49 protein-coding genes, 2 pseudogenes and 1 riboswitch (1 of these 52 only partly in view) are annotated in these 57671 nt (G+C 65.3%); of the genes and pseudogenes, 32 read left to right on the top strand and 19 right to left on the bottom strand.

The genetic code is table 11. The features are described 5' to 3' along the window. Positions 1–67: 67 nt before the first annotated feature. From bluB to BM397_RS19035, 4 genes are all read right to left on the bottom strand, one after another. Positions 68–784: a 5,6-dimethylbenzimidazole synthase gene (gene bluB, locus BM397_RS19050; protein WP_092430184.1), complete on the bottom strand. Its 717-nt coding sequence runs from the start codon at positions 782–784 to the stop codon at positions 68–70. Between the two features lie 41 nt (positions 785–825). Next, a riboswitch (cobalamin riboswitch) is annotated at positions 826–999 on the bottom strand. 414 nt (positions 1000–1413) lie between these two features. Next, complete coding sequence (locus BM397_RS19045; RefSeq protein ID WP_177239597.1) at positions 1414–2277, bottom strand: enoyl-CoA hydratase/isomerase family protein; 864 nt, start codon at positions 2275–2277, stop codon at positions 1414–1416. Between the two features lie 55 nt (positions 2278–2332). Beyond that, positions 2333–3097, bottom strand: coding sequence for an enoyl-CoA hydratase/isomerase family protein (locus BM397_RS19040; protein ID WP_092429516.1), 765 nt, complete (start codon positions 3095–3097; stop codon positions 2333–2335). Continuing rightward, a complete protein-coding gene (locus BM397_RS19035; protein ID WP_245696203.1) occupies positions 3094–4686 on the bottom strand; it encodes an AMP-binding protein in 1593 nt (530 codons plus the stop codon). Before BM397_RS19035 ends, BM397_RS19040 begins: the two co-directional genes overlap by 4 nt. A 162-nt stretch (positions 4687–4848) precedes the next feature. Here BM397_RS19035 and BM397_RS19030 point away from each other — a divergent pair, with 162 nt between their 5' ends. Together BM397_RS19030 and BM397_RS19025 are read left to right on the top strand one after the other, a co-directional pair. Further along, the gene (locus tag BM397_RS19030) at positions 4849–5664 is read left to right on the top strand and encodes an IclR family transcriptional regulator (protein WP_218124922.1); all 816 of its coding nucleotides are present in this window, start codon (positions 4849–4851) and stop codon (positions 5662–5664) included. A 1-nt stretch (position 5665) separates the two neighbouring features. Next, the gene (locus BM397_RS19025) at positions 5666–6748 is read left to right on the top strand and encodes a hypothetical protein (RefSeq protein ID WP_092429512.1); all 1083 of its coding nucleotides are present in this window, start codon (positions 5666–5668) and stop codon (positions 6746–6748) included. A 69-nt stretch (positions 6749–6817) separates the two neighbouring features. On the opposite strand, the gene BM397_RS19020 is transcribed toward BM397_RS19025, so the two are convergent. Genes BM397_RS19020 through BM397_RS19010 form a run of 3 tightly spaced genes read right to left on the bottom strand, consistent with a single transcriptional unit; the run spans position 6818 to position 9704 of the window. Next, on the bottom strand, positions 6818–7993 hold the full coding sequence (locus BM397_RS19020; protein ID WP_092429510.1) for an NAD(P)/FAD-dependent oxidoreductase: 1176 nt from the start codon (positions 7991–7993) through the stop codon (positions 6818–6820). Beyond that, positions 7990–9378, bottom strand: coding sequence for an FAD/NAD(P)-dependent oxidoreductase (locus BM397_RS19015; protein WP_092429508.1), 1389 nt, complete (start codon positions 9376–9378; stop codon positions 7990–7992). The genes BM397_RS19020 and BM397_RS19015 overlap by 4 nt, the downstream gene beginning before the upstream one ends. Next, the gene (locus BM397_RS19010) at positions 9375–9704 is read right to left on the bottom strand and encodes a (2Fe-2S)-binding protein (protein ID WP_092429506.1); all 330 of its coding nucleotides are present in this window, start codon (positions 9702–9704) and stop codon (positions 9375–9377) included. The genes BM397_RS19015 and BM397_RS19010 overlap by 4 nt, the downstream gene beginning before the upstream one ends. A gap of 102 nt (positions 9705–9806) precedes the next feature. Between BM397_RS19010 and BM397_RS19005 the strand changes: the two genes are divergently transcribed. Beyond that, positions 9807–10892: a hypothetical protein gene (locus BM397_RS19005; protein ID WP_092429504.1), complete on the top strand. Its 1086-nt coding sequence runs from the start codon at positions 9807–9809 to the stop codon at positions 10890–10892. A gap of 45 nt (positions 10893–10937) precedes the next feature. Here BM397_RS19005 and BM397_RS19000 read toward each other — a convergent pair whose 3' ends face one another. The 4 genes and pseudogenes from BM397_RS19000 to BM397_RS18985 all read right to left on the bottom strand — a co-directional run bounded on the left by BM397_RS19000 (position 10938) and on the right by BM397_RS18985 (position 15674). After that, on the bottom strand, positions 10938–12929 hold the full coding sequence (locus tag BM397_RS19000) for a TRAP transporter permease (protein ID WP_092429502.1): 1992 nt from the start codon (positions 12927–12929) through the stop codon (positions 10938–10940). Between the two features lie 74 nt (positions 12930–13003). Beyond that, the gene (locus BM397_RS18995; protein ID WP_176806842.1) at positions 13004–13978 is read right to left on the bottom strand and encodes a TAXI family TRAP transporter solute-binding subunit; all 975 of its coding nucleotides are present in this window, start codon (positions 13976–13978) and stop codon (positions 13004–13006) included. Between the two features lie 239 nt (positions 13979–14217). Then, a pseudogene (locus tag BM397_RS18990) lies at positions 14218–14659 on the bottom strand (transposase); the annotation flags it as partial. Between the two features lie 325 nt (positions 14660–14984). Next, entirely contained in the window at positions 14985–15674 is a 690-nt protein-coding gene (locus BM397_RS18985) for a hypothetical protein (protein WP_092429498.1), read from the bottom strand. A gap of 755 nt (positions 15675–16429) precedes the next feature. Between BM397_RS18985 and BM397_RS18980 the strand changes: the two genes are divergently transcribed. Together BM397_RS18980 and BM397_RS18975 are read left to right on the top strand one after the other, a co-directional pair. Continuing rightward, the gene (locus tag BM397_RS18980) at positions 16430–17734 is read left to right on the top strand and encodes an AAA family ATPase (RefSeq protein WP_092429496.1); all 1305 of its coding nucleotides are present in this window, start codon (positions 16430–16432) and stop codon (positions 17732–17734) included. Beyond that, positions 17731–18840 carry a ParB N-terminal domain-containing protein gene (locus BM397_RS18975; RefSeq protein ID WP_092429494.1) on the top strand — a complete coding sequence of 370 codons (1110 nt, stop codon included), beginning with the start codon at positions 17731–17733 and terminating at the stop codon, positions 18838–18840. Before BM397_RS18980 ends, BM397_RS18975 begins: the two co-directional genes overlap by 4 nt. 329 nt (positions 18841–19169) lie before the next feature. On the opposite strand, the gene BM397_RS18970 is transcribed toward BM397_RS18975, so the two are convergent. Further along, positions 19170–20240: a Fic family protein gene (locus tag BM397_RS18970; protein ID WP_092429491.1), complete on the bottom strand. Its 1071-nt coding sequence runs from the start codon at positions 20238–20240 to the stop codon at positions 19170–19172. Between the two features lie 278 nt (positions 20241–20518). Here BM397_RS18970 and BM397_RS29020 point away from each other — a divergent pair, with 278 nt between their 5' ends. From BM397_RS29020 to BM397_RS18890, 17 genes are all read left to right on the top strand, one after another. Next, entirely contained in the window at positions 20519–20701 is a 183-nt protein-coding gene (locus BM397_RS29020; RefSeq protein ID WP_143187069.1) for a hypothetical protein, read from the top strand. Positions 20702–21011: 310 nt separating this feature from the next. Next, complete coding sequence (locus BM397_RS18965; protein WP_092429489.1) at positions 21012–22142, top strand: TAXI family TRAP transporter solute-binding subunit; 1131 nt, start codon at positions 21012–21014, stop codon at positions 22140–22142. A gap of 74 nt (positions 22143–22216) precedes the next feature. Continuing rightward, on the top strand, positions 22217–24214 hold the full coding sequence (locus BM397_RS18960; protein ID WP_218124921.1) for a TRAP transporter permease: 1998 nt from the start codon (positions 22217–22219) through the stop codon (positions 24212–24214). 13 nt (positions 24215–24227) lie between these two features. Beyond that, a complete protein-coding gene (locus BM397_RS18955) occupies positions 24228–26285 on the top strand; it encodes a 3-hydroxyacyl-CoA dehydrogenase NAD-binding domain-containing protein (protein ID WP_092429486.1) in 2058 nt (685 codons plus the stop codon). 3 nt (positions 26286–26288) lie between these two features. Then, positions 26289–27485, top strand: a complete 1197-nt coding sequence (pcaF, locus tag BM397_RS18950; RefSeq protein WP_092429484.1) for a 3-oxoadipyl-CoA thiolase — start codon at positions 26289–26291, stop codon at positions 27483–27485. A gap of 19 nt (positions 27486–27504) precedes the next feature. Continuing rightward, positions 27505–28266, top strand: a complete 762-nt coding sequence (locus BM397_RS18945) for an enoyl-CoA hydratase-related protein (protein ID WP_092429482.1) — start codon at positions 27505–27507, stop codon at positions 28264–28266. After that, positions 28266–29045, top strand: coding sequence for an alpha/beta fold hydrolase (locus BM397_RS18940; protein ID WP_092429480.1), 780 nt, complete (start codon positions 28266–28268; stop codon positions 29043–29045). The genes BM397_RS18945 and BM397_RS18940 overlap by 1 nt, the downstream gene beginning before the upstream one ends. Continuing rightward, a complete protein-coding gene (locus BM397_RS18935) occupies positions 29042–29686 on the top strand; it encodes a glutathione S-transferase (RefSeq protein WP_092429478.1) in 645 nt (214 codons plus the stop codon). The genes BM397_RS18940 and BM397_RS18935 overlap by 4 nt, the downstream gene beginning before the upstream one ends. Next, on the top strand, positions 29683–30876 hold the full coding sequence (locus BM397_RS18930) for a CaiB/BaiF CoA transferase family protein (protein ID WP_092429476.1): 1194 nt from the start codon (positions 29683–29685) through the stop codon (positions 30874–30876). The genes BM397_RS18935 and BM397_RS18930 overlap by 4 nt, the downstream gene beginning before the upstream one ends. Positions 30877–30881: 5 nt before the next feature. Then, on the top strand, positions 30882–31472 hold the full coding sequence (locus BM397_RS18925; protein ID WP_245696201.1) for a carboxymuconolactone decarboxylase family protein: 591 nt from the start codon (positions 30882–30884) through the stop codon (positions 31470–31472). Between the two features lie 96 nt (positions 31473–31568). Further along, the gene (locus BM397_RS18920; RefSeq protein ID WP_092429472.1) at positions 31569–32312 is read left to right on the top strand and encodes a GntR family transcriptional regulator; all 744 of its coding nucleotides are present in this window, start codon (positions 31569–31571) and stop codon (positions 32310–32312) included. Between the two features lie 103 nt (positions 32313–32415). Beyond that, entirely contained in the window at positions 32416–33975 is a 1560-nt protein-coding gene (locus BM397_RS18915) for a tannase/feruloyl esterase family alpha/beta hydrolase (protein WP_092429470.1), read from the top strand. A 117-nt stretch (positions 33976–34092) separates the two neighbouring features. Next, positions 34093–35058, top strand: a complete 966-nt coding sequence (locus BM397_RS18910) for a tripartite tricarboxylate transporter substrate binding protein (protein WP_092429468.1) — start codon at positions 34093–34095, stop codon at positions 35056–35058. A gap of 141 nt (positions 35059–35199) precedes the next feature. After that, positions 35200–35667, top strand: a complete 468-nt coding sequence (locus BM397_RS18905; protein WP_092429466.1) for a tripartite tricarboxylate transporter TctB family protein — start codon at positions 35200–35202, stop codon at positions 35665–35667. A 5-nt stretch (positions 35668–35672) separates the two neighbouring features. Further along, entirely contained in the window at positions 35673–37214 is a 1542-nt protein-coding gene (locus BM397_RS18900; protein ID WP_218124920.1) for a tripartite tricarboxylate transporter permease, read from the top strand. After that, entirely contained in the window at positions 37211–37879 is a 669-nt protein-coding gene (locus tag BM397_RS18895; protein WP_092429462.1) for a flavin reductase family protein, read from the top strand. The genes BM397_RS18900 and BM397_RS18895 overlap by 4 nt, the downstream gene beginning before the upstream one ends. A gap of 111 nt (positions 37880–37990) precedes the next feature. Further along, on the top strand, positions 37991–38833 hold the full coding sequence (locus BM397_RS18890) for an alpha/beta fold hydrolase (protein ID WP_092429460.1): 843 nt from the start codon (positions 37991–37993) through the stop codon (positions 38831–38833). Between the two features lie 449 nt (positions 38834–39282). Here BM397_RS18890 and BM397_RS18885 read toward each other — a convergent pair whose 3' ends face one another. Next, the gene (locus BM397_RS18885; protein WP_092429458.1) at positions 39283–40788 is read right to left on the bottom strand and encodes an NAD-dependent succinate-semialdehyde dehydrogenase; all 1506 of its coding nucleotides are present in this window, start codon (positions 40786–40788) and stop codon (positions 39283–39285) included. 80 nt (positions 40789–40868) lie between these two features. On the opposite strand from BM397_RS18885, the gene BM397_RS18880 reads away from it, so the two are divergent. After that, a complete protein-coding gene (locus BM397_RS18880) occupies positions 40869–41621 on the top strand; it encodes an IclR family transcriptional regulator (RefSeq protein WP_176806840.1) in 753 nt (250 codons plus the stop codon). 6 nt (positions 41622–41627) lie between these two features. Here the strand turns inward: BM397_RS18880 and BM397_RS18875 are convergent, their stop codons facing one another. Further along, positions 41628–42329 carry a GntR family transcriptional regulator gene (locus BM397_RS18875; RefSeq protein WP_092429456.1) on the bottom strand — a complete coding sequence of 234 codons (702 nt, stop codon included), beginning with the start codon at positions 42327–42329 and terminating at the stop codon, positions 41628–41630. 243 nt (positions 42330–42572) lie between these two features. Between BM397_RS18875 and BM397_RS18870 the strand changes: the two genes are divergently transcribed. From BM397_RS18870 to BM397_RS29745, 6 genes and pseudogenes are all read left to right on the top strand, one after another. Beyond that, entirely contained in the window at positions 42573–43460 is an 888-nt protein-coding gene (locus BM397_RS18870; protein WP_092429454.1) for an NAD(P)-dependent oxidoreductase, read from the top strand. Between the two features lie 87 nt (positions 43461–43547). Continuing rightward, positions 43548–43964: a carboxymuconolactone decarboxylase family protein gene (locus tag BM397_RS18865; protein WP_092429452.1), complete on the top strand. Its 417-nt coding sequence runs from the start codon at positions 43548–43550 to the stop codon at positions 43962–43964. Positions 43965–44098: 134 nt separating this feature from the next. After that, entirely contained in the window at positions 44099–45094 is a 996-nt protein-coding gene (locus BM397_RS18860) for a DctP family TRAP transporter solute-binding subunit (protein WP_092429450.1), read from the top strand. A gap of 95 nt (positions 45095–45189) precedes the next feature. Further along, positions 45190–45876 (top strand): TRAP transporter small permease, encoded by a 687-nt coding sequence (locus BM397_RS18855; protein ID WP_092429448.1) that lies wholly within the window; start codon positions 45190–45192, stop codon positions 45874–45876. 3 nt (positions 45877–45879) lie between these two features. Beyond that, a complete protein-coding gene (locus BM397_RS18850; protein WP_092429446.1) occupies positions 45880–47463 on the top strand; it encodes a TRAP transporter large permease in 1584 nt (527 codons plus the stop codon). Positions 47464–47891: 428 nt separating this feature from the next. Then, a pseudogene (locus tag BM397_RS29745) lies at positions 47892–48247 on the top strand (IS30 family transposase); the annotation flags it as partial. Between the two features lie 102 nt (positions 48248–48349). Here BM397_RS29745 and BM397_RS18840 read toward each other — a convergent pair. The 5 genes from BM397_RS18840 to BM397_RS18820 form a co-directional block, all read right to left on the bottom strand. Beyond that, on the bottom strand, positions 48350–49987 hold the full coding sequence (locus tag BM397_RS18840; RefSeq protein WP_092429442.1) for a Zn-dependent hydrolase: 1638 nt from the start codon (positions 49985–49987) through the stop codon (positions 48350–48352). An 87-nt stretch (positions 49988–50074) separates the two neighbouring features. Next, positions 50075–51385: a TRAP transporter large permease gene (locus tag BM397_RS18835; protein WP_092429440.1), complete on the bottom strand. Its 1311-nt coding sequence runs from the start codon at positions 51383–51385 to the stop codon at positions 50075–50077. Between the two features lies 1 nt (position 51386). Then, a complete protein-coding gene (locus tag BM397_RS18830; protein WP_176806838.1) occupies positions 51387–51962 on the bottom strand; it encodes a TRAP transporter small permease subunit in 576 nt (191 codons plus the stop codon). Positions 51963–52105: 143 nt separating this feature from the next. Next, positions 52106–53164, bottom strand: a complete 1059-nt coding sequence (locus BM397_RS18825; RefSeq protein ID WP_176806836.1) for a TRAP transporter substrate-binding protein — start codon at positions 53162–53164, stop codon at positions 52106–52108. 26 nt (positions 53165–53190) lie between these two features. Beyond that, the gene (locus BM397_RS18820; RefSeq protein ID WP_092429434.1) at positions 53191–54003 is read right to left on the bottom strand and encodes an alpha/beta fold hydrolase; all 813 of its coding nucleotides are present in this window, start codon (positions 54001–54003) and stop codon (positions 53191–53193) included. Positions 54004–54114: 111 nt separating this feature from the next. Between BM397_RS18820 and BM397_RS18815 the strand changes: the two genes are divergently transcribed. The 3 genes from BM397_RS18815 to BM397_RS18800 form a co-directional block, all read left to right on the top strand. Further along, the gene (locus BM397_RS18815; RefSeq protein WP_092429432.1) at positions 54115–55035 is read left to right on the top strand and encodes a helix-turn-helix domain-containing protein; all 921 of its coding nucleotides are present in this window, start codon (positions 54115–54117) and stop codon (positions 55033–55035) included. Between the two features lie 1073 nt (positions 55036–56108). After that, on the top strand, positions 56109–56771 hold the full coding sequence (locus tag BM397_RS18805) for an aspartate/glutamate racemase family protein (protein WP_092429428.1): 663 nt from the start codon (positions 56109–56111) through the stop codon (positions 56769–56771). Next, positions 56771–57671: the 5' portion of a dihydroorotase gene (locus BM397_RS18800; RefSeq protein ID WP_092429426.1), read on the top strand. It continues 458 nt past the right edge of the window; the window shows 901 of its 1359 coding nt (coding positions 1–901); the start codon lies at positions 56771–56773; its stop codon lies off the right edge, out of view. The genes BM397_RS18805 and BM397_RS18800 overlap by 1 nt, the downstream gene beginning before the upstream one ends.

Raw genomic sequence — 57671 nt, 5'->3', positions numbered from 1 at the left:
CCGCATCCCTACTGCAAAACTCATGGATCCCGGCGGAGCCCCGCGCAAATTGGCTGGCCGAAAGCGGCTATTCGCAGCGAGCTGCGTCAGCTGCATCTCGCGGCTGTCTTGTCGGCCAGCCTTCCTCATGGACCACGCTCTCAAGCTTCAGTCTCGCACGCCAATCACGAGCTTCGAGTTCCGGCTTTGTGTAGAGTTCGTCGATGTACCCCGCACAGAGATAGGCGACAATTTCCACATGATCCGGGATGCCGAGCAGATCGCGAAGGTCCTGGGGCCGAAAGATCGAAACCCAGCCGATACCGACACCTTCAGCCCGGGCGGCGAGCCAGAGGTTTTGCACGGCGCATACCGTCGAATAGAGGTCCATGTTCTTGTCGTGGGTTCGCCCCAGGACAACCTTCCCGCCCCGGTTCCGATCGCACGTCACACAGATGTTCAACGGTGAGGTCAGGATACCTTCGAGCTTCAGCGATCGATAGAGCGCCTTGCGGTGTCCCTCGAACATCTCTTCGGCCTCCGCGTTGGCGCGGAGGAAGGCTGCATGGACGTCGGCGCGGCGGCGCGGATCTCGGATCAGGAGGAAGTCCCATGGTTGCGTGAGGCCGACAGAAGGCGCGGCATGCGCGGCCGCGAGGATCCGCCGCAGGGTTGCCGGGGCGACCGGATCGGGCCGGAACTCGTTCCGCACGTCGCGGCGGTTGTTGATGATGTCGTAAAGCGCCTGACGTTCCTGATCGTCGAAACGGCGGGCGGGCGCCTTGCCAGAAGTATCGGGGGGCATCTCGAGCCTCGCACAATTCAAAGTGTCGCGGGCTCCACCCCGAGACACAATGTCGACAGGCCGGTCTTCTGGCTCCGGTTCACTTCGTCCTGGCGCCTTCCCGGGACCTGCCCAGTGGCCTCTGCCAAACGATCCCCGATACAGCGGCGGGCCCGCGCCGGACTTGCACCGGCTTCCCGATTATCCCCAAGGGCACCTGACGAAGCCCTTATCTCGCGATACGAAGCGAAACACAAACGAGCTCGAACGAGGCAGAGCTTTCGCACCTGGAATTCCGGCGGGCACGACCGAACCGAAACTTCGGAAAGCCAGATGCGGCCCATGATTTGAGCCGAGCCGACGCATCTAGAGGGCCCACCCCAAAATGCGCAGCTGCGTTCGACGATGCGGCACCCAGGTCTTCATAGGAGGCGCGAATGCATTTGCGAGAAGTCCTATTCGCAGAGCTTCCCCATCAGCTCCTTGCTCCGCCTTTTCCGAGCCTCGGAAAAGGCGGAGGTTGGCGGCGGTCCGCCCCTGCCCCGGCTTCGGATAAGCGCCATCGAGTTGGCTTGAGCATCCGCCGGCAATTCGCAAGATGATCTATCGCGCGCCCTCCGCCGCATCGCGAAGCAATCACGTGGGAGATGTCAGCGATAGTTCGGATCGAAATCGTCGTATTGGAGGTCGATCCAATTGCCCGTGAAATTGGCCGCACGGCGCTCCGCGAAGGCGCGCGGGCCCTCACGGGCGTCGAGGTGGAACATGCATTCCGCCTCGGCCTGCACCAGCCATTCCAGACCCTTGACCGGATCGCATCCGAGGCCCTGGTTCCGGGCATTCTTGATCGCGCCGATGGCCTGCGTTGCACCTGCGGCCAGGCGCGCGGCCAGGGCGTAGGTTTCGGCCTCGAGATCAGCCGGCTCGACCACCTTGGTGACCAGCGACAGCGCCTTGGCCTCCTCCATCTCGACCATGTCGCCCAGCAGCAGCATCTCGGTCGCCTTGCCCATGCCGACATAGCGCGGCAGCAGGTACGAACAGCCCCCACCCAGACCGCGCTTGACGAAGATCGCCGCCATCTTCGTCTCGGGCGAGACGATGCGGAAATCGCAGGCCAGCGCCAGGTCGAAGCCAGCGCCAACGGCATAGCCCTGCACCATCGCGATCACCGGCTTGCGCATCTGCAGGATGTCGTTGACCAGCCGCGGGTAGCCCATCTTGAGCCGGGTGTGCATGTCGGGGGGGCCGTACTTGAACCGGTCCTCGGGGGCGAGATCGTCACCGGCGCAGAAGGCACGCCCCTCCCCGCGCAGCACGATCGCCCGAACCTCGGGGTCGCGGCGCGCCCGCTCGAGGATGTCGGAGAAGGCAAGGATCATGTCGGGCAGCAGAGCGTTCAGCTTGTTCGCGCGGTTGATCGAGATCGTCGCGATCCCCTCGGATACGCCATAAAGGAAGCGCTCGTCTTCTGCGGCAGGCGACAGGTTCTTGCTGAATTGTTCGGTGGTCATCTTCATACCTCTTAACGGGCCCTTGGGGCCATTTATCAGGCGCGCGAGGCGCCGTTCATTTCTTGGCGGAGCGGTCGAGAAAACGGTCCATGACCTTCTGCGGCTCGCCCGAGCTGTAGGCTTCGTGGTGCAGGACCTGCGCGGCCTGGATGGCGTCCTCGAAATCGGCCTGCGTGGCGTCGCGGATACGGCGCTTGGTCAGGCGCAGGGCCATGCTGGACTTGTTTGCCAGGTCGGTCGCGATGGCGATGGCGCGCGACAACACCTCGTCGCGGGGCACGACGTGGTGCAGGATGCCGACGCGATGCGCCTCCTCGGCCTCCATCAGACGGCCGGACAGCACCAGCTCGGTCGCCCGCGACAGGCCGAGGGCCTCGCGGATGATCCAGAAGCCGGTCACGCTGACGATGCCGGAATTGATCTCGGGCTGGCCCATCTTCGAGCCGGCGTGCCCGACCCGGATGTCGCACAGCAGCGCGACCTGGAAGGCCGAGCCCGCGGCGAGCCCGTTCAGCGCGGCGATGACCGGCTTGGGGCAGTCGCGGATCGCGCTGTAGAGGTTCCGCCATTCCTCGATCCACGCGTCCGAGCTGTCGCCGTCGAAACTGCGAGTCTCGGACAGGTCCTGGCCAGCGCAGAAGGCCCGTTCGCCCGTGCCGGTCAGCACGAGGGCCCGCAGGTCCTCGCTTTGCGACAGCTCTCGGAAGCACGACAGCAGGACGTCGCGCATGGGGCGATCCCAGGCGTTCAGCTTGGCCGGCTTGTCCAGCGTGATGACCATGATCCCGTCGTTACGGGTGACTTTGACATGTTCGCTCATGTTTGTGGTTCTCCGGTGTGTCTGGATCCCGCAGCCGGATCGCCCGCGCGGCGTACCGCGTCACGATCCCAGCAGTCGGTGGTACCCGCAGGCAGCAGGCCCTTCTTGATTCTTTGGCTTGGCGTGAATTCGAACCCGTCGATCCGGGCGACGTAACGTGGGACCTGGAACGAGGCGAGCCGACCGCGAAGCCAGTCCGTCAGCGCCACGGGATCCACAGCGCGGCCCGGGAACGGCTGCACGAACATCTTCAGTTCCTGTTCGCCGATCTCGGCATCAACGCCGATCACGGCCACCTCGCATACCTCGGGATGGGCACGCACCACGTGCTCGACCTCCCAGGCCGAGACGTTCTCGCCGCGCACGCGCACCCGGTCGCCCAGGCGGCCGAGGAAGTGATAGGCGCCGTCGTCGTCGCGCATGCCGAGGTCCGAGGTGAACAGCCTGCCGTCCCGGAAGGTCTGCGCTGTGGCTTCGGAATTGCCGAGGTAGCCGGCGCTCAGCGCGCCGGGGTCGGTTTCGGCGATCACGATCTCGCCGGCCTGGCCGGCGGGAAGCTCGGCGCCGGTCTGCGGATCGCGGATGGTGATTTCGAACCACGGCAGCGGCCAGCCGATCCCGTGTTCGACGCCGCGCGGGTTGACCGTGGCCACCGACGAGCATTCCGTCATGCCGTAGCATTCGCGGACCTCGACGCCGAAACGTTCGGCGAAGGCAGGCCAGCTTTCAGGGCGCGCGCCCCCGCCCCATGCGACACGCAGACCGTGATCGCGGTCCTCGGGACCCGCGGGCGCCTTCAGCAGGATGTCGAGGATCCCGCCGAGGAAATGCATGTGCGTCGCGCCGCAGGCCCGCACCTCGGACCAGAAGGCGCTGGCCGAGAAACGTGGGAACAGCTCGAGCCGGATGGGCACCAGAAGCGGCATCAGCGTCAGCTGCGCGCCGCCTACATGGTGCAGCGGCTCCCAGCAATGCAGCACGTCGCCCGCGCGGGCACCGCTGACGGCAAGTGCGCCGCGTGCCGCGTAGATCAGCATGGCCTGCGACACCTTCACGGCCTTGGACCGCCCCGTCGTGCCCGAGGTGAAGAACAGCGCGAATTCGGCGGTGTCGGCTTCCTCTGGAATGTCGAGGGGCGGGGCATCGTTCGTGTCCGTTTCCAGCGCGACGAGGCTTGCCGCGCCGGGCGTGGCGTCCGACAGCACCAGCACGCGGACACCGGTCAGCGCCGCGATGGCGCGGGCCAGCTCCTCCTGCGCGGGGTCGCAGACCAGATGCGTCGCAGCACAGCGGCTGACCTGCGGCGCCAGTGCCGAGGCCGGCAGCCGAGAGTTGGGCGCGATCCAGTTCGCACCGGCGCGGGCCAGGGCGAAAATCAGGGCGATCCCATGTTCGGTCGTCGGCACAAGGGTCGCGACACGCGTGCCGGCGCCGATCCCAAGCGGGGCGAACCGTGCGGAAAGCCCGTCACGCAGCGCGGCGATCTCGGCGACGGCGACCGTCCTGCCACCACGCCGAAGGTAGTCCCGGCCCGGCTCCGCGCCGGAAACGGCATCGAGGAGCGCATTCATCGGATCGGGGCCGGACATGGTGGCCAAGGCCATATCGCCCGGAATGTGGGGAAGGTATGTTGATAACGGTGTTGGCATGGCTTTTTTTGGTTACTAAGTATTGCATTCCAATACTTAAAACCATATTGCGATTGTTGATGCAGTGAGTCAAGCATTGGAAACGAAATGGGAGAGGCATAGATGACCGATTTGCACGAGACTGCGCACGGAACGGACAAAGCGACGAGCAATCCACTGATGGTGCACTCGGTGGAGAAGGCATTTCGTGTGCTTTTCGCCTTCCGGCCCGACCAGGAAGAGCTGAGCCTGTCGGAAATCGCCGAACAGACAGGGCTGAACAAAAGCGCGGCACAGCGCTTCATCCACTCGCTGTGCGAGCTTGGGTTCCTGATCCGCAGCCCCAGCACGCGCCGCTATTCGCTGTCGCACCGCTGCCTTTCGCTTGGCTACCTCTATGCCTCGTCGAACACGCTTATTTCGCGGGCAATGCCCTACATGATGCACCTCAGCCAAAGCACCGAGGAGACGGTCAACCTGACGCTTCTCGACGGGCCCGAGGTGATATTCGTCTCGCGCTATCTCAGCCGGCACATGCTGAACACCGACGTGGTCGTCGGCTCGCGGCTGCCTGCGTTCTGCACGGCTCCGGGGCTGGCCATGCTGGCGTCCCTGCCCGAAGAAGAGGCCGATGCCCTGCTGGAGGCGTCGGACCTTCACCCTTTCACCCAATCCACGATCTGGCAGCCCGACGAGATCCGGGCCGAACTGGCGCGCATCCGCCGCGATGGCTACGCGGTTGCCGTCGAACAGATCTACCCGGGTGACCTTTCGATCGCCGCGGCGGTGCGCAATTCGTCGGGCCGTCCGGTCGCCGCGATCTCGGTGGGCTCATCGCTTATGCGCACGTCCGCCGAAAATGGACGCAGCACGTATGCACCGCTGGTCATGGCCGCGGCGCACAAGATGTCTGAAACACCAAATCTGAAACGAGGATAATTTGACCGATATCGCGCTATTCGGAACCGGAGCCTTTGCCAGCCGGATCCTGTTCGACCTCGCCGCGACCGCGGCCGAGCCCCTTTCCATCGCCGTTGTGGGACGCAACGACACCGCCATGCGCTGGATGCGCAGCGCGGCACAGGCCCGGGCGCGGATGTTCGGGCGCGATATCACCGTGTCGCTCGAGACGGCGAACCTCACCTCGCCTGAGGAGATCGGGCGCCTCCTCGACACCCTGACCCCCAGCGTGGTTGTGCAATCCGCCTCGGTCCAGACCGCCAGCATCATCGGCACCAATGCCACCGCCTGGTCCGAGCTTGTCGGCCGGACCAGCCTGTCGCTGACCGCGCCGTTCCAGGCGCTGATCACCGGCCACGTCGCCCGCGCCATCGCCGAGCGTGGCGGCAAGACGAAACTGGTCAACTGCTGCTATCCCGACGTCGTGAACCCGCTGATCGCCGGCATGGGGCTGGACGTGCTGTCGGGTCTCGGCAACGTCGCGATCCTGTCGGAAATGTTCGGCGGAATGCTGGGCCGCGATTCCGGGCAGCTGCGGATCCTCGCACCCTACCAGGCGGTCGGGCCGTGGCGCCGGCTGCCCTCGGAACGCACGGGCGATCCTGCCGCGCGCATCTGGATCGGCGAAACCGAGGTGGACGATATCTTCGCCCGCTTCCGCGAGGCACAGCTGACGGCGGTACCCGTGATCGACATTTCGGGTGCAAGCGGCGTCACGCTGATCGAAGCGGTGGCGACGGGGCGTCCATGGACGGGGCACGTGCCCGGGCCGAACGGTCTGCCCGGCGGCTATCCCGTGCACTTTGACGGCAGCGCGATGGCGCTGGACCTGCCCACAGGCATCGACCAGGCCGCAGCCGTCGATTTCTGCCTTGGTTTCGAAAGGGAAAGCGGCATGATCGTCGATGCCGACGGCATCGCACATTATACCGGCAGCCTGCATGACGCGCTTGAGGCCGAGGGATGCGAGCTGCATCGCGGCTTCGCCCTGACCGATCTTGACGAGGCGGTCGGGGTGTTGGCCGCGCTGCGCGATCGCCTGAACCTGCAAAGCGCCGCCTGAGGCAAAAACATGCAGCCCCGCGCGGGGCTGCATGCAAACGTTCACCCGGACATGTGCCGGTCTCCGCGCTCAGGCGTGCTTGACGTCGTCCTCGAACTCGTGACGCAGATCCACATCGTCGCGCAGCTTGCCCGAGAAGCGGTCGACCGCGAAATCCGCGATCGGCATCTGGGTACCTCCCTCGCTCAGCAGGTCCGCGACGACCTCGCCGACGCCGGTGGCGATCTGCAGGCCGTGGCCCGAGAAGCCGAATGCGTGGATCACGCCGGAGTGGCGGCGGCTTTCGCCGAGCACCGGGAGCATGTCGGGCAGGTAGCCCTCGATCCCGGTCCAGCTGCGCAGGATGGTCGTCCCCTCGAGGTGAGGCGCCAGCCGCAACATGCGGCGGAAGTTCCGCAACGTCTTGCCCGCAGGCACCCGTGAGCGGCGCGCGACCGCGTCGACGGGAATGCGCGGATGCCCGGCCACCAGCATGTTGCCGCGGCGCGTCTGGCGGAAGATCACTTTGCTATCGCTGGTGTAGATCATCGCGTCGAGGAAGTGGGGAACGGGCTCGCTGACCACCTGCACCGGACCTGCGGCGAAGATCGGCACCGGCTCGCCCAGCATCTCGGCCACGCGGCCCGCCCAGAAGCCGGCCGCGTTGACCAGCCGGCGGCACCGGAACCGGCGCCCGTCACGGGCCGTCAGGATCACGCCTTCGTCCACCGGCTCCAGCGCCACGATTTCCGGTCCGATCACGAATTCCGCGCCAAGCGCCTCGGCCTTGCGGGCCAGGGCCGGCGTGACCAGCCGCGAATTCACCGTCGCCGACTGCGGCGACCAGCTTCCGCCATGTTCCCAATGCGCCATCCAGGGCCAGCGCGCGTGCATCGCGGCGCCGTCCATGATGTCGGTTTGCAGGCCAAGTTCGGCCTCGGTGCGGGCCATCTTCTCGAGCCTCTGCAGCTCGTCATCGCTGGTCGCGACGTAGAGAAGACCACCGCGGTGGTAGTCCAGCCGCGCGCCAAGCCGCTCTTCGGCCTGCTCCCACAGTTCCTGCGAGCGCAGAGCGAGGGGCAGCTGACCAAGGTAGCGGCCCTGCAGCCTGAGCGAGCCCATGTTCACGCCGCTGGATTGCTGACCGGGCCGACCCTGGTCCAGCACCGTCACCGCGATGCCGCGTTCACGCAGGCACAGCGCCGTGAAACAACCGACGCTGCCCGCGCCAAGGACGATGACGTCGGTATCCACGTCAAAGCTCATGACAGGTCCTCCTCGGGGTTCGAAAAGATCGGCACGGGGCGAACCGGCGGCTGCGCGCGCAGGCGACCCGGTTCGGACGTGGTGCCGGATGTGGGGACAGCGGCGGCCTCTATGATCTCGATGGCGGCGGCCCCGCAGAAGCGGCCCTGGCAACGGCCCATGCCGACGCGGCTCAGCGCCTTCACGCGGTTCGGGTCCCCCTCGGCGCGACCTTCGCGCAGCAGCGTCCGCAGGGTGCCGGCCGTCACGTGTTCGCAACGGCAGATGACGGTATCGTCGGGCAATGCCGCCACGGCCTCGGCACCGCGCGGCCACGCGAAGGCCTTGCGCAGACCGGACTGGAACCTGTCGTGGGCGTCCAGCGCGCTTTCGGCCGGAATGGCGCCGTGCCCGGGCGCGACACCGGCGTCCTTCAGTGCGGCGGCGGCCGCGCGCGCGCCCGAGATCAGCGCGGCCTCGGCACCGCGAATGCGCCGTGCGTCACCGGCGGTGTAGATGCCCGGGGCAACCGCGGTGGCCTCGGTGCCGGACGGAACCCATGTCCGCAGGCCATCGTCATAGACCATCTCCGCGCCGGCGATCTCGGCCAGCTGGCTTTCGGGCCGCAGCCCGTGACCCAGCCCGACCGCATCGCAGTCGGTGGTCTGCGCGCGACCGCGGGCATCGCGCCACGAGAGCCCGGCGACGCCCTCGGTCCCGGTGATCGCTTCGAGGCTGACACCGTCGTGCACGGGAATGCCTGCACGCATCAGCGCGATGCGGCTCCGCAGGCCCTCGGCGAGCAGGCCCGGGCGCGCGGCCAGCCCCGGCAGCGCCTGCAGCTTGCCCGCCTTCGGAGAGGTGTCCAGCACCGCGGCGACTGTGGCGCCGGCGCGGTGATACTGTGCGGCGACGAGATACAGCAGCGGCGAGCTGCCGCAGAACACCGTCCGCTTGCCGATCGCCGCGAAACTCCGCTTCAGCAGGGTCTGCGCCCCGCCCAGCCCGTAGACGCCGGGCTTTGTCCAGCCCGGCACCGGCAGGATCCGTTCGCTCGCGCCGGTGGCGAAAACGATGGCGCGGGCCTCGATCTCGTCGAGCACGGTGCCGCGCGAAAGTTGAAGCACGTTGTCCATCACATGCCAGACCGTGGTGCCGGGACGGTAGTCGACCTTGGCGGTCACAGCATCGGCGCGGGCATGGAAGGCCCGGTACGACCCTTCCGAGGAGGCTCCCAGCAGCTGGGTCGCGCGCTTGTCGCTTTCATTGCCCAGCCTGCGGTATCCCTGCCCGCCAGGGGCGGTGTTCTCGTCCAGCAGCACGACCTCGCAGCCCGCGTCCACGAAGACCTCGGCGGCGGCAATCCCGGCGGGCCCCGCCCCTACGACGACAAATGGCAGGCTCATGTCTCGCCTCCACCGTCCTGGGTCGGTACGTCCAGGACCAGTTCGATCCGGTCGCCCGGGTTCAGCGGCGTCAGGCAGGCGCGAACGGGCACGTCGTTGCAGCGGACCAGGCAGTCCTGGCAGGCACCGATCTGGCAGAACCCGGCGCGCAGTTCGCCATCGGCGAGGTTGCGACGCAGCGCGGGGCGCACGGTCAGCACGGCACAAAGCAACGTGTCACCCGCCTCGGCTTCCTGCGGAACACCGTCGAGGGTGAAGGCTATCGGATTGCGTATCTCGGCCAGGCGGTGGAACCGTGCCGGCGCAGCTTGGGAATCTGAGGTCATTGGGGTCTTCCGGGTGGCGTCTTTGCATCGAGCATTCCCGATTGACACAGATCATTCAATAAAAAACATTACTAGGTAATGAAGTGTATTGGGATACGATATATGACTGCTGATTTGTTGCTCACCGGAACCGGCAACTTCGCCGAACGGATCCTGGGCGATCTGGCCCTTCTGGTCACTCGGCCGCTGCGTGTCGTGGTTGCCGCACGCGCCGAAGAGGCCAACCGGCTCAACTGGCTGCGTGTGGCGGCGAACGCCCGCGCCGCAATCGCCGGGCGCCCGCTCGAGGTGGTGACCGAGATCATCGACTGGGACAGCAATACCGCGCTGGACCGGCTGATCGAAACCCACCGACCACGGCTGGTGGTACATGCCGCCTCGCTGCAATCGCCGACCGCCCTTTTCAGCGGCGACAGCGCATGGGAAAGCCTGCTCAGAACCTGCACGCTGAGCCTGAGCGTGCCGATGCAGGCGGTGCTGGCGGATCGCCTCTTTGCCGCGGTGCGACGCTCGGAGCAGACGCCGTTGCTGGTGAACTGCTGCTACCCTGACGGCACCAACGCCCTGCTGAAGGCGCTTGGTCACCCGGTCCTGTGCGGCGCAGGCAACGTGGCGATTCTCGCCGCGGCCTTCGCCGGAGAACTGGGCCTCCGCGAGCCGGGGCGCCTCAAGGTCCTTGCGCATCACCAGAACCTCTGGCCATGGCGGGGCGAGACGGCGCCGGAGCACTTCCCGCTGCCGCGTGTCTGGCTGGACGGTGCCGAGTTGGACGATATCCGCGACCGCTTCGCGCGGGTCCGGCTAACGCTGGGGCCCGCGATTCCGATTTCGGGGGCCACTGGCGTTCCGCTCTTCCTCGCCCTGCTCGAGGGGACGGACTGGCAGGGGCATGCGCCGGGCGTCGACGGGCTCCCCGGTGGGTACCCGGTGCGAACCAGCGACGGCAAGATGGCGCTGGATCTGCCCGAGGGTCTGGACCGTGACACGGCCATCGCATGGCAGCTGGATTACGAGTTCCGTTGCGGGCTGACCGTGGCCGATGGCGCGCTGCGTTTCCACGGGCGGCTGGCCGAGGCGCTGGCGGCATATGATGCGGATCTGGCGGACGGGTTCGCTCTGTCCGACTTCCCCGCTGCGGCCGACCGGATGTGCCGCCTTCGGGACCGCCTGCTGGCGCAGCCAGCCTGAACGATCTGCCCGCCCCCTGTCGCGCGGCAGGGGGCGGGCGCTTTCCTAGGTGGCGTGCGCGGGGAGTGCCTGCGCCGTGTCGAGCTGTCGTTTCTGGTTGAAAAGCACCAGCGCGGCGACGGCGATGCCGGCCAGGCTGCTCAGCGCCTCGAGCCACAGCGGATCTGCGACCGAGCCGAAGAACAGCAGCACCGTCGCGACAAGCATGGCAAGCCGTTCGAGCAGTCCCAGCCGTTTCAGCGCGTAGCCCTCGAACACGGTCGGCAGGATCGAGAACATCACCGCAAGCGGGAGCGCGTCGACGAAGACCTGCCACAGGTTGCCGCTCATCAGGTCGGAGTAGGCAAAGGCGAACGGCAGGATATAGAGGGCCTTCGCCAGTTTCACGGCCTCCATCCCCGTGGCCATCGGCGAGGCCCCGGCGACCCTTGCCGCAACGAAGGCTGTCATCCCGATGGGTGGTGTGATGGTCGAATCCTGACTGAACCAGAAGATGATCATGTGCGCCACCAGGATGCTGGTGCCCAGGTCGACCAGCGCCGAGGAGCTGAGCGCCGAGATCAGCACGTAGGCCGCCGTCACCGGCAGACCCATGCCAAGGATGTAGGACATCAGCCCGACCAGGATGATCGCGACGAACAGCGACCCGCCCGACACCGACAGGATGATCGACGAGACCTTCACGATCAGGCCGGTCTTCGTCATCACGCCATAGACCAGCGCGGCACTGGCCGACAGCGCGGTCAAGGTCAGGACCACGCGGGTCGAGGCCTCGAGGGCGACCCAGATCTCGCCCGGTTTCAGCCGCGTGCCGACACGCATCGCCCCGACGACCAGGGTCAGGACCACGCAGGCCGCACTGGCGTAGAAAGCGGTATAGCCCATCAAGAGCAGGGTGATCAGGATGGCCACGGGAATGAAGATGTGCCCGCCCATCCGCAACACCTGCCAGAAGTTCGGCAGCTCGTCCGCGGGCAGGCCCTCGAGCCCGCGCTTGCGGGCCTTGATCCCGACGTAGACGTAAAGGCCGATGTAATACAGGATGGCCGGCGCAACGGAATATGCCAGCAGCGTCGTCAGTGGCACGCCCGAGAAGGCCACCATCAGGAAGATGCCCGAGCCCATGAGCGGCGGCGTGATCGCCCCGCCGAGCGAGGCCACGCTTTCGATGGCACCGGCCTCCTTCGGGGAGAAGCCGCCGCGCTTCATCAGCGGAATGGTCATCGCGCCGGTGGTCGCCACGTTCGAGATGGTGCTGCCCGACAACATGCCCATCAGCGCCGAGGAGATGACTGCGACTTTCGCCGGGCCGCCACGCTTGCCACCGGCAATGGACATGGCGAGGTCGGTAAAAACGTTGTCGGCCTTGCTGGCACGCAGGAAGGTGCCGAACATCATGAAGGTGAACAGGAAGGTCGCCGTGATCCCCGTCACGAAATTGAAGATCCCGTCCGACAGGATGTAGAGGTGTTCGATCAGGCGATTGAACTCGGTCCCGCGGTGGCTGAGGATGCCGGGCCAGTACGGGCCGGTCAGCGCGTAGATGACGAAGAAGGCGGCCAGCACCACGATGCTCCAGCCGATGGTGCGGCGGGTCGCCTCGCAGATGCCCAGGATGGCGATGATGCCCATGACGAGGTCGATCGTCTCGACCGGGTCGTAATAGGCCATCCGCACCTGGAAACGGTAGGCCGAGTAGAAGGCCCAGAAATACGAGATGCCGGTGACCACGGCCAGCGCGATGTCGATCGCGCCGGGGGTGTTCCCGTCACGCCCGAACCGCGGGTAGATCAGCATGATGAGCGGAACGGCAACGCCGAGGTGCGCCGCGGCCAGTCGGGTCGGGCCCATCGGGATCGCGAAGGCAGCATACAGCGTGAAAATCGCCAGGCCCGCACAGGCGACCGCGACGATCAGGCCGATCAACCCCTCCGGTCGCCCCTGCTCCGCGGGATACACGTGCGCCCGAAGCTGCTGCATCGTCTCGGCATCGAAGCCAAGCCATCTCCGGATGCTTTGAAAGCCCTGCTGGTCCATCTAAAACTCGCTCATTGAATGGAGAGTCCTGGCGCTCACATGGAGCGTCAGGACATGTTTACCGTGTACGCCGATCACTCGATCCAGCCGCGCTCGCGGTAGTAGCGCTTCGCACCTTCGTGCAGCTCGATGCCGAGGCCGTCCATCATCTTGGAGGGGTCCCAGCTGGCGAAGGTCGATTGCGTGTTGGCGAGGCGCTCCTGGCCCTCGGCTGCCGCCTTGGCCATCTGGTAGACGATTTCCTCGTCCATGTCGGCGGTGGTGAAGGCGACGTAGGGCATGCCGACGGTCAGCGCGTCCTCGTCCTGGTTCGGGTAGGTGCCCGCGGGGATGGTGATCGGGCCCATTCCCCAGTCGTCGATCATCTGCTGGGCGACGTTTTCCTCGATGTCGAGGATCCTGGAATCGCTGCGGGTGGTCATCAGCGAGGTGACCGCCGAGGCGGGCATGCTGATGAAGAAGTTGACGACGTCGAACTGGCGGTTGCTCCAACCATCGGAACGGCCGCTGGTGTTCAGTAGCTCGACACGGCCGCCGGCCTCGGTGACGCCTTCGCGCGTGGTGTCGTAGGCCTTGAGGACCTCGTCCATGGTGAACTGCTCGGTCGAGCCGGTCGCGCCGGTGCCGATGACCAGCGGGTCACCTGCGGCCAGCGCCGCGGGGAAGTCGATGTCATCCGCGGTGATGATATGCAGCGCGTTCCAGGTCATGCCGGCAATCGCACGCAGCTTGGGGAAGCCTTCGGCGTACATGTCATTACCGCCTTCCTGCGCCAACTTGAGGAACGGCGCGTAGGAAATGCCGAAACCGGCCTGGCCGGTGCCGACGCTCAGCGGGTTGCTGACGCCGCCGCCTGCGGGCACGACCGAGATCGGCTGACCTTCGAAGGCCTCGTTGGTCATTTCCGACAGCGTGGCCGCGACCGGGTACCAGGTGCCCGAGGGGCTGGCGGTGGCAAAGTCCACGGCCTCGTGGCTGAGCAGCGACTGTGCGTGTACCGCGCCGACGGAAGCTACGGCGACTGCCGCGGCAAGAGCGAGCTGTTTCATCGTGTATTCCCTGTTGGTTTTTAGTTCATACATAGTATTGCATTGCAATACTTGTGTTCGGATAGAGTTACTTGGATCTGAAACCCTGTCAAGAAATCCTTCGATCACGGCACCGTCCGCGGTGAAAGTTGATCGCTCTCTATGCATTCCGGGCCTCCGTTTGCATCGTCCGGCGAGCCGTTCTGCGGCGCTGTTGGATAAATCAGCTTGCGAGCGCAATGCCTCTTGCCCGAGCACGCTCATCCTGCGGCCACGGTCATCGGGAAGCCGAGTGCAGTAGAGCGGTTGAGGACCACCACACGGGTCTGGACCTCCGCCACCTGGCGGTCGAGATCAAGGGACATCAGCCGCTGGCCGAGCAGCTTCACGCAGTCCATTTTCGCCTCGACCCTGCTGCGCCGGTGGTCGCCGCTCCAGTTCCGCCAGAGCGCCCGGCCCCGGTGTTTTAATGCTCTGTTCTGATGCTCTGTTTTGATGCTCGCAGGAGCTCGTTGCGTGCGCGAGCTCCTGCCGCGTCCGGCGTCCATCGCTGGGCATTCCGGCGGGGCGGAGGGATCGCTGCTGCGTCACGGGCCGCAATGGCATCATGGCAAACGCGTGTGTCGTAGGCACCCTCAACCGCGACGGCGGCGATGCCTCGTTCGCCGCGATCTGGGCGAGCAGTTCCGGCAGCATCGGGGCAGCCACTGCCCGGACGCGGTCGCTTCCCCCTGCATCGAGGGATCGAACCAGACGTTCAGCGATCCGCGCTGTCGCCATGCCTGATTGTAGCTACACCAATTGGTGATCTGCGCGTGTCCGCCAACTATCATGCTGGCTTCGCTTAATTGATCCCCAGCCGCATTTGCGCAACAAGGCCGGGGCCCCTACCCCGCAGCTTATCGGCCAGGCGCTGGCTCAAACCAAAGGCGCGGCCAAGGTTCTTGCGTCGCTATCCGCAAGGCCATCCGGCGATTTCGATATGAGCGGGGACCGAGCGACCGGCGCGGAGTTGGGGCTGGCGCGGTCAGGCGATGACCCTGATCTCGTCGATGCCCTCGTCCACGCCGCGGCAGAGGCTCAGCAGCCGTCCGGTCAGATGGCTGGCGACATAGCTCGCATGGAAGCGCGTCGGCGCCTCGAGCACCAGCCGCCCCCCTGCCCTCTCGACCCGCCGCAGCGCCGCGACCCAGGCGGCGTAGAGCGCCGGGTCTTCCGCGTGCAGCAGTGCCTTCGCCATGCCCCACTCGGTCTCGTCCGCCAGATCCGGCGCCGGGATCTTTCCCTTGACCGGCAGCGGCACGACCTTCTCGTCAGGCGCTTCGGCCTCGCTGCCCGAGAGGCGCAGCTCGAAATCCGGCCCGACATCGGCCCAGCGTCCGCGGCTGTCCTCGAGAATGCGGTCGATGGCGAGGGAGTACTCGCTCACCCTGCCCCGCGCGCCCTGGCGTTTGACCCGCAGCCAGCCCATGGCGCGCAGCTTGGCCATCTCGCGTTTCACCGTCCGCTCGTCGACCATCCAGAGCCGGGCGATCTCGCGCTGCCCCACCGCCAGCTCGTCCCGCGCCCAGTTGTAGCGCGCGGTGACCAGCGTCATCAGCCGGAGCACCAGCACCTGGCGGCCCTTCTCCTGCGCCAGCGCAAAGGCCCCCATCACCGTGAGCAAATCGTATTTCAGCGCCGAGGCATTGCGCCCGACGGCTTTCGTGGCAAGCATGATGCTGCCCCTCGCTCTGTCCCCGCCTGTCTGCGGTGCCTCGAAGTCTACAGGCTCTGACGGCCCGTTGCGTGTTTGCCGGGGACAGCGTGCGGTGCTTTCGACGAAAACGCAACGCTCTTTCCCAACCTTGGACTATTTGCGTCCGGTTTCTCGATTCTGTCAAGCGGTGGCAGGTTCGGGTCCTGGACCCTTACCCTTTTTCGAATGAAAAAATAGGTATTCTGGTATAGGGGGACATGCTGGGTGTCCCCCATTGGGCGAAAAATGTCCCCCAATATGTAGCGGGGGCCCGGATCCTGTCCCCCATTATTCGGCCCCAACGGCCCGGAACGACTCGCGATTCTTCGAATCGACTCAGACCCTTGCGACTCGGGCTTTCGCCAGCGTGGGAGGCCTTTGGGCACTGGAGACACGCAAAATGGCGGATCCTGCGTTTAGAGACTATTAGCTTTTGCCTTGAATGCAAATTCGGCGTAAATTCCGGAGCATCGAAAATTTGCGTCCCGGAGTTTCGCACCATCTGTCCCCGCGGGGACAGCGACACCCCGGCCCTCCGCAACAGGCTGTCCCCGCGGGGACACGGCGGCTGCGAGGCTGTGGGGACCGAGGTGAAGCCGGGTGTCCCCGCGGGGACAGGCAGATCGGAAGCGTCCCCGCGGGGACAGAAGCATAGAGTGTCCCCGCGGGGACAGAGGCAAAGCGCCCGCAGTGGCGCGACAACAAGAGGCGTCCCCGCGGGGACAGGAGGCAGGATGTTCACACATGAAGACCTTGCGCGGCTGCAGGCGCAGTCGCTGAAGATGCAGGGATGGATCCGGCAGCAGACCTTCTCGCCCGAGATGGAAAAGACCCTGCGCCGCTTCTCGAGCTGGGAGGTGGCCGAGCTGATCCTGCAGGTCAACCAGTCCACGCTGCGCGGTCGCATGGCCGCCGACCCTCACCTGCCGCAGGGGCTGGTCGAGGAAGACGGCCGCCAGCGCTGGTACTCGCTCGAAGAGATCAACGAGATCCGCCGCAAGCTGAAGGTCAACCGCAAGAGCCTGATGCCCTACCGTCCGGCGAACAAGCGGGCCTTCCGCGTCGCCATCTCGAACTTCAAGGGCGGCGCCGGCAAGTCCACCGTCGCCCTGCACTTCGCCCATGCCGCCGCGCTCGACGGCTACCGGGTGCTCTGCGTCGACTTCGACCCGCAGGCGACGCTCAGCCACTCCATGGGTCTGTCGGACATCACCGAGGATTACACCGTCTGGGGCATCATGGCCCGGGACCTGATCCGCGAGACCGACCGGATGAACGCCGCGACCCGCGGGGCCGAGAGTGGCTCCGCCCTGCCCCAGCGCCGCCTGCCCGAGGCGATCACCTCGATGGGCCTGCGCGACCTGCGCGCCGCCGACTTCATCAAGCCGACCTCCTGGCCGACGATCGACATCGTGCCCAGCTGCGCCAACGCCGCCTTCGTCGAGTTCGCCTCGGCGCAGTACCGGCACCTCAACCCCGAGTGGTCGTTCTTCGCCGCCGTCAGCCGCTACCTCGACAGCCTGCCGCCCGACGCCTACGACCTCGTCGTCTTCGACTGCCCGCCGGCGATCGGCTATCAGAGCATGAACGCGGTCTTCGCCGCCGACATGCTCTACATCCCGTCCGGCCCCGGCTACTGGGAGTATGACTCCACCACCTCCTTCATCGGCCAGCTTTCGGAGGCCCTCGGCGATCTGTCGGGCTTCGAGGGGATTGTCCCCGCGGGGACACTCACCCTGCCGAAGGCTTTCCTTGACGTGCGCTTCCTGCTCACGCGCTACGAGACCGGCAATGAATTGCACCGCGCGATGCGGCAGGCCTTCATGAAGGTCTGGGACGAGAGAATGACCGAGCACCCGATCGAGATGACCCGCGCGGTCGAACAGTCCGGGCGCTTCCTGAGCTCGATCTACGAGATCGACTACCGCGAGATGACGCGGGAAACATGGCGCCGGGCGCGCGCCTCCTTCGACCGCGCCTACGAGGAATTCCGCACCCACGTCCAGGTGGCCTGGGACAAGCTGGAGGATGAGGCATGAGCAAGCGACGCGGTTTCGACATCGATTTTCCCGAAACGCCCGACGGGGTCTACACGGGTGGCGGGCGCAAGCCCAATGCCGAGGAACCCGCCCGCGCCCCTGTCCCCGCGGGGACACGACGTGGCCCGATGGCGGCGGCGATCTCGGAGAACGCCGAGGCGCTGCGCGACCGCGCAGAGGTCGAGCGCGCCATCCGCGAGGAGAACGACCGGCTGGCGCATGACTACGTGCGGCTGAAGCGGGCCGGGCTGATCACCGACCTGGTGCCGATCGACGCGGTGCTGACCACCAAGCTGACCCGCGACCGCGCCGCCGGGCCGGATCCGGAGATCGAGGAACTGAAGGCCTCGATCCGCGAAGTCGGCCTGTCGAACCCGATCCGCGTCGAGCCGGTGGGCGACCATTACGAACTGGTGCAGGGCTTCCGCCGCCTCTCGGCCTATCGCGAGCTCTACGCCGAGACCGGCGACGAGACCTATGCCCGCATCCCCGCGGGGCTGGTCGCCTCGGGTGAGGCGCTGGTCGGTCTCTACCGCAAGATGGTCGACGAGAACCTGGTGCGCCGCGGCATCTCCTTTGCCGAGATGGCGCAGCTGGCGCTGGCCTTCGCCCGCGATCCGAACACCGAGACCACCGACATCGACGAGGCGATCGCGCTGCTCTACGCCTCCGCCGGGCGGCAGAAGCGCAGCTACATCCGGCATTTCGCGACGCTGCTCGAAGAGCTCGGCAACGATCTGCGCCACGCCGAGGCGATCCCGCGCAAGCTGGGTCTCGACCTGGTCAAGCGCATTGGCGATGAGGAGGGCTTTGCCGAGGGGCTGCGCGAGATGCTGGCGGGCCAGGGCAAGGTCTCGTCCGACTACGAGGTTGCCCGGCTGAACGACGCGCTGAAATCGGCACCCAAGGCCGGCCCGAAACCCAAGGGTGCGAGCGCCAATGCCGCCGCGAAGACCACGCTGCGCTGCACTGTCCCCGCGGGGACAGTCCGCTGCGCGGCGCGCGACGGGAAGGTGGAGCTGGCGATGGAGCGCGATTTCTCCAGCATCGACCGCCACCGGCTCGAAGCCGCCGTCGCGGCTTTCATGTCCGCGCTCGACGACTGAGCCGCGGCGTCATACGCCAGGGCCCGACCCCTGTCCCCGCGGGGACAGGGGTTTTTCTTTGCCGACACGGGCGGCGCTGCTGTCGAAATATCTCTGTCCCCGCGGGGACAGCGGGGACAGAGATCGGGGACGTAGGGCACGGTCCGAGCCCCAACGGCTCGCGAAGACGCCCTGACACCGAGTTCCCGGGAGGAAAAGGTTGCGCTACGAACCGAGGTGTCCCCGCGGGGACAGCTTCGGGGGCTCGACATGCTCTGCATGTCTTTTGGTTGGCCATGGTCGATTCAAAGGCCGGCGCCTCTGGTAAGTCCCCAAGGCGCCACTGAAACCTACCAGTTCAGAAGATAGCGCGTCGACCGGCCGCCTTGGGGCGTGCGTGTGACCACGCCGCGCCGCTCAAGCTCTGCAAGGTCCCGCGTGGCTGTCGCAGCTGAGACGCGGGCAATCTTGCCATAGGGCCCGGCGGAGAGACCGAGATCAATCCGTTCCTCACCTTCGAGGAAGAGCCGACGCAGCACCGCAAGCGGCCTCTCGGGCAGATCCCCATGGGCGGTGAGAAACGCATTCCGGCGCACGAGAAACCGCGCCTCACGCTCTGCTTCCGTGACGCCGGCGTCGAGCCGCTCCAGCAGCCAGGTGACGAAGGGCGTGGCGTCGATGATATCGCCCGAGACCTCGCGCCCCGCCTGCAGCGCCGCATAGTAGCCGCGCTTGTCTCGTTCGATCTGACGGGACAGGGAGAAAGGCAGCGCCCCCTCGCGGGCAAAGACATGCTCCATGATCGCCCGCCCGATCCGGCCATTGCCATCAGAGAACGGGTGGATCGATTCAAACCACAGATGCGCGAGAGCGGCGCGCAAGGGCAGGGGATGCCGATCCGCTTCGAGCCAGTCGAGGAACCGGACCATCTCCTCTGCCACGCGGTCCGCGGGGGGCGCGACGTAGAGCACATCCTCCCGTCGCCCGCCGGGGCCGCGCACGATCTCCATGGCGAAACTGCGCCATCGGCCGCGGTCCTCGACCTCGATCCCGTGGAAGAGAAGATCATGCCAGTGCTGTAGGGTGGCCGCCGTCAGCGGCGGCTCCCCGGCGCGGGCCTCCAGCATCATCTCTGCAATCGCATCGCTGCGGCGCAGGGGCAGGGCCTGCCGGTGCGCAAGAGAGGCAACGACCGAGGCCTCGATCTCGCCAGGTGACAGGGGCGCACCCTCGATGGCAAAACTGGCGAGCGCCTCGCCGGTCACCGCCCGCAGGAAGATTTCCGAGCGTTCCTCGGGGGTAAGGCCGGCGTGCAGCCCGTCGATCGCACCAAGGCGGGCCATGACGCGGGCCAAGGGGGCCTCTGTCACCGCGGGGTCATGGCGGAAGCGGGGCCAGGCGGGGGTGTTCCAGATCTCCATGAGGCGAGGGATAGGCTTTTTCGCCTCATAAATAAAGCATTTTTGATGCGAATGAGACGGCGCAATCTCCTCATTCCGCCTCTGCAGGCTTCGATGATGGAAGAATGAGGCGGTGCCCGCAAACCGCGTTGGCCCGCTTTTCGGACAAACCGGTCATCAAATCATCTTGTCACTCCAGAAGTGAGCGCCAGAGGGTTCTCTCGCGCGCTCCACTTAGAAAACGCCGGACGTCCTGCTCCAAGGTTCTTGTCGGTCTTTGCCTTGGAAAGGAACAGCACATGAGCAAACTTCTCGATGCGATTGTTGCTGGCAGTGGCCAAGCAGGCCTCCCGGTCAGTCGGCATCTCAAGAACAAAGGCGTTGGTCACTCCGTCCTTGATCGAGGCCAGATCGTGGACACCTGGCGCATCCGGTCGGGCAGTATCTGCATGGTGACGCTGATTCATCACTGTCGGCGGTGACGTCCATGGACGTCACCCACGGCGTGGCGGACCCGTGGTCCATGCATTGGCGTGTGCGGTTGAGCGCCACATCGATTCGCGCTGCGAAGTCTTGTTCGCAGGCAAAGGAGACGCGAGACGCCGGCTCCCCGAAGCCTTGCGCACATGAGGCCTTGGGTAACTTGCTCTCAGCAAGGCAGAAATTCCGATTGAACTTCTGCACACAATAAAAAGCTAGTAATATAGCTTTTAATGTTTTAGCTCTCTCGCAGGAGGGATCGGCCGCCGATACGGGACCGGCTGATCGACAACTGGGAGAGGAGCCCCCCTCATGCTTAGACTGCTTGTGAAAGCCCTGCCGACACTGGCCATCCTTGGCTTCGGCGCGACCGCCGCGCTGGCGCAGGACGATGTGGAGCTGCCGCGCTCGATGATCTGGAGCGCCTACGACGTCGGCTCCGGCGGCTACACCGAGGCCTCGGCCATCGCGAATGCAGTGCAGGGCAAGTTCGACACGCGCATCCGCGTTCTGCCCTCGGGCACGTCGATCGGCCGCCTGCTTCCGCTGCGCGAACAGCGCGCACAGTTCGGCTTTCTGTCGAACGAGCTCTTCTTTGCCAGCGAAGGCACCGAGGAATTCGCCACGCCTGACTGGGGTCCGCAGGACGTGCGCGTGATGCTTGGACGGCCGGCTTCGGTGGGGATCATCGCCGCTGCCGACCTGAATGCGACGAGCGTCGCCGACCTGCGCGGCAAGCGCGTCGGCTTCGTGAAGGGCAACCCGTCGCTGAACATCAAGACCGACGCCTATCTTGCCTTCGGCGGCCTGACCCGTGACGACGTCGAGGAGGTCTGGTTCGGCAGCTACGGTGCGCTCAAGGATGCGATCATCTCGAACCAGCTCGATGCCATGGGCATGGTGCCGACCTCGTCCTTCGCGCGCGAGATCGAGGCGAGTTCGCGGGGCCTGACCTGGCTCAATTTCCCGCCCGAGGACACCGCGGGCTGGAAGAAGGCCACCGACGTCATCAGCTTTGCCGAACCGCACAAGCAGACCACCGGGGCAGGGATCGACGAGGACCACCCGGTGTGGCTCCTGGGCTACCGCTATCCGATGCTGGCGACCTACGCGGCGACCAGCGAGGAGGAGGTCTACAACCTCGTCAAGGCAATCGACCAGAGCTTCGACGGCTTCCGTGAGGCCACCGCCGAGGCGGCGAACTGGGCCACCGAAGGTGCCATCGTGCCGCCGGCCGACGCGCCGTTCCACGACGGGGCGATCCGCTATGCCAAGGAGATGGGCTACTGGACCGACGAGGCGCAGGCCTGGCAGGACGCCCGCCTGGCGCGCGTCGACGCTGTGCAGGCGGCCTGGGCCGAGGCACAGGCGGCCTATGACGGCGACGATGCAGGCTGGCCCGAGTTCTGGGGCAGCTGGCGCGCCGAACACCTGGCGAACTGAGTTTCGCCTCTTGCGGGTCCGCACAGGTCGGACCCGCTCCTATTCCCTACTTCAGAGCGTGAGCGAGGTCCGTCATGAGCGATCCGCAGTCCATTCCCGTGTCCGATCAGCCGGACACCTCCCAGAGTTCAGGCGTCAAGATCGGCATGCTGCACGGGCCGACACGGGCGGTGGTGCTCATTCTCGGCCTGATCGCGCTCCTGCTGAATGTCGACCGACTGTTCAACACACAGATGCTGATCGGCTACGTGCTGCTCGACACCGCGTATTTCTACCTGCTCACCGGCATCTTCCTTGCCATCGTCTTCCAGGTCTACCCGCTGCCCTACAACCGGTTCGGCATTGCCGGACGCATCGCGGACGTGGTTTTCTCGCTGCTCGCGCTCGGCTCGGCCTGCTATTTCGCCTGGAACGGTGAGCGTATCCTGATGGAGGGGTGGGACCTCGTCGCGCCGACCAATGCGCAGGTCATCTCCGGGGTGTTCTGCCTGCTGGTGCTCGAGGCGCTGCGCCGGACCGGCGGGCTTGTGCTGCTGTGCATCTGCGGCTTCTTCTTCCTCTTCCCGCTCTTTGCAGAGAACATGCCGGGCTTCCTCTGGGGGCCGTCCACCGACATCCCCGGCCTGGTGATGATGCACGCGCTCGGCTCGGAAAGTATCATCGGCGTGCCGATGCGCGTGGTGGCGGGCCTGCTGATCGGTTTCCTGCTGTTCGGTTCGGCGCTGGTGGTCACCGGCGGCGGTGCCTTCTTCATGGCCTTCGCCGAGGCGCTGCTCGGCCGCACCCGTGGCGGCCCGTCCAAGGTGGCCATCCTCTCCTCGGGCTTCTTCGGCTCGCTCTCGGGGTCGGTGATCTCGAACATCGTGACCACCGGGCAGATGACCATCCCGACGATGAAGAAGGTCGGCTACCCGGCGCGCTACGCCGCCGCGATCGAGGCCTGCGCCTCGACCGGCGGCGCGCTGATGCCGCCGGTCATGGGCGCCGTCGCCTTCATCATGGCCGAGAACCTCAACGTTGCCTATTCCACCGTGATGATCGCCGCGATCGTTCCGGCGGCGCTCTTTTACCTCGCGCTCATGCTGCAGACCGATTGCTACGCGGCGCGCCGGGGGCTCGCCGGGCAGCGTCCCGAAGACCTGCCGAAGCTCTGGCCGACGCTGAAGGAAGGCTGGCATTTCCTGCTTTCGCTGGTCGTGCTGATCTACCTGATCGTGGCGCGCGGGATCGAAGCGCAGGCACCGTTCTACGCCACGCTCGTGCTGCTTGCGACCAGTGCGCTCAACGGCTGGATCCGCGGCGAGAACCAACTGACCCTCGGCCGGCTCGTCGATCTGCTGGATGACGCGATCCGCAACATCGCCAATATCGTCGGGATCCTTGCCGGGGTCGGGCTCATCGTCGGTGCGCTCAGCTATACCGGCGTCGGCGGTGCCTTCTCGCGCGAGCTGCTGCAATTCGCCGGCGACAACGTCTTCCTGCTGCTGCTCTTCGGTGCCCTGACCTCCTTTGTGCTGGGCATGGGGATGACCGTCAGCGCCTGCTACATCTTCCTGGCCATCGTGCTGGGGCCGGCCATGGCCGGAGCGGGGCTGAACCCGATCGCCGGGCACCTCTTCATCCTCTACTGGGGCATGCTGAGCTACATCACCCCGCCGGTCGCGCTGGCCGCATTCGCCGCGGCGGTGATCGCCAAATCCGACGGCATGCGCACCGGCGTTCTGGCGATGCGTCTCGGGGCGGTGAACTTCGTGCTGCCGTTCATCTTCGCGCTGAACCCGACGCTGGTGCTGCAGGGGGAACCGCTGGACATCCTGCATGACGTGGGCAGCGCGGTTCTGGCGGTGTGGCTGATGGCGGCCGCAAGCGAAGGCTGGCTGCACTTCGTCGGCCGGCTGGGCATCCCGGCGCGGGTGTTGCTGGGCGCGGCGGCGGTGACGCTGATCGTCCCCGGCTACCTGTCAGACGGCATCGGGCTGGTTCTGCTCGCGGTCGCAGTGCTGGTGAACCGCCTGAGCGCGCCGGACAGCAGCCGCGAGCCGGCCCGGTCCGTGGCCCCGTCCACCGAGTGAAGAGGAAAGCCCTATGAACACCCACGCTACACCTTCGCATGGCACCGTTCACCTCGAGGTCACCGATGGCATCGCCGTGCTGACCATCGACAATCCCCCGGTGAATGCCGGCTCCCACGCGATCCGCAAGGGCCTCATCGAGGCGCTGCGGAGCTGCGGCGAGGTTCGGGGTGCGGTTCTCGTCGGGGCCGGAAAGAGCTTCATTGCCGGCTCCGACCTGCGCGAGTTCGGCGCGCCCCTGGCCTGGCCCGAGCTGCCGGACGTCATCGCGGCCTGCGAAGAGGCACCGTTCCCCGTGGTGGCCGCCATTCACGGCGTGGCGCTTGGCGGAGGGCTCGAGCTGGCGCTCGGTTGCGACTATCGTATCGCCACGCCGGACGCGAAGCTCGGCCTGCCCGAGGTGTCGCTCGGGATGGTGCCCGGCGCGGGCGGCACGCAGCGGCTCCCCCGCCTGACCGGGCGCATCGCCGCGCTCGAGATGATCTGCGGTGCCACCCGCATCACCGGGGTCAAGGCAGAGGCGCTCGGGCTGGTCGATGTGGTCGCAGAGGACGATCTGCTGGGGGCGGCGAAACGGTTCCTTGCCGAGGATCGCCCGAAGCGCGTGGTGGCCAACCTCGAGGTTCCCGAAGAGGACGAGACCGCGCTGGGGGCCGCTGCCGCGAAGGCGCTGCACAAGGGCAGGGGCCGGCCGAACGTGGCCGAGGCAATCCGGCTGGTGCAGGCCTCGGCTGATCCGGACATCGTCGCCGTCCTGGCGGATGAGCGCGCGGCATTCCAGAAGCTCCGTCTGTCGGAGGACGCCTTTGCCCTGCGCCACCTCTTCTTTGCCGAGCGCAAGGCGGGCAGCGTCGACGGGCTTGATGCCAAGCCTCGCCCCGTCTCGTCCGTCGGTGTCATCGGCGGCGGCACCATGGGGCAGGGCATCGCGCGCGCCTGCCTTGCAGCCGGGCTGCCGGTCACCCTCGTCGAGCGCGACGCCGAGGCGCTGGAACGCAGCCTCGGTGCGCTGCGGGACGCGTTGCAGGCGAAGCAGGCGCGCGGGCGGCTTTCGGAGACCGCGCTGGCGGCGCAATTGAGGGCCCTCTCCGGAACGACGCGGATCTCCGAGCTGACCAGCTGCGATCTGGTCATCGAGGCGGTGTTCGAGGAGCTGTCGGTCAAGGTGCCGCTGCTGACCGAGCTCGACGCCACGCTGCCGCCCGAGACGGTGATCGGCACCAACACCTCCTATCTCGACATCAATGCCATGGTCGCGGGCCTGCCGGGGCGGTCCCGTGTGCTGGGCCTGCACTTCTTCAGCCCCGCCGACGTGATGCGCCTGCTCGAGGTGGTGCGGGCCGAAACAACGGCGGATGACGTGCTGGCCACCGGCCTCGCGCTGGCGAAACGCCTTGGCAAGCAGCCCGTGGTGGCGCGCGTCGCCGAGGGGTTCATCGGCAACCGCATCTACGCCGCCTACCGCCGCCGGGCCGAGCTGCTGGTGCTCGACGGTGCCGCGCCCGAACAGGTGGATGCGGCTGTCGAAGCCTTCGGCTTCGCGATGGGGCCTTTCGCGGTGTCGGACATGAGCGGGCTCGACATCGCCTGGGCGATGCGCAAGCGGCAGGCCGCGACGCGCGACCCGGCAGCGCGCTACGTCACCATACCCGACCGGCTCTGCGAGGCGGGACGGCTGGGCCGCAAAACCGGCGGTGGCTGGTACGACTATCCCGAGAAACGCCCCGAGCCCTCGGCCGAGGTGACCGCACTTATCGACGCGGCGCGCAGCGAGGCCGGCATCACCCCGCGTTCCTTAGACGCCGAGACGATCCAGCGGCAACTGCTGATCGCCATGGTCAACGAAGCCGCGCTGTTGCTGGACGAGGGGGTCGCGCAGCGCGCCTCCGACATCGATGTGACGCTTGCCAACGGCTACGGCTTCCCGCGCTGGAAGGGCGGGCCGCTGTGGTGGGCGGCACAGCAGCCCGCGGACCGCATCGAGGCCGATCTCGACGCGCTTGAGACGGCGATCGGCCATGGCTTCGCCCGGGGCCCGGTGCCCGAAATCCTCGAAGACCTGAAGGGCTGAGCCATGCAGACCGTCTATATTTGCGACTACATCCGCACCCCCATCGGCCGCTACGGCGGCAGCCTCTCGGGCATTCGCGCCGACGATCTTGGCGCGCTGCCGCTGCTGGCGTTGCAGGATCGCCATGACGGCCTCGACTGGGCCGACACCATCGACGTGATCTACGGCTGCGCCAACCAGGCCGGCGAGGACAACCGGTCGGTGGCGCGCATGTCCCTGCTGCTTGCCGGGCTGCCCGAGACCGTCTCGGGCACCACGATCAACCGGCTCTGCGGCTCGGGCATGGATGCGGTGCTGGCGGCCTACCGCAGGCTTGCCGTGGGCGAGGGCGATCTGGCGATTGCGGGCGGCGTCGAGTCGATGTCCCGCGCGCCCTTTGTCATGCCCAAGGCCACGAGCGCCTTCTCGCGTCAATCCAGCGTCGAGGATACCACCATCGGCTGGCGTTTCATCAACCCGGAGATGCACGCGCGCTACGGCACCGACTCGATGCCCGAGACAGCCGAGAACGTCGCCGCCGACTTCGGCATCTCGCGCGCGGATCAGGACGCCTTTGCCCTGCGCAGCCAGCAGAAGGCGGCCGCCTCGCGCGACGTGATGGCCGAGGAAATCATCCCGGTGGCGGTGCCGCAACGCAAGGGTCCGCCGGTCATCTTCGATCAGGACGAGCACCCGCGCAGCACCACCGCCGAGAAGCTGGCGGCGCTACCGACCCCGTTCCGCGCGGGCGGCAGCGTCACCGCGGGCAATGCCTCGGGGGTCAATGACGGGGCAGCGGCGCTGATCCTTGCCACCGAAGCCGGGATGAAGCGCCACGGGCTGACGCCTCTGGCGCGGATCACCGGCGGCGCGACCGCGGGCGTGGCACCGCGCATCATGGGCATGGGCCCGGCCCCGGCGACCGAAAAGCTCTGTGCCCGACTCGGTGTGACGGCGGACAGCTTCGACCGCATCGAGCTCAACGAGGCCTTTGCCGCGCAGGCGCTGGCCGTACTGCGGCGGCTCGGGATCGCCGACGATGATCCGCGGGTGAACCCCTATGGCGGCGCGATCGCGCTCGGCCATCCGCTCGGCATGTCCGGCGCGCGGATCACCGGCACCGCCGCCCGGATGATCGCGCGCGGCGAGGGCAACACCGCGCTCGCGACCATGTGCATCGGGGTGGGGCAGGGCATCGCCCTGTCGCTCGCCGCCGCCTGACTTCAGAAAGGACCGACCAATGGGTATCGACATCAGCTTCAACGGGAAAGTGGCCGAGATCACCATCGACGTGCCCCCCGTCAACGCCATCACCCTCGCCAACTACGCCGAGATCGGCGAAGCCTTCGACGCCGCCGACAGCTGGCAGGGCATCAACTGCGTGCTTTTCACCGGAGCGGGCGCGCGCGCCTTCTGCGCCGGGCTCGACCTGAAGGAGTTCCTTGCCGCCACGGTCGAGGAAGACCCGGCCCGCGCCCGCATCGTGCGACGCTGCTTCAAGTCGATCCGGGACTGTGCCCTGCCCACCATCGCGGCGGTCAACGGCCCGGCGCTGGGGGCCGGCACGGTGCTGGCCTCGGTCTGCGACATCCGGCTTGCGTCGGAGACGGCGAAGTTCGGGATGCCCGAGATCAACGTCGGCCGTTGCGGCGGCGCGTCGCACATGGGGCGGCACCTGCCGCAGGGCATGCTGCGCAAGATGTTCTTCACCGGCGAGCCGATCGACGCGGCCGAGGCCTATCGCTTCGGCTTCGTGCAGGAGGTTCTTGCCCCCGAGGCGCTGATGGAGGCCGCCCGCACGCTCGCCGCGAAGATCGCCGAGAAGTCGCCGCTCGGCCTGCGCCTCGGCAAGCAGGCGCTGAACCAGATCGAGTTTCTGCCGGTCGACGAGGGCTACCAGATCGAACAGCAGTTCAGCACGATCCTGATGAAGACCGAGGATGCCCGCGAGGCGACCGCCGCCGTGGTCGAGAAGCGCAAGCCGGTCTGGAAGGGGCGCTGATGACTTTGCAGGCGATCAACGGCACGCGGCTCAAAACCCGCATCGACCGCGCCGGGGACGACGCGCCCTGGGTGGTCTTCTCGAACTCGCTGGTCACCGACCTGTCGGTCTGGGACGGCGTGGTGGCGCGGCTCTCGGGCTGGAACGTGCTGCGCTACGACCAGCGCGGCCATGGCGGCTCGGAGGTCCCGGACGGCGCGGTGGATTTCGAACTGCTCTCGGAGGACCTGCTGGCGGTGATGGACCACGCGGGCGTCTCCCGCGCGGTCTGCGTCGGCCTGTCGATGGGCGTGCCGACAACGCTGGCCGCCTATGCCAAGGCACCCGAGCGTTTCGCCGGGCTTGTCTTCATGGACGGCATGGCGAAATCCGCGCCGGCTGCGGTCGAGACATGGGGCGCGCGGATCGATGAGGGCCGCAGGCTCGGCATGGACGGCTACGCCAAGGTCACCGCCGAACGCTGGCTGACCACGCCCGACCGCGCCGAGGCGCTGGCGGCGATGATTGCGGCGACCCCTTTCGAGGGGTTCAAGGCCTGCGCCACGGCGCTTCAGGGTTACGACTATGCCGCCGTCCTGCCGGGCATCGCGGTCCCCGCGCTGCTGGTGGCGGGGCTGTCGGACGGCAAGATCCCCGAGACCATGCGCGGCATCGCCGACAGCATCGGCGCGCGGTTCGAAGGGGTCGAGGGCGCAGGCCATGTGCCCTGCTTCGAGCAGCCCGACGCCACCGCCGCGCTGCTCTCGGCCTTTCTGGCCGAGGTGGAGGCTGCGGCATGAAACTGCACTGGTCCCCCCGCTCGCCCTTCGTGCGCAAGGTGATGATTACCCTGCACGAGACCGGCCGGCTGGATGAGGTCGAGCTGATGCGCAACGTCGTCGCCAGCCACTTGCCGCCGAACCCCGCCGTGCTGGCGGACAACCCGCTGGGCAAGATCCCGGCGCTGGTCACCGAGCAGGGCGTGCTCTTCGACAGCCGGGTGATCTGCGCCTGGCTCGACCGGGACGGCGCGCTCGATGCCGGGGTCGAGGCGCAGCGCTGGCAGGCGCTGGCCGACGGTGCGACCGACATCCTGCTGGCCTGGCGCACAGAACTGCTTCGCCCGCAGGGGGCCTGGGACGCGATCACCGCCAGCTTCCGCGCCAAGATCGCTGCGGTCATGGCCACGCTCGAGGCCGAGGCCGATGCGCTGGCCAGCCGGCCCTTTGGGGCTGGCCATGTCGCGGTGATCTGCTTCCTCGGCCAGCTTGATTTCCGCTGGGGCGACAGCGCCTGGCGGGCCCATTTCCCGCACCTTGCGGTGCTCGCCGCGACCTGGGCCGAGCGCCCCTCGGTCGCCGCCACCGCCATCGTCGATGACGGCGCAGCGGGCGACGAGGTCACCGCAGGCGTCCTGACTTTCGAAAAGGAGACAACATGAGCGGACCGCTTTCCCACGTTCGGGTGCTTGACCTGAGCCGCATCATGGCCGGCCCCTGGTCGGGCCAGATCCTCGCCGACCTCGGAGCAGAGGTCATCAAGGTGGAACGCGCTGGCGTCGGGGATGACACCCGGCGCTGGGGGCCGCCGTTCATGAAGGACAGCGCTGGCAAGCCGACCAAGGAGTCGGGGTATTACCTGTCGGTCAACCGAGGCAAGAAATCGGTCGAGGTCGACATCGCCTCGGAAGAGGGCCAGGAGCTGATCCGCGATCTCGCCCGGACAAGCGACATCGTGCTTGAGAACTTCAAGGTCGGCACCCTGGCACGCTACGGGCTTGACGAGGCGTCGCTCCGGGCGATCAACCCGCGGCTGATCTACTGCTCGATCACCGGCTTCGGCCAGGACGGGCCTATGGCCGAGGACGTCGCCTACGACTTCATGATCCAGGCGATGGGCGGGCTGCTGTCGGTCACCGGGGTGCCGGACGGCGAGCCGGGGGCCGGGCCGCAGAAGGTCGGGGTGCCGGTCATCGACATCATGACCGGCATGTACGCCACCGTCGCCGTGCTGGCCGCACTGGCGCGCCGCGCCGAGACCGGCAAGGGCGACTATATCGATCTGGCGATGCTGGATGTGGCCACCGCGATGCTTGCGAACCAGGCGATGAACCACCTCGTCTCGGGCGCGACGCCGACCCGCAAGGGCAACAAGCACCCGAACATCCAGCCGCAGGACATCTTCCCGGTCCGCGACGGGCATATCGTGATCGCGGTCGGCAACGACGAGCAGTTCGTGCGCTTCGCCGCCGCCCTCGGCCACCCGGACTGGGCGCAGGATCCGCGCTTTGCCACCAACGCGGCGCGGGTCGAGAACCTCGACGTGCTGCACCCGATGATCTGCGAGACATTGCGCAGCCGCGATCTCGCCGACTGGCGGGCCGATCTCGTGGCGGTGAAAGTGCCCTGCGCGCCGATCAACACCGTGCCGGGCGTGCTCGACGAACCGCAGGTGCAGCATCGCCAGATGCTGCGGCACCTGCCGCACCCGCTTGCCGGGACCGTGCCGCAGGTGGTCTCACCGATGCGCTTTGCCGAGGCGCCGCTGTCCTTCGAGGCCGCGCCACCGCTGCTCGGCCAGCATACCGATGAAATCCGGGACCGCGTCGCCGCGGCCAAGGTGAAAGGATGACCAGCATGGGACGTATCAGCTTCCCCGCGCCGGAGACCATGTCGCCGGCACAGAAGGCCGTCTTCGACGAGATCGTATCGGGGCCGCGCGGCGTGCTCGTCGGCCCCCTGCGGGCGGCGCTGCACAATCCGGTCCTTGCCGATCGCTGGCAGCAACTTGGCCGCGTGCTGCGCTTCGAGACGACGCTGCCGGGCTACCTCAACGAACTGGCGATCCTGATCACGGCGCGGCGCTGGAACAGCCTGCTGGAATGGGCCATCCATGAACGCGACGGTCTGAAGGTGGATCTGGATCAGGCGTGGATCGACGCCCTGCGCGTGGGCCGGGTGCCGGACTTCGGCGACGACGCCGCGGCGGCCGAGATCTACGATTTCGTCTGCCAACTTCTGACGCAAGGCACCCCGAAGCAGCCGGTCTACGATCTGGTGTGCGCGCGCTGGGGCGAGGTCGGGGTGGTCGAGCTGACCGCCGTCGTCGGCTATTATTCGATGGTGGCCATGACCCTGAACGCGCATGAGATCCCGGTTCCGGAAGGGGTCAGCGCCAATCTCCCCATCACCCCCGGCGCCCTCTTCGACCTGCCGTTGCGCAACTGAGGACTGCAGCCGGTTCCCCTCTACCGGGAGTAAGTGATATAAAGCTATAATATCGTCAGATATGCCCGGAAGGCGAAGAGAAGCGAGGACCTTTCCATGCAGAAGCCCAGCTCGACCGACCTGCTCGAGAAGAGCAATGTCGCCCGCTATATCCAGCTTGCCTCGCTTTTCCGCGGCCGGATCGAGCGGGGGGACTGGGCGATCGGGGCACGGATACCGACGGTGGAACAGCTGTCCAAGGAATTCGGCGTGGCGGGAATGACGATCCGCCAGGCGCTCGATCAGATCGAAAAGGAGGGTCTGATCGAGCGGTTCCGGGCCAAGGGCACCTTCGTGCGCGCCCGGCCCGAGCGTGATCTCTGGTGCGAGGTGCAGACCGACTGGAACGGCCTGCTCATGTCGCGTGCCGATGCGCAGATCGAGGTGCTGTCGGACACGCCCGGCGCGACGCTCGCGCAGGCGGATTTCGACCATGGCACCGTTGCGCCCAGCTATCGTCACCTGCGGCGTCTGCACCGGCGGCAGAACGTGCCCTTCCTCGTCGCCGACGTCTTCGTCGACGAGAAGCTGCAGCCACTGATCCCCGAAGAGAACTACTCCACCACCACCGCGATGCGGCTGGTGTCGGACTTGCCGGGCGTGCGCGTCGCTGATGCCCGGCAGATCCTGTCGGTGGCCTCCGCCGATGTCGAGACCGCGCAGCTGCTGCAGCTGTCGCTCAACGATCCGATCGTATTGGTGCAGCGCTTGGCCATCGATGAAGGCGGGCGTCTGATCCTCGTCGCCAACGGAATCTACCGTGGCGACAAGGTGCGGATCGATATGAAATTGCTCACCTGAGCCAGTGGTCCGGGCAAAGACCGGGACCGTGGCGACTCTTTAAGTGACAAAGCTAGCTTAATGATTTAACTTACCTCTCAAGGGAGAAATTGGGAGGAGAATCATGAGATTTCTGGCTCATGGCGCACTGCTTTGCAGTGCCATTGCCACCGGTGCGCAAGCGGATGAGGCAGGCTGCGCTGCGCTTGCAAACATCACCCGGGACGGCCTGAAGATCGCCGAGGCGGCCTGGGTCCCGGCCGGACCCGATGACGATGCCGGGCAGGACCTGCCGGCCTATTGCAAGGTCACCGGGGTGATCGATGAGCGTCGAGGCGTGGGAGACGTGCTCTTCGGCGACCGCTTCGAGTTGCGTCTGCCCGAAGGCTGGAACGGACGCTTCTACTTCCAGGGCGGCGGCGGGCTCGATGGTCGCGTACGCCCGGCCTTTGGCGGCTCGCAGCCGACCGGCGAGCCGGCGGCCGTGGCCGAGGGCTACGCGGTGATCTCGACCGATGCCGGGCACGAGGACAAGGACAGCTCCTTTGGCCTCGATCCCGAGGCCCGCGAGGCCTGGGGCTATCAGGCACTCAAGGATGTTGCCGAGACCGGCAAGGCCCTCACCACCGGCTATTACGGCGAAGCTCCGCACCACAGCTACCTCATCGGCTGCTCCAACGGCGGTCGGCAGGGCATGATGGCCAGCCAGCGGTTTCCCGAACTCTTCGATGGCATCGTCGCGGGCGCGCCGGTGTTCCGCCTGTCGCGCAGCCACGTTGATACCGCCTGGGGCCTGCAGAAGCTGACGGCCATCGCCCCAAGGGACGAGGCGGGCCATCCCATCTTGTCACGCGCGTTCAGCAACGCCGATCTGGAACTTCTGGCGCAGGACATCGTCCAGCAGTGCGACGCGCGCGACGGACTCGCCGACGGGCTGGTGCTTGACCCTGCCGGGTGTGACTATGATCCCTCGGGGCTCGCCTGCAGCGCCGGGCAGGACGCCTGTCTGAGCGCAGAGAAGGTCGAGACGCTGAAGCTGCTGCACGAGGGCTCGCGCGACAGCGCCGGTGAGCGCTTCTACGTCGCATGGAGCTACGACCCGGCGATTGCCGAAGCGGGCTGGCGCAGCTGGCGCCTCGGCACCTCGGAAACCCCGGAGCCCAACGCGATCAAGGCAGGCCTGTCCAACAACGGCATCAAGTATGTCTTCCTGACGCCGCCGGACCCGGCCTTCGACATCATCAACTTCGACTTCGACAGCGACCCGCAGCGCATGGAGGCCTCGGCGGCTTTTGCGGATGCGACCTCGACCGATCTTGGCGCCTTCCGCGATGCAGGCGGCAAGATCCTGCTCTACCACGGCACCGGGGATGCGGCGATCTCGGCCAATGACACCGCCCGCTACATGGCGGCGCTGCAGGCGGACATGGGGGATGTCGGGGATTTCGCCCGCTACTTCCCGGTGCCGGGCATGGGGCATTGCCGCGGCGGGCCGGGGCCCGAGTCCTTCGACGTGCTGCAGACCATCGTCGGCTGGGTCGAGGAGGGCAGGGCCCCCGACAGGCTGATCGCCACCGGCGCGGACCTCGACGGGCGCTCCCGCCCGCTGTGCCCCTGGCCCACGGTGGCCACCTACGATGGCAGCGGCCCCGAAGCCGATGCTGCCAGCTTCGTCTGCAAGTGATGAAACCTGCCGCGGCGGTGGTCAGCCCATCGTCGCGGTCGCCGGGCCGGCAGGTCCGCGTGCAATCACCACAAGGCAGTGGGAGGACCGCACTGCCGCACCATTGGGAGGAAGACCATGAAATCCAGACTGACGGGCCTGGCCCTGTCCGCGCTTGCGCTTTCGGCAAGCCTTGCATCCGCGCAGGACTATCCGGCGCAGCCGATCACCCTCGTAAACCCCTATGCGGCGGGCGGTTCGGCCGATCTGATCGCGCGGACCCTCGCCGAGGGGATGACCGAGAGGCTGGGTCAGCCGGTGGTGGTCGAAAACCGGCCCGGCGCCGCAACGGCCATCGCGGCAACCTACGTGGCGCAGTCCGACCCTGACGGCTATACCCTGCTGATCGCCAGTTCTCCGACGCATTTCATCACGCCCGAGATCCAGCCGGTGCAATATGAGGGTCTTGCCGATTTCGCTCCGGTCGCCATGATCGCCAACGTTCCAAACGTTCTGGTCGTCGGCAGTGGCGCGGAGCTCTCGACGCTCGAAGAGCTGGTCGCCAAGGCAAAGGAGTCGCCGGACACGCTGGCCTTTGCATCTGTGGGGAACGGCAGCCTGCCGCACCTGTCCAGCGTCCTGCTGATGCAGGAAACCGACACACAGATGGTGCACATTCCCTATGGCGGCGCCGCGCCCGCCGTGGTCGATGTGCTGGCCGGGAACGTCGACCTGGCCTTTCTCAACCTGCCTCCGTTGCTGCCGCACATCGAAAGCGGTGCATTGGTGCCGCTGGGGGTCGCCGCTCCGGAACGCACGCCGCTGCTGCCCGATGTCGCGACGATGGCGGAGCTCGGGTTGGGGGAATTCCAGATGAGTACCTGGTTCGGGGTGTCGGCACCGGCCAACACGCCAGAGGATGTGGTCGCGAAGCTCGACGCCGCCATCGCCGATACGTTGCAGGACGAGGAGCTGCGCCAGCGGCTCGAGGCCAGCGGCGTCATGATGTTCTACAAGCCCACGGATGAGTTCGCGGGCTTTCTTGAAAGCGAATCCGAGCGATTGCTGAAGCTGCTCGACGCCGCGGACGTGCCGCGGAACTGACCGCGGCAGATCCGGCGAAGTCCCGAGCCGGGACCGGCGAGCGGTGTCTGACGACATCCGCGGTCCGGTCTGCGCCGGCCAGTGCAGGCACTCGGGCACCCGCTTCTCACCCATTCGACGCAGAATTGGACCCACGCACTCATGGAACCTCAAGAGAATACCGAACCGGGGCAAAGATCCGGCCCCTGGGAATACGCAGTCGCGGCGGCTCTGTTCCTGCTTGGACTCTACGTCGCGTTCGAAGGTGCCAATGTCGGTGTCGGAACGCTTCGGCGCATGGGCCCGGGCTTCCTGCCGGTCGCGGTCGGCTGCGGGCTGGCCCTCCTGGCTCTGGGGATCCTCTTTGAGCTTCGCAGCGGGGGCCGCCCCAAGCTCGATGCGCCGGTGCGCCCGCTGGTCATGGTGACGTTGAGCCTGGGCACCTTCGCCGCGACGGTGGCGCCGCTCGGGCTCGTGCCGGCGACGCTGCTGCTGGCATTCATCGGCGCCTTTGCGGAACGCGCGATGACCCTCCGGCGGGCGGGTCTGACGGCGATCGGGCTGGCGGCCCTTGGATATGTCGTCTTCATCCTCGGCTTCAAGCTGCCGCTCGATGCGTTTTGGGGGTGATGGAGATGTATGCGGATATTCTCATTGGGTTTGAGCGGGCGCTGTCGTTCGACGCGTTGCTGTTCTGCTTCATTGGCGTGACGATCGGCACCTTTGTCGGGGTCCTGCCCGGTGTGGGTGCCCTGGCGGCGGTATCGCTGTGCCTGCCGATGACCTATTACCTCGATCCCACCGTTGCCATGATCATGCTCGCCGGCATCTTCTACGGAGCGCAATACGGCAGCTCGACCGCGTCGATCCTGCTGAATGTGCCGGGCACCGTGACGGCGGCGGTGACGGCGCTTGACGGCTATCCGATGACCCAGCAGGGCCGAGCTGGACTGGCGCTTTTCGTCACGACGATCTGCTCCTTCGTCGGCGGCTCGATCGCGATCATCCTGATGATGGGCTTCACGCCGCTGATCGCCCGCGCGGCGCTGTCGTTCTCGTCGGCAGAGTACTTTCTGATCATGGCCTTTGGGCTGTTCCTTGCCTCGACCATCGGCTCGGGATCGCAGCTGAAGAGCCTTGCGATGGTCGCCCTGGGCCTCACGCTGGGCCTGGTCGGGACGGATCTGAACTCGGGGGTCTCGCGGTTCACCTTCGGGCAGGTTGAGCTCTATGACGGTATCAGCCTCGTCACGATTGCCATGGGCCTGTTCGGCGTGGCCGAGATCCTGAATTCCATCGTCGACGATACGTCTCGCAAACCTGCCACGGGCAAGATCACCTTCAAGTCGATGCTGCCCAGCAAGGCCGAGTGGAAGGTCATCGTAAAGCCGACCCTGCGAGGGACGGCGATCGGCGCGGTGATCGGCGCGCTTCCTGGGTCCGGGGCCACCATCGCGACCTTCATTGCCTATGCGGTGGAAAAGCGCCAGTCGAAGACGCCGGAGCGGTTCGGCAAGGGTGCGCTGGAGGGCATAGCCGCACCCGAGGCCGCCAACAACTCGGCAGTCCAGTCGGCCTTTGTGCCAACCCTGAGCCTGGGTATCCCGGGCGACGCGCTGATGGCGTTCCTTCTGGGCGCGATGATGATCCACGGTGTCGTGCCGGGGCCCAGATTCCTGATCGACCAGCCGCAGATGTTCTGGGGGCTCGTCGCAAGCTTCTGGATCGGCAACGTCCTGCTGCTGATCCTGAATATTCCGCTGATCGGCGTGTGGGTGCGGATGCTGTCGATCCCCTACAACATTCTGTTCCCGGCGATGCTCTTTTTCATCTGCATCGGCGTCTACTCGATCGAATACCAGGTCTTCGACATCGCACTGGTGATGATCTTCGGCATCGTCGGCCTGGTGATGAACCGTCTCGCCTATCCCGCTGCGCCGCTTCTGCTGGGATTCATCCTTGGGCCGATGATGGAGGAACACTTCAAGCGCGCGCTGCTCATGTCGCGGGGCTCTTTCTCGATCTTCTGGGAACGGCCGATCAGCGTTGTGCTTCTGGCGCTGCTCGCCGGGCTGCTTCTCCTCAGCGCGCGGGCGATCTGGAAAAGCCAGCGCGCCGCGTCCCCGTCCTCTCTCTCCGAGCCGCAGATGCAAAGCCAAACAAAGGATACCCAATGACCACCTATGACACGCTCGATGCCGAGGGGATGGATTCCGCAACGGCGTATCGGCTGCTCGTCGGCGCCGTGGTGCCTCGGCCGATCGCCTGGATCAGCACGGTGGACCCGGCGGGCCGTGTGAACCTGGCCCCCTTCAGTTCCTACAACTACGTGGCCACGACGCCGCCAATGCTGGCGGTCAACATCGCGTTGCGGGCCGGCACCGATGGCGAGATGAAGGATACCGCGCGCAACATCCTCGATACCGGGGAATTTGTGGTGAACGTGGCCACGCATGACGCGATGGAGGCGATCCGGGCATCCGCCCAGAACTTCCCCCCGGAGATCAGCGAAGTGGAGGAACTCGGCCTTTCGGTGCTGCCAAGCCGCCACGTTCGCCCGCCGCGCATTGCCGCCTCTCCGATCCAGATGGAGTGCCGTCTCGATCAGAGCGTGACCCTCGGCAAGGGTATCAACACGCTCTACATCGGAGAGGTGCTGGCCTTCCATTTCGCCGAGACCGTGTTCGATGGACGCAGGGTGGACGTCACCAAGCTGGCTCCGATTTCCAGGCTGGGCGGTCCCTTCTTCGCAGGCATCGGCGACATCTATGAACGGCCGATGCTGCAATATGCCCCGGGTGGAGAAGGTTCGGTGGACATGGGCCACACGAAGACCCGGTGACGGAGCAGGCGTCCGGAATTCCGCGCCCCGGGTTCTGAGCGGACCCGCCCCCGGCTCACCCCACGCCGGGACAGGTCGCGGACAGTGTGGGGCCCTTGGAGGAATGGCGACATGAAAACGAGATTTGCGGCGATGGGCCTTGCCCTCGCCTTGGCGATGCCGTGCCTTGCGCAAGCGCAGGTCGAGGAGAAGACGGCGATGAATGGTGACGCGCAGGTGGGCTACTCGGTCCGCGGCGAGGGGCCGCTGGTGGTGGTGATTGCTTCGACCGGCCGCAGCTCCGGCGAGCTTGCGCCGCTGGCCGACAGGCTGTCCGAGCGCGGCTACCGCGTCGCGCTGCCGGAACCGCGCGGCATCGGGGCCAGCACCGGCAAGATGACCGAGGTGTCCTTCCACGACTTCGGCGACGACTTCGCCGCGGTGATTGCCCAGGAGGGCGGCAAGGCCATCGTCGCAGGCCATGCCTACGGCCAGTGGATCGCCAAGACGATCGCCTCTGACCACCCAGAGATGGTCTCGGGCCTGGCGCTGATCGCGGGCGGTGCGAAGTCCTGGCCGTCGGAGCTTTCCGAGGCGATCACCATGATCAACGATCCGGACTCGAGCCGCGATCAGAAGATGGAAGGGCTGCTGCTGGCGTTCTTCACCGACGAGGCGAGCGCCGAGCCCTGGCTCGAGGGCTGGCACCAGGACGTCACAGTCAGCCAGCGCGCAGCGCGCAAGCTGACCGACCGCGAGGACTACTGGGCGGGCGGCACCGCGCCGATCCTCGACCTGCAGGCGGGCTCGGACCCCTTCCGGCCGGAAAGCTCGCGCATGGAGGTCCGCGACGAGCTGGGTGATCGCGTGACGGTCACGGTGATCGACGGTGCCAGCCACGCGCTGCCGGCGGCGAAACCGGTCGAGACCGCGGATGCCATCGCCGACTGGGCGGACGCACTCCTGAAAGACTGACTGTACCGCCGGCGCTCTTCAGGGCTGCGCCATGGGCACCGGGGCCCGTCCCTGGCTCGGGGCGGGCATTTTCCAGGCCGTGCTCGCGCCGGGCGCGCGCGACGGCATCACGGTGTTCACGGTTGGGCCATTTCAGCAGTGCAGGCGCGGTTCCATGGATTCTGAGCGAAGCTCAGTATTGCTAATCCACTGATCGAAATTGCATATTTCGTTCATGCGGGTCCGCGCATGGATACATGCAGCGATACATGCAGCGCGCTGCCTTCAAGTGCGGCGCGCACTGGAAAACAGATGGCTTTCTGATGGGAAAGTCTGCCATGGGCGCGGTTCAGGCGAAACTTAGCGTCAAGAAACGTGTTCCGATCGAACGCTCGAAACTGGCAAAGATCCCTGTCCGGGCGCCAGCGCAGTGCTGCAGCACTGCGCTGGCGCCCGGATCAGCCGGTCCTCTAATGGGCGCTGCAGAGGTATTTCATCTCCAGGTATTCCAGCAACCCGTAGCGGGATCCTTCGCTGCCCAGTCCTGATTGCTTGATACCGCCGAAGGGTGCCACTTCGTTGGATATCAATCCGGTATTGTGACCGACCATCCCGTACTCAAGCGCCTCTGATACGCGCACGGTGCGCGCGTGGCTGTCGGTGTAGAAATAGGCGGCCAGACCGTAAATCGTGTCATTGGCCATTGCGATCGCTTCTTCCTCTGTGTCGAAGGCAAAGATCGGTGCAAGTGGTCCGAAAGTTTCTTCTTGTGCAACACGCATCTCAGACGTCACGCCGACCAGCAGCGCTGGCTCCATCATAAGCCCGCCAAGACGCCTTCCGCCCTGCGCCAGACGTGCGCCCTTGGCCAGCGCGTCGCCGATATGTTCGTCGATCTTGTCGAGTGCCTTGCGTTCGATCATCGGGCCGATGTGGATGCCCGGAGTTTCGCCGGGGCCAACTTCCAGGGCTGCCATGCGGGCCGCCAGCTTCTCGGTAAACTCGTCATGGACTCCGCGCTGCACGAGAAGCCGGTTGGCGCAGACGCAGGTCTGTCCCGCGTTTCGGAACTTGGCCGCCATTGCGCCGTCTACTGCTGCGTCCAGGTCGGCGTCGTCAAAGACGATGAAGGGGGCATTTCCGCCCAGCTCGAGCGAGAGTTTCTTGATTGAGCCTGCGCACTGCGCCATGAGAAGCCGCCCGACTTCCGTCGACCCGGTGAAAGACAATTTGCGCACCACCGGGCTGTCGGTCAGAACTTGACCGATTTCACGGGCCGAGCCGGTGACGACCTGTAGAACCCCGGCGGGCACGCCAGCGCGGCAGGCCAGCTCTGCCAGGGCTAGCGCGGTCAGCGGAGTCAGGTCGGCGGGGCGAAGGATCATCGAGCAACCTGCTGCCAGCGCCGGAGCTGCCTTGCGCGTCACCATGGCCGCAGGGAAATTCCACGGTGTAATGGCGGCGGTCACGCCCACCGGCTGGCGAAGCACGGTGATGCGCTGACCTGCATGAGGGGCCGGGATCGTGTCGCCATAGATGCGCTTTGCCTCCTCCGCGTACCACTCCACGAAGGAAGCGGCATAGGCGATCTCCGCGCGTGCTTCGGCAAGTGGCTTTCCCTGCTCGCGGGTCAGGATCAGGGCAAGATCATCGATATGCGACATGATCAGTTCGAACCAGCGCCGAAGGACGGCGGATCGGGCTTTGGCCGTCCACGCGGCCCAGTCAGCCTGCGCGATGCGAGCGGACTCGATGACGGCCGGGATCTCATCGGGCGACATGCTCGGAACCTGCCCAACACGGCTGCTGTCGGCGGGATTCGTGACGTCGAAAGTCTCACCAGATGCCGCGGCGACCCAGTCGCCATTAACCAGGCAGCGTGACTTCAGAAGGGACGGGTCAGCGAGTTTGGGGGCCGGGTCGGCAAATTGAGGGCTTGCGTTTGACACGTAGATGTTCCATATATGAACCAACATTCCTAATTTGGATCATACCGGCGGCTTTTTGGCGATGTCAATTCGCCAAGGTGTTTCCGCTTGCTTTCAGGAGGTGGCTTTTGCCCGAACGTTCCCTGCGCCGCGCGCCGGCGGTTGAGCGCGCCGCTCGCATTCTTGACCACTTGGCGCAGGCTGGGCGGCCCGTGGGCCTGTCAGACCTGTCCCGCGATCTGGGGGTGCCCAAAAGCTCTGCGCTGGGGATCTGCGAAACGCTGGTGGCTTGCGGAGTCTTGAGGCCAGAGACAGAGGGGTACGCCCTCAGCTCGCACTGCCTGCGTTGGAGCGCAGCCTACCTGAGCGGCACCTCGCTCGTTTCGGAGTTTCGCCGCATTCTGCTTTCCGACCGCGGCGTGTCCGCATACACCGTCACGCTGTCTACGCTCGACAAAGATCACGTGACCTACCTGGACTGCCGCAATTCGGAGCAGCCGTTGGGCTTCACCTTCCGCGCGGGGCTTCGGCTTCCGGCGGTCTACTCGGCCACTGGCAAGGCCATGCTTGCCTACATATCGCCTGAAGAAAGGCGGCGGCTGCTCTCGAACCCCTGGCCGGCCCCGCTGACGCCAAACGGCTCGCGGGATGCTCAGAGGTTCGAGGACGAGATGCGGCTGGTCCGCGCACGCGGTTATGCCATCGACAACGGCGAAATTCGCGAGGGCATGATCTGTGTTGGCGTTCCGGTCATGGCCTCCAGCGGTCAACCATCGGCGGGCATCGCCGTTTCGTTGACGGCCGCGGAGGCCACGCCTGAGCGCTGCGATGAAATCGGCGCGCGTCTGTCGGAGGTCGCGGCGTCGCTCGCATTGGTGTAGCGCGGATCATTCTTCCGCGTCATTGGATTGACCCGTCAGCGCCTGCGCGATGGCCACTCGTGCGGCATTTTCAATATGCTGCTTGCAGGCGGCCTCGGCGCGCTCAGGCTCCCCAGCCGCGATCGCCTCAGAAATCAGGCGGATTTCCCGAACGCTTTCCGGCAGGCGACCTGGTTGCCGCATCGAGGATACTCGAAGCAGGGTGATCCGGTTGTGCAGCGACGTCAGGAATTGCGTGACATAGATGTTACCCGCGCCTTGGGCGAGGACATCGTAGAAGTGCGTCTTGGTTTCTATCAGAGCCTCCTGATCATCGCCCTGGGCCGCGCGATCAAACGCATCAACGGCCCGGATCAGCTTCGCGATGTCTTCCCGCGATCCGTGCCTCGCGAATTCGCGACCGCAAAATCCCTCGAGTTCGGCTCGGATGACGTAGAGCTGGCGCACCTCTTCCGCGCTGAAGGACGCGACAACAGGCCCCTTGTGCGGGTAGCTGACCACCAGCCCCTCGGCTTCCAGCTGGCGGAGCGCTTCGCGAATTGAGGTCCGCCCGACACCAATTCTTTCGCAGAGATCCCGCTCGATCATCCGCTGTCCGGGCTTGAAGGTTCCCGAGGCGATGGCCTTTCGCAGATTGTCCTCGACCATGGAGCGCAGCGTGGCGCTGCGACGTGGGATCTGCAGGTTCTGAGCCTTTGAATCACCCATTCCCGTTCTCCCGAGCTGTGCGTGGCTGGACCAGATCCGGCACATCATTTTGTCTGATTGTATGCATATGTGCTCCGGTAGGCAGTGAGGTCTAAAGACCCAAAGCAAGCACCACACTGCTATAACTTCAAGAAAATAGCAATATGTCGTCTCTCCAAGCGAAGGAGGTGACTGACCGTACGGAAATTGCGTTGACAGATTGTCTGCGAATCTGACAAAGGTGAGAAAAAGGGTGAGGAGCCGATGAACACAAAGAATGAACTTACGGTGGTAGGATTCATCGGGCTGGGCCGGATGGGCCTGCCGATGGTCGAAAACCTTCTTAAATCCGGCTTTTCCGTGCAGGGATTTGACCAGTCCGAGGCCGCGCGCGCAGAGGTCGCGGCCGCGGGCGCGACGGCCTGCAGCTCTGCGAAAGAAGCAGCCAGGGGAGCGGATGTGGTCATCACGATGTTGCCGAATGGCTCAATCGTCCGCGACGTCCTGCTTGGAGAGGCCGGAGTCGCCGACGCGCTGTCGCCCGGGGCGATCATCGTCGATATGAGTTCCAGCGCCCCGACGGACACAACGTACCTGTCCGAGCAACTGCAGCCGCGTGGCTTCCGGCTGGTAGACGCCCCTGTCTCTGGCGGGCGCAAGCGCGCAGTCGATGGCACGCTGACGATCATGGCAGGCGGAGAACCGACCGTGATCGATGCGATCCAGCCCGTGCTCGAGGCGATGAGCGCCAAGATCTTCCGTACCGGGAAGATCGGCTCGGGCCACGCGATGAAGGCTATCAACAACTACGTGTCCGGCGCTGGCATGGTGGCAGCCATGGAGGGCGTAATCCTGGGAGAGACCTTTGGTCTCGCGCCCGAGGTGATCGTGGATGTGCTGAACGTGTCGACTGGACGCAACAATACCACCGAAGTGAAGATGAAGCAGTTCGTGCTGAACCGCGATTTCGGTTCGGGCTTTGCGCTTGGTCTGATGGCCAAGGACATCGGCATCGCCAACGATCTGGCTGAAGCCCTGAACCTACAGATGGGCTCTCTGGCTGAAACGTCCGTTCGGTGGAAGGCGGCACAAGACAGGCTTGGGCCGGATGCCGACCACACGGAAATCTACCGCTTCCTCGCCGACAGCTGACCCCGCCAACCCGATGACGCGATCTGCTCCATTGTCCTGGCAATGGGGTGGGCACCCTGTATCCAAGACCAATCGAAGGAAACCGCCATGTCCATGCATGCCGAAGGCACCGCACCCGACGGAACCCCGTTCACCGAGAAATTCAAGAAGGGGCTGGAAACGCGCCGTGCCGTCCTGGGCGACGAATACGTCAACGCTTCGGTCAACAAAGCGACCGACTATAACTTCCCGATGCAGCAACTGGTGACGGAGTACTGCTGGGATGAGATCTGGAACCGCCCGGGCCTGACCAAGCAACAGCGTTCGATTCTGAACCTCGGCATGATCTCCGCGCTCGGTCGTACCCACGAGCTGCGCCTGCATGTCCGCGGGGCCATCAACAACGGGCTGACCAAAGACGAGCTGCGCGAGATTTTCCTGCAGGTCGCAATCTACTGTGGCGTTCCGGCGGGCATCGACAGCTTCCGCACCGCTCAGGAAGTCTTCGCCGAAATGGACATCTGACCGACGGCTCTTGCCCGTGCGTTAGCGCCACGCTGACGCAGCTCGGAGAAACCCGTCCCGGGAACTGCGCGCCGGGACGGGACGGCAGGCTTGACTGCCACACAAGCGCGGACGGTCATCTATGGGAGGATACCATGACCAAATTCAGCAAATTCCTGTGCAGCGCCGCCGCGCTTTCCGTCATGCCTGTTCTGGCTCAGGCCGCCTGTGACGGCGGCGAGCGTGTCATCAAGTTCAGCCATGTGACAGCGGTCGCCGGCCACCCCAAGGGCGAGATGGTCGCGGCGCTCGCCGAGCGCTTCGACGAGCAGTTCGACGGGACAATGTGCATGGAGGTCTTCGCAAACTCCACGCTGTTCAGCGACGACAAGGTGCTCGAGGCGCTTATGCTGGGCGATGTGCAGCTGGCTGCGCCCGATGTGGGTAAATTCGACGCCTACACCCAGAAACTCCAGGTCTTCAACCTTCCGTTCCTGTTCGACTCGACCGAAGCCGTGCAGGCCTTCACCGAAACCGAGCAAGGTGAAGAAATTCTGATGTCCATGGAGGGCAGTGGCATCATCGGTCTGGGTTGGATCTTCAACGGGATGCGCCAGTTCTCGGCAAACCGCCCGCTTGTGGAACCGCGGGATGCGGCCGGGCTGAAGTTCCGCGCCACGACTTCGGAAGTGACCGAGGCAATGATCGCAGCGCTTGATGCAACGCCGCAGGCACTTGCATTCGCCGAGGTCTACGGCGCGCTGCAAACCGGGGTTGTGGATGGACAGGAAAACACCTGGTCGAACATCTATACCGGGAAATTCTACGAGGTTCAGGATGGTGTCACCGAAACCAATCACCAGTTCCTCACCTACCTCATCGTGACATCGCCGGAGTTCCTCGACAGCCTCGGCGACGATCACGAGGCCTTCACCACCCTCGTGGATGAGGTTTCCGCGGAGTATAACGCCCGCGCCAACGCGGCGAACGAGGCAGCTCGTCAGGCAATCATCGACAACGGCGGAACCGTGCGAGAGCTTACCGACGAGCAACGCGCCGCCTGGGTCGAGGTGATGAAGCCGGTCTGGAAGCGGTTCGAAGCCGATATCGGCACCGAGGTCATCGAAGTCGCCAGCGGTGGCGCGGACTGATGCCTCCGGGGCGACGGCGCAGGCCGTCGTCCCGCGCAGACACATCGCTCTGCACGCACAACACTTTCAACACCCAATTAGAAGGAGGATGCAGCATGTCGGCATACTGGCCGTTCTTTGCCTTGCTGGCCCTCGTCGTCGTAATTCACCTTGTCGAACGGGCACGGCCCGGACTGGTGGTGATGGTCGAGGAACGCATCCTCACCTTGATTCTTGCCGGGATGGTCCTGATTTCATTTGCGCAGGTCGTGGCCCGCTATGCGTTCAACAGCGGCTGGACCGGAGCGCTGGATCTGACCCGCGTCATGTTTGCATGGCTGATCCTTTTCGGCATGTCTTACGGATTGAAGACCGGACTACACCTCGGGGTGGACGTGGTAATCCGGCTTCTTCCGCGGCGGCTCTTCCGTATCTGCGCCACACTGGGAGCCCTCGCGGTCTTCTTCTATGCCGTCATCCTTCTTTCCGCTGACTGGCTCTCGATCTTCGGTGGTCAGGCGCGGGGTGGGGCGGTCTTCTACTGGCAACGCTTCTTCAATTCCGGATTGGGGATGGAGATGCTGCGCTGGCCCGAATGGATGTCCCAGATGTTCGGGCTCGACGAACGTGTGCCGCGCTGGCTCGCCTATCTGATCTTGCCCGTCGGTCTCGCGCTTCTTGCCTACAGGGCGCTGGAGGCGAGCTGGCAAATCGCCACCAACCAGCGCGAAGCCATCATCGCAGGCCATGAGGCAGAACAGCTCGTCGCCGACAACCGTAATTCCGTTTCCGCCGAGGACTGACCCATGGAAACCCTCACCCTGTTCATCCTGGTCTTCACCTTGATGTTGATCGGCGTGCCGATCGCCGTGTCCCTGGGCCTGTCATCCGTCCTTGTGATCGCATTCCTCTCGACAGATTCCATGTCGTCCGTCGCCCTCCAGCTCTTCACCGCGTCCCAAAATTACACGCTGCTGGCAATTCCCTTCTTCGTTCTGGCATCGACGTTTATGACAACGGGCGGCGTGGCGCGGCGGATGATCGACTTTGCGATCGCGTCGGTGGGCCATTTCCGCGGCGGGCTGGCGATGGCCTCGGTGCTTGCCTGCATGCTCTTCGCAGCGCTCTCGGGATCCTCACCTGCGACCGTCGTCGCTATCGGCTCGCTTTCGATCGTCGGCATGGAGCGGATTGGGTACACCAAGGATTTCGCGGCGGGGATCATCGCCAATGCCGGAACGCTTGGCATTCTCATCCCGCCGTCGATCACCATGGTGGTCTATGCCGCGGCCACGGACGTCTCGGTCGGACGCATGTTCCTTGCGGGCGTCATTCCGGGCATCATGGCCGGACTCTCGTTGATGGTGGCGATCTACATCATGGCCAGGGTCAGAAACCTGCCGGCGGGCGAGTGGATGGGAGTCGGACATCTCGTCAACAGTGGCAAGAACGCAGGGCTGGGGCTCTTTCTGATCGTGCTCATCCTGGGCGGGATCTATGGCGGGGTCTTCACGCCGACCGAGGCTGCCGCCGTGGCAGCGGTCTATGCCTTCCTCGTGGCGAACTTCGGCTATCGCGACTCTGGCCCGTTGGCAGACAAATCCTGGGAGCCGGAGGGAGTTTCGGAGAACGCTCGGACCGGACAGCGGGCCATTCTCTATGGTCTGTGCCTGGCGATCTTCATTGTCGTGATCGGCGCCTTCATGCGACAAGCTCATACGCCAGTTGCCGGCCTATTCGTTGGCCTCGGGGCCATGGCAGCCTATCTCTTGCTGCGCGGACGCACCTCTGCCGTACCCGCCTTGGCTTCCGGGGCAGGACTATTCGGGCGAAACATCGCGCTGACAGCTCGGGCCTTCTTTCCGGCGCTCGTCGCTCCGGACACCAGCCGGGCTTTCGTCGAAGCGGCGCGCACGACAGTCATGTTGATGTTCATCATCGTCAACGCCATGCTCTTCGCGCATGTGCTGACCTCGGAGCGTATCCCGCAGGCCATTACCGCCTGGATGCTGGAATATGGCTTTACGCCGATAACATTCCTGATCGCGGTCAATATCCTTCTGCTGATCGGCGGGCAGTTCATGGAACCCTCGGGGCTGCTTCTAATCGTTGCCCCGGTTGTCTTCCCGATCGCCATCGAACTGGGTATCGACCCTATCCATCTGGGGATCATCATGGTGGTGAACATGGAAATTGGAATGATCACCCCGCCGATCGGTCTCAACCTCTTCGTGACTTCGGGGATCACCGGGATGAGCCTTGTTAGGGTGGTCAAGGCGGCAACACCGTTCGTGCTCGTCCTGTTCGCGTTCCTGATCCTGGTGACATACGTGCCGGCTATTTCGACGACGCTCCCCTATGCCATCATGGGCCCCGAGCCAGTACACTAGGGCACTCCGGCGAAACGCTTCTTGAAACCAGATGTCTCTCTCCTCGCCGGCGCTTGTGTGCCGGCGGGGAAACGCTGCTTTCCGTTCCGGTTTCCAGCCATGACGATGGTCATGAGCGGACCCCAGCGAATGGGCTGGGTCAAATGCCAATCCAGGGTTGATGCAGCGTCGGGCTCGCGGCGGTCACGGTGGCCGAATTCGACTGATCGCGGCAGCTAGGCACTGGGTTCAGGCACTGGGTCGCGCTGGCAATTGTCTCCCATGCGCTTTCGCCACGACCGAACAAGACCCGTGGCTGTCTTTCCGCGGGTCGCAGCTTTTCGAGGTTCCATATTTTCGGCCTTACCGAAGAAAGAAAATAGCGGGGTGGAATCACGAACGAAGTGCAAATTCTTTATCAAAACAGGAGTTTGCATGGAGGATGTGGGTTGGGTCGTTGTGACCTTCAGCTGAGTTTCGAGGAGCGGATCGGGATTGCCAAGTGGCGTGAGGCCAAGATGCAGATCCCCGAGATCGCGGACCGCCTGAGCCGCGCCCTTCACCACAAGATGGTTCAGCCCCCTCCGCTCAAGGCTGCCGCCCTGCATGGGCTCAGCGCTGGCTGGTCACCGGAGCAGATCGCCGGCCGGATGCGTCTCGAGCAGCATGGGCCCGTGTGCGCCACGAGACGATCTATGCCAACGCCCACTCGAAGGTGGGTCTCGCCGAGCGCTTTGGGCTTGGGCACCGATGGTGTGGATATCCTTTTCTACCGCAAGCCCCACGGCGCGACCGGATACAAGGTCCCGATTGCTGTGCACTATCCCGGTGACGCCACCAGCCCGTCATCGTGAAACAGCCGGAAAATTCCAGCTTCCGGTGGTCCAGCGCTGGGGAGCAGAGCAGGTCAGCGTTGCGCAAGCTCTTCTGCGCAGCATTTCTGGGCTGCGACCGCCAGAGAGGCCAATGCTTGACTGTCCGATTCCGCTGACAGGGCTTCCTCCAAGGTGGAGATAAGTGCACGCAACGCGTTTTCGGCTCTTGCCACATCCTTGGCAGTCAGGGGCATCCGGTCATGACGCTCCGCGAACGCATCCGCGCGGCTGGCGATCAGGTGCAGAGCGACGGCCATGTCCGGACGGGCCATTGCTGCGGTGCGCGCGGCGGTCGCGAGTGCTTCATGGGCATGGAGGCCTTTGCCGCGGGCTTCGAAAATTTCGATCAGATCGTCAAACATGTTTGCCTCATCGATGGAAGTTTGGGTGATATCTGCTGACGTAGGTTGCGAGAAATAAGTCTTGAGGACTTCGACGCCGACCATCAGGTCGGCGATCTCCATGGCTTCTTGCGGGTTGTGGCTGCCATTGCGGTTGCGCACGAAGACCATGCCAGTGGGCACGCCTGCGCCAGCGAAGACCGCGGCATCGTGGCCGGCGCCCGAGGTCAGGACCAGACCGCGCCCGGCGACCTCCGTCATCGCCCGCTCCAAGGCAGCAGTGACGGCGGGGTCCAGCTCGGCGGGCTGTGTTTCGACCACTGCGCCGGTCAGGAACCGAACCTCGCGGGTCTTGGCAATGCGGCTCATCCGCGCCTCGACCTCGGCGCGCAGCTCCGCAAGCAGGGCCTTCGAGCCAGAGCGAATGTCGAGCGAAAAGGACACGCTGCCCGGAATGCGCGCGATGGCGTGTTGATCGGGATCGGTGCCCACGACGCCCGAGGTCATCACCAGATCGCTGCCGCGGGACAGCCGTTCGAGGCAGTGGGTTTCCAGCCCGTTCATGAAGTCGGCATAGGCCAGAACGGCATCGTGGCGGTCCTTCTGCGGCACGGTGCCAGAGTGCCCGGCCTGTCCGATGCACTGGACTTGGCGGAAGCGAAAGTTGCCCCGGATCGCGGAAACCACGGCAACCGGAAGCTCGGCCTCCACAAGCTGGGGGCCCTGCTCGATGTGCAGTTCTACGTAGGACAATACGCGCGACATGTTGCCGAGTGGCGTTCCCGCCGCAACGGCCTCTGTATCGATCCCAAGCGTATCAAGATGGCTGCGCAACGGACGTCCATCTCCTTTGTGCGGCGCGCTGAGGTCCTTCTGCGTGAGCTGTCCGGTCAGCATCTTGGAGCCGAGATAGCAGGTGCCGAACCATGCGCTTTCCTCGGCCCGCAGCGCGATGCATTTGAGGGGTCTCTGCAGATGACTGTCGCCGCGATGCGCGTTCAGAAGCACCAACAGCCCCGCGACAATACCGGCAAGGCCATCGTAATTGCCGCCGCATGGCACGGAATCCACGTGGCTTCCGATAAGATCCCACGCTTCCGCCTCGGCATGTTCCGGCAGGCAAAAGACAAGGTTGCGGCCCGCGTCTTCCTCGACCGCCAGTCCCTGCGCTGCCATCTCGCGCGCCAGGTAGCCCAGAACGCGGCTCTCGTCCTCGGAGAAGGCCGGACGGGAGACCCCCTCGGCATCGGGCGCAAGTCCGCGAATGTCGTCGAAGAGCCGTGCGGCCAGCGTGTCGAGCGGTTCGACGGAGGGAGCGGGGGCGTTCATTCTGTTTCTCGCTTTCAAGCGGCCAAAAGGGGGAGTGCCGCTGGCCCGAGGGGGCCAGCGCTCAAGGAGCTTCCGAAGGAGGGGAGATCAGCCGTAGAGCATGTCCGGCAGCCAGGTCGCGAGGACTGGCGCGGCGATCAGCAGGCCGACCAGAACCAGCATGCACAGGGCAAAGGGGATCGCGCCCAGCACCACGTCGCGCACGTCCGATCCGGGTTTGCGGATGCCCTGCACGACGAAGAGGTTCATGCCGACGGGCGGCGTCACCAGCGACAGCTCGCACATGATGACCACGAAGATGCCAAACCAGACCGGGTCGATCCCCTGCTGAAGCACGATCGGGGTCACGATCGGCAGGGTGGTGATCAGCATCGAGAGCGTTTCCATAAAGCAGCCGAGGACGAGATAGAGACAGATCAGCAGCAGCAGGGTCATCAGCGGGCCGGTGCTGACCGTATCGACCCATTGAGCGACGGCCTGCGGGATGCCGATGAGACCCAGCACGAAGTTGAGGAAGAAGGCCGCGACGATCAGCAAGGTTACCATGCCGGTCACCTTGATCGTCGAGCGGAAGGCTTCGGCGAGCATCGCGCGGTTCAGCCGGCCGCGGGCCGCAGCGAGGCCGGTGGCGGCGACGGTGCCAAGCGCGGCGGCTTCGGTGGCGGTGGCAAAACCGGAATAGAGGCTGCCCATGACCACGGCGAAGATCAGCAGGATCGGCAGCAGATCGACCAGCAGCACGAGCCGTTCGCGCATCGGGGCAGGGGTGCCACCGCGTCCCGCCGATGCGCGGTCGAACCGCGTCCAGACCACGATGACCGCCGAGAAGAGGATCGTCATCAGCACGCCCGGCACAACCCCCGCCGCGAAGAGACGGCCCACGGAGGTGTTGGTGATCGCGCCATAGATCATCAGGTTGATGCTGGGCGGGATCAGGATGCCAAGTGTGCCGCCTGCCGCAATGGAGCCGAGGGCGAGGCGCTCGTTATAGCCGCGCTCGGTCATGTTCGGCATGGCCACGCTGCCGATGGTCGCCGCCGTCGCAACGCTCGACCCGGAGGTGGCCGAGAAGATCGCGCTGGCAAAGATGTTGCTGTGCAAAAGGCCGCCGGGCACGCCGCGCACCCATGCCGAGAGCGCATTGTACAGCCGGTCGGTGATGCCCGAGCGAAGCAGCAGTTCGCCCATCAGCACAAACATCGGAAGCGCGACGAGCAGATAATCGTTCGACGTCGACCATGCGAGGCCGCCGATGTTCATCACGACAGCGGGCCCGAAGGTGAGCAGCGCGCCGATCACGCCGAGCATGGCCATGACAGCGGCCACATGGAACCCAAGAAGCGACAGGCCGACAAGCAGGGCGATATAGAGTGCGGCGAGGGTTGTCGTTTCGATCATCTCAAAGTCCTTCCGGCGACTGGCGCCTTTTGAGCGAGGTCAGCTCGGCCTGTGTCTCGGCAGAGACATCGTCGATGTCGAGGTCGCGCGCTGCTGCGGCGATGCCGCCCTCGCCGGGGATTTTCGCAAGCGCGCGGACCAGCCGGGCGGCGATGACGAGGGTGAAGCAGGCCAGAGCCACGAGCCAGATGCCCTGCGGATAGACCAGCTTTGTGCCGAGCGGGGTCGGGGAAACGGCGCCAAGCTCGTAGGAGCGAAGCCATTGCGCCCCTCCGCGCCAGGTGAGCAACAGCGCGAAGGCCAGCAGGATCGCATGCGACAGAACATTCAGCACCAGCCGCACCAAGGCCGGGAAGCGGGCGACGATCAGATTGATCCGGATGTGGGCATTGGCCACATACGCGGCGGTGAAGCCGACGGCGGCGCCGATGGCATAGATATAGCCGCCGATCTCGTCCACACCGGCCAGAGAATGGTTGAACAGCTTGCGGCTCAGCACTTCGTAGGCGGTCAGAAAGGCAAGGCCCAGAAACCCGGCCCCGGCCACAATCGTCACGATATCCAGAAGTTTCCGCATCCGCTGCTCCATCGCACTTTGGTCATTGCGCCGTTCGTCTCTTAGGCGTGCGGCGCCACGTGAGTCCCAGAAAAAAGGCGCCGGACCGACGGATCGGCCCGGCACAGGTTGGACCGGCCCGCAAGGGGCCGGTCACGGGGAGGTCATTCGATGCTGTAACCGGTTGCGGCGCCGACGGTCTCGTTCCAGATCGCCGAGCATTCGCCAAAGGCCGCGTCGCAATCTTCGGCCCAGCCGGGCAGAACCACGGAATTCACCGCTTCGATCAGCTTCTCTTCGTCTTCGGCGGAATATTCGACAAGCTTCATGTCGGCAGCGTCACCAAAGGTGCATTCACCTTCGCCGGTGTTGCAGGCGATGCCCTGCGCGGTGGCATCCTCGGCGACCGACCACATCTCGTCTTCCATCTTGGCAAACTCGGTGGTGAGCGCCGCGCGGTCGTCTTCGGGCAGGCCATCCCAGAATTCGCCATTGGCGACATGAAGCTGGTTCGCCCATGTGAGCGGCAGGGTGAACAGCGTGTCGGTCACCTCATGCCACTTTGCCTCATACCCCGAGAGCGAGGCTGCGATGGCGCAATCGACGACGCCGCGCTGCAGGCTCGGATAGACCTCCGAGAAGGGCAGGGTCACGCCGCTTGCACCGAAGTAGGACACCAGATCGTTGAGCGCCGGCGAGAAGACGCGCACCTTTTTGCCCTTCAGATCGGACAGGCTGTTCAGCTCGCCGCTGCAGAACAGCATCGAGGCGGGATAGGGCCAGATCGTCAGCAGCTCGCCGTCGAACTTCTCGCGAACCCGCTGGGCAAGCGGTCCGCGATAGGCCTCGATGGCGGCGCGATTGGTGTCCAGTTCCGGCATGATGCCGGGCAGGTCGAGACCCATCACGAAGGGATCATCCCCCGCAACATAGCCCGGCGAGATTTCCATGACCTGGAACACGCCCGACTGCAGCTGCCGGAAACCGTCGTAGCCCTTCAGGCCCAGCTCGTCGATCGAGCGGAAGCGCACGGAGACGGCACCATCGGTCGCCTCTTCAAGACCTTCAAAGAAGGGCTTTTCGATTTCGGCGTTCTGGTATTGGTTCGAGAACCCGCCAAGCACATTGACGGCGGTCTGCGCCGAAAGCGTGGCGGGAAACAGCGCGGCGGTCAGTGCAAAGGCACCGAGCGCTTGGCCGAGCTTGGAGCACGAGGGCTTCATGAGGGTGGTCCTTTCTGTTGGGAACATCACTGGTCCGCTTTGGTTGTTCCGTCTTTCACGTCGCGGAGAAACGAATGGAAGACGGTGTCAAACTCGGTTTTCGATTCGAGCATGGGAGAGTGGCCGCAGTCCTTGAACACATGCAGCCGCGCATTGGAAATACCCGCCATCAGCAGCTCGGCGTGTTCCATCGGGCGCCCCGAGTCCTCGGTGGGATGCAGCACCAGCGTCGGCGCTGCGATATTCGGAAGGTCGTCGACAAGATCGGTGTCCAGCAGGCTTGCCTGAATGTCGATCACCGCTTGCATCGGCGCTTGCATGGCACGCTCGACATAGGCGTCGAAGAACCCCTCGGGCGGCTCTTTGTAGAACCACTTTGCGCTGATGCCGCGCATGAGTTCCTCGGTGATGCCGTTCGCCTCGCGCATCGTGGCCAGCAGGCCCCGTCCGGTGTTGTGCCCCTTCATTGTCGGGCCGCTGCCGACCGTGACAAGGCCGCCGATCACATCCGGATAGCTGATCGCCGCCTGCTGACACACGACGCCGCCCATGGAGTGGCCCACGATGACCGGGCGCTCAAGGCCGAGCGCCTGCGCAAAATGCGCGACCCGGGCTGCAAGGCTTTCGATGGTGTACCCGTCGGGCGGCGCGTCCGAGCGCAGGAAGTTGTTGATCGCGTAACCGCTAAACCCCTCGGGCAGGCTGTCCATGGTCGAATGCCACAACTCGGACGAACTGCCGAAGCCGCCATGCACGAAAATGACCGGATAGCCGTCTTGTTCGGTGCGGTCGTAAACAACCTTCGCGCCGTCAACCGTGGCGGCAAGATGAGTCAGCATGTCTTGTCCCTCTAACTTTTCGCCACCATCGCCTGAGAAGGGCTTTCGCAGAAGTTTCAAGAAATGATAAAAATGAAAAATTAGTCACCAGATTCTCATGAGGTGAGACAAATGGCCAAGACCGGGCCGCGCTTTTCCGACATCGGAGACCGCCTGCGCACCTATCGCATCGCCTCGGGGCGCAGCGTCGATGATCTTGCGGCCCGGCTCGGGGTGAGCCGCGCGGCGGTCTATCGCTACGAGAAGGGCGAGGTGGTGAAGATCGAGACCGTGCAGAAGCTGGCGAACCTCTTGCAGGTCCCGATGACGGCGCTGCTGGGGATCGACATCGAGTTCGTCTCGGACGGGATCGTTTTCTTCGAGCGGATCCGGCAGATCGAAGCGCGGGCGCTGTCCTCGGTCATCGTCTTTGGCCCGATTGCCTATATGCTGACCTCCGATGAATATGACGAGGTGCTGCGCGAGGCGCTGACCGAGACCTTTCCCGATGTTTCCACCGGGGTGCAGCGCCGCCTCGATGATCTGCTGACCTCTCTGCGCGGACGCAAGGAAACCTTCCGGGCGCGGCGCATGGGGCTGGTGTCGATTTCCTCTGTCCCCGAGATCGAGCGGTTCCTTGCCACGGGGCTCGTGGCCCGGAGAAATCCTTCCGCGCGGCTGGTGCACGCGCGCCGCAGCCATGCCGTGCGCGAGGTCAGGCATATCGCGCAGATGCTGCGTTCGCCGCAGATGGGCGTGCAGATCGGCGTGCTGACCGAAGGGCTGCCGGTGTCCGGTTTTCAGATCATCCGCGAGATGGATCGCAGCCGCGTCGTGAACAGCCCGTTCCGGGTCGTCGATATTCCCAACGTGCGCTACGGCGTCGCCTCGATCATCGACATGGAGCACGTGGTCCAGATGCACGAAGACATCGCGAACCGCCTTTGGACATCGGCGCTGACCGATGTCCCGGCTGCGCAACTGCTCGAAGACCTTGCGGATCGCGCCGAGGCGGATATCGCTCGCGTCGATAGGGGAACTGGCAGGGATTGATGCCGTGCGGCCCGATGATGAGCGCGGTCAAATACCATCCAGGGTCGGCGGATCGACGGCGTGCCGCCTTGGGCGCTAACGCGGGCCGGAAGTCGGAGATGTCCTTGTCCGGAGGTCATTGCTTCGCCCGCGGTTCAGCATGACAGTGGCATGTCCTCCTGATCCGCTCTGGATCAATCTGGCATAGGTGTCGCCAGGAGAGGCTACCCAACGCATCAGCATAGCCGTCATCGGGTCCAAGATCCCGCGGACAGGCTCTGGTGGTCGGTCTCGACCCTGTATCGGGAACAGTCGGCGCATCGCGCCCCACACATGAGCGCGCCGTCCCAGCAGACCGACGAAGAAATACGCGAGCTTTTGGCCCGCCGCATATGCGGTGAACTATCCCTGCTGGCACAGGCTCGCGGGGGCAAAGGTGCCGGGAAGAGGGCCCTCACTCTCTCCTTTGACTTCATCGAGCACTTCGGCGGTGCCGAGGATCACCTTTTGCGCCGCGTATCAGCTGTTCGATGCGGGGAAATCGAACCTTCTGCGTGACGCATGCGATGGGCGAGCCAACTCGGTCTGCCCGTCTGGTGAGGCAGAAACGCTGAAGAAATGCACAGAAAACGGGCAACTGGCACGGGAAGCTTCTCCGGTGCCTCTCTTCCGATATGTCGGTATTGATATCACGTGATATATCTCCAAACATCTCATTAGAACGCAACCGTGGATGATTCGATTATTCATGTATGGACAAGATCAACGACCAGCTCTTGCGTCCCGAACGCAGAGCGCGACCGCCGGAGCTCGTCGCGTGATTACAGATACTTACGCATATTCTGTCTTCATAACTTCTCCGTGCATGGCCCGATCCGGACGGACACCTCTGAAGCCGGGCTTCGCCAAAGAGCACATCGGTCTGCGGCTCCGCGCTTCATCAAAAAGCACTCGGGGCGACATGAGCGGCAGGCCGCGAATTCCCCGCGACGTGCACCGAAAGACCTCTTTTTTCGGGTGAGTGGACCCGACCTTCGAGAGCCTCCAAATGACCGTTCGCTCCTCCTGCGGCCGACGAAACCGAAAGAACCGAAATGCAGATTGCCGTCCTGAATCCCAACAGTTCCCGCAAGGTGACGACCTCTATGGAGGACTGTCTTGCGCCGCTCATCGCCACGACACGCCACGCGATCATTTGCGACACGCTGGAAGAGGGCCCCGAGGGGATTGAAACCGATCAGCACGTCGCGGATGTGGTGCCACTCGTTGTCGATTATGTCCGCCGCACCGAGGCGGACGCCTTTGTCATCGCCTGCTTTTCCGATCCGGGCGTCCAGCAGGCGCGGAAGGTGACCGACAAGCCGGTGTTCGGGATCGCAGAGTCGGCCTATTGCGCCGCGCTGATGCATGGCGCGCGCTTCGGCGTGGTCTCGCTCGGCCCTTCCTCTATCGCGCGTCACCTCGCGCGGATCGACGGATTGGGTCTGTCCACCCGGCTGGCAGGAGACCGTTCCGTCGACATGACCGTGGCCGAGGCCAATGACGTCGATGCAGCGCGCGCTGCAGTGACCCGCACCGGCAGGGCATTGATCGATGAGGACGGGGCCGAGGTGCTCATCCTTGGCTGCGCCGGCATGGGCGGTCAGCGCCCGGAGCTCCAGGCGGCGCTCGGGCGTGTCGTGATCGACCCTGTGCAGGCGGCCGTCGCCAACGCCATTTCGGCGCTGGATCTTGACTACACAAGGAAGGGTTCGTGATGGACCGCATTGTCAAAGGTTGCCTTGTCACCCCGCACGGTCGGATCGAAGGAGGCTGGGTCGGTATCGAGGACGGGCGGATCACCGCGATCGGGCAGGGCGTGCCGCCCGCCGCGGCGCAGACCGACGATCATGGCTCGGCACTGATCCTGCCCGGCGTCGTCGATGGCCAGACTCATGCGACCAGTTACCTGGGACTTCCCGGCATCGCACCGACCACGGCGTCAGCCGTTGCGGGCGGGGTGACGACGCTTGTGGACATGCCCTATGACAATCCGCTGCCGCTGGACCGCCCCGACCGCTTCGCCGCGAAGGCGGATGCGGTGGCGCAGCACGCCCATGCCGATATGGCGCTTTATGGCACGGCGACCCGTGAGACCGGCGTCGCGCAGCTTAAGGCTTTGATCGAGGCCGGGGTTGTGGCCTTCAAGATCTCGTCATTCGAGAGCAGCCCGACCCGCTTTCCGCGCATCGCCGAGGATCTGACGCTCGACCTCTTCGAACAGCTTGCGGCCACCGACCTGCCGCTCGGACTGCACAACGAGGATCAGGAAATTGTTCATGCGCGCATGGCGCGCGCCCGCGCTGCGGGGATCGAAGGCATCGAAGCGCATTCCACCTCGCGTCCGCTGGCTGCAGAGATGGCTGCGACCGCACAGTTCTTCGCGCTGGCGCAAGCCGCCGGAGCGCATGCACATCCCGTCCACCAGACGGCACGCGAAAGCTTTGACATCACGGCGATGTTTGCTGCTTCGGGCATGCGCGCGACGGGCGAGCTTTGCGTGCATTACCTTTGGTTCGACGCCGCCCGCGACGGTGAACGTCTGGGCGCACGGATGAAGGTGAACCCGCCGATCCGCCCCGGTGCGATCGACGGGATTTGGGCCTCGGTCGAGGCGG

The sequence above is a fragment of the Alloyangia pacifica genome (assembly GCF_900116195.1).
Taxonomy (GTDB): domain Bacteria; phylum Pseudomonadota; class Alphaproteobacteria; order Rhodobacterales; family Rhodobacteraceae; genus Salipiger; species Salipiger pacificus.
The sequence above is the reverse complement of the archived record's forward strand: the minus strand, read 5'-3'. Positions and strand labels throughout refer to the sequence as shown.

Coding starts and splice junctions, on each gene's coding strand:
- BM397_RS19010 (WP_092429506.1), bottom strand. CDS start 9,704: ATGACCTCAGATTCCCAAGCTGCGCCGGCACGGTTCCACCGCCTGGCC.
- BM397_RS18860 (WP_092429450.1), top strand. CDS start 44,099: ATGACCAAATTCAGCAAATTCCTGTGCAGCGCCGCCGCGCTTTCCGTC.
- BM397_RS19040 (WP_092429516.1), bottom strand. CDS start 3,097: ATGAGCGAACATGTCAAAGTCACCCGTAACGACGGGATCATGGTCATC.
- BM397_RS18905 (WP_092429466.1), top strand. CDS start 35,200: ATGGAACCTCAAGAGAATACCGAACCGGGGCAAAGATCCGGCCCCTGG.
- BM397_RS18805 (WP_092429428.1), top strand. CDS start 56,109: ATGCAGATTGCCGTCCTGAATCCCAACAGTTCCCGCAAGGTGACGACC.
- BM397_RS18925 (WP_245696201.1), top strand. CDS start 30,882: ATGGGACGTATCAGCTTCCCCGCGCCGGAGACCATGTCGCCGGCACAG.
- bluB (WP_092430184.1), bottom strand. CDS start 784: ATGCCCCCCGATACTTCTGGCAAGGCGCCCGCCCGCCGTTTCGACGAT.
- pcaF (WP_092429484.1), top strand. CDS start 26,289: ATGCAGACCGTCTATATTTGCGACTACATCCGCACCCCCATCGGCCGC.
- BM397_RS19000 (WP_092429502.1), bottom strand. CDS start 12,929: ATGGACCAGCAGGGCTTTCAAAGCATCCGGAGATGGCTTGGCTTCGAT.
- BM397_RS18940 (WP_092429480.1), top strand. CDS start 28,266: ATGACTTTGCAGGCGATCAACGGCACGCGGCTCAAAACCCGCATCGAC.
- BM397_RS18825 (WP_176806836.1), bottom strand. CDS start 53,164: ATGAAGCCCTCGTGCTCCAAGCTCGGCCAAGCGCTCGGTGCCTTTGCA.
- BM397_RS18930 (WP_092429476.1), top strand. CDS start 29,683: ATGAGCGGACCGCTTTCCCACGTTCGGGTGCTTGACCTGAGCCGCATC.
- BM397_RS18920 (WP_092429472.1), top strand. CDS start 31,569: ATGCAGAAGCCCAGCTCGACCGACCTGCTCGAGAAGAGCAATGTCGCC.
- BM397_RS18965 (WP_092429489.1), top strand. CDS start 21,012: ATGCTTAGACTGCTTGTGAAAGCCCTGCCGACACTGGCCATCCTTGGC.
- BM397_RS19020 (WP_092429510.1), bottom strand. CDS start 7,993: ATGAGCTTTGACGTGGATACCGACGTCATCGTCCTTGGCGCGGGCAGC.
- BM397_RS18830 (WP_176806838.1), bottom strand. CDS start 51,962: ATGCGGAAACTTCTGGATATCGTGACGATTGTGGCCGGGGCCGGGTTT.
- BM397_RS18915 (WP_092429470.1), top strand. CDS start 32,416: ATGAGATTTCTGGCTCATGGCGCACTGCTTTGCAGTGCCATTGCCACC.
- BM397_RS18985 (WP_092429498.1), bottom strand. CDS start 15,674: ATGCTTGCCACGAAAGCCGTCGGGCGCAATGCCTCGGCGCTGAAATAC.
- BM397_RS18995 (WP_176806842.1), bottom strand. CDS start 13,978: ATGAAACAGCTCGCTCTTGCCGCGGCAGTCGCCGTAGCTTCCGTCGGC.
- BM397_RS18955 (WP_092429486.1), top strand. CDS start 24,228: ATGAACACCCACGCTACACCTTCGCATGGCACCGTTCACCTCGAGGTC.
- BM397_RS18895 (WP_092429462.1), top strand. CDS start 37,211: ATGACCACCTATGACACGCTCGATGCCGAGGGGATGGATTCCGCAACG.
- BM397_RS18835 (WP_092429440.1), bottom strand. CDS start 51,385: ATGATCGAAACGACAACCCTCGCCGCACTCTATATCGCCCTGCTTGTC.
- BM397_RS18820 (WP_092429434.1), bottom strand. CDS start 54,003: ATGCTGACTCATCTTGCCGCCACGGTTGACGGCGCGAAGGTTGTTTAC.
- BM397_RS18945 (WP_092429482.1), top strand. CDS start 27,505: ATGGGTATCGACATCAGCTTCAACGGGAAAGTGGCCGAGATCACCATC.
- BM397_RS19045 (WP_177239597.1), bottom strand. CDS start 2,277: ATGACCACCGAACAATTCAGCAAGAACCTGTCGCCTGCCGCAGAAGAC.
- BM397_RS19015 (WP_092429508.1), bottom strand. CDS start 9,378: ATGAGCCTGCCATTTGTCGTCGTAGGGGCGGGGCCCGCCGGGATTGCC.
- BM397_RS18865 (WP_092429452.1), top strand. CDS start 43,548: ATGTCCATGCATGCCGAAGGCACCGCACCCGACGGAACCCCGTTCACC.
- BM397_RS18870 (WP_092429454.1), top strand. CDS start 42,573: ATGAACACAAAGAATGAACTTACGGTGGTAGGATTCATCGGGCTGGGC.
- BM397_RS19035 (WP_245696203.1), bottom strand. CDS start 4,686: ATGTCCGGCCCCGATCCGATGAATGCGCTCCTCGATGCCGTTTCCGGC.
- BM397_RS19005 (WP_092429504.1), top strand. CDS start 9,807: ATGACTGCTGATTTGTTGCTCACCGGAACCGGCAACTTCGCCGAACGG.
- BM397_RS18815 (WP_092429432.1), top strand. CDS start 54,115: ATGGCCAAGACCGGGCCGCGCTTTTCCGACATCGGAGACCGCCTGCGC.
- BM397_RS18960 (WP_218124921.1), top strand. CDS start 22,217: ATGAGCGATCCGCAGTCCATTCCCGTGTCCGATCAGCCGGACACCTCC.
- BM397_RS18975 (WP_092429494.1), top strand. CDS start 17,731: ATGAGCAAGCGACGCGGTTTCGACATCGATTTTCCCGAAACGCCCGAC.
- BM397_RS18935 (WP_092429478.1), top strand. CDS start 29,042: ATGAAACTGCACTGGTCCCCCCGCTCGCCCTTCGTGCGCAAGGTGATG.
- BM397_RS18910 (WP_092429468.1), top strand. CDS start 34,093: ATGAAATCCAGACTGACGGGCCTGGCCCTGTCCGCGCTTGCGCTTTCG.
- BM397_RS19030 (WP_218124922.1), top strand. CDS start 4,849: ATGACCGATTTGCACGAGACTGCGCACGGAACGGACAAAGCGACGAGC.
- BM397_RS18980 (WP_092429496.1), top strand. CDS start 16,430: ATGTTCACACATGAAGACCTTGCGCGGCTGCAGGCGCAGTCGCTGAAG.
- BM397_RS18875 (WP_092429456.1), bottom strand. CDS start 42,329: ATGGGTGATTCAAAGGCTCAGAACCTGCAGATCCCACGTCGCAGCGCC.
- BM397_RS18890 (WP_092429460.1), top strand. CDS start 37,991: ATGAAAACGAGATTTGCGGCGATGGGCCTTGCCCTCGCCTTGGCGATG.
- BM397_RS18900 (WP_218124920.1), top strand. CDS start 35,673: ATGTATGCGGATATTCTCATTGGGTTTGAGCGGGCGCTGTCGTTCGAC.
- BM397_RS18850 (WP_092429446.1), top strand. CDS start 45,880: ATGGAAACCCTCACCCTGTTCATCCTGGTCTTCACCTTGATGTTGATC.
- BM397_RS29020 (WP_143187069.1), top strand. CDS start 20,519: ATGAGCAAACTTCTCGATGCGATTGTTGCTGGCAGTGGCCAAGCAGGC.
- BM397_RS18970 (WP_092429491.1), bottom strand. CDS start 20,240: ATGGAGATCTGGAACACCCCCGCCTGGCCCCGCTTCCGCCATGACCCC.
- BM397_RS18840 (WP_092429442.1), bottom strand. CDS start 49,987: ATGAACGCCCCCGCTCCCTCCGTCGAACCGCTCGACACGCTGGCCGCA.
- BM397_RS18885 (WP_092429458.1), bottom strand. CDS start 40,788: ATGTTGGTTCATATATGGAACATCTACGTGTCAAACGCAAGCCCTCAA.
- BM397_RS18855 (WP_092429448.1), top strand. CDS start 45,190: ATGTCGGCATACTGGCCGTTCTTTGCCTTGCTGGCCCTCGTCGTCGTA.